Below are 56,900 nucleotides of genomic sequence, written 5' to 3'. Positions count from 1 at the left end.
GCTGACCTCACTCCAGGTACGCGCTCTGCACGCGCGCGGTACGACAGCCGTCCCGGAGAGGGCCGCGGAGGCGGCGGCGCACTGCCCCCCGTTCGCGCTACGCCCCGGCGGGCACCCACTCCGGCAGCGTCTCCGTCCGCTCCAGCCACTCCGCCGGCGGCGCCCCCGTCTTCCCCGCTGCGAGTACGCCGCCCACGATGGCGCAGTTCGTGTCCACGTCCCCGCCCACCTGGGCCGTCGCCCAGAACGCCTCCTCGTAGTCACCGAGGGCGCGCGCGGCGGACCAGAGAGCGAAGGGCACGGTGTCGTGCGCCGACGTACGCCGACCACAGCCCAGTACGGCCGCGACCGTGCCCGCGTCGGCGTAGTCGAGCATGTCCCGGGCGCGCCGCAGCCCGGCGGAGACGGCGCTCCTCGGGACGAGGGCGACGACACCGTCGAGGAGCGCACCGGGGCTCGGCGGGCCGCCCGGGTCGGCCACCAGGGCGGCGGCCGCGGCGACGGCCATGGCGCCCACCACGGCCTCGCGGTGCTGGTGCGTGGGGTAGGCCGAGATCTCGGCCTGGTGGGTCGCCTGCTCCGGGTCGTCCGCGTACCAGGCACCCAGGGGAGCGATGCGCATGGCGGCGCCGTTGCCCCAGGACCCCTGGCCGTTGAACAGGTTGGACGCCAGTTCGCGCCAGTCGCCGCCCTCCCGGACCAGCCGCAGGAGCCGGTTCACCGCCGGGCCGTACCCCCGGTCGAAGTCATGGTGCCGCGCGAAGGAACGGGCCAGCGCGTCCTGGTCGATGCGCTGGTGGGCGACCAGCACGGCCACCACGGAGCACGCCATCTCCGTGTCGTCGGTCCACTGCCAGAGGCCGGGCGGCAGCTCGCGGAGCCCCAGCAGCGGGTAGTTCACGGGCACGAAGAACTGCGACCCCAGCGCGTCGCCCACCGCAAGCCCGCGCAGACTGGCCAGGGCGCGCTCCAGGCGCTCGTGAGGAGAGGACTGGGGAGAGGAATCAACGGTCATCGCCCTGCCACTCTATCCGGTGATTCCATACGATTCCGGATCCCGCCAGCGCTCGAACGGCCGGTCAAGGGTGTACCTGCCGTCACTTCCGAGAACGAGCATCCGCATCTCCGCGTTCCCCGGATTCGACAGCGACTCGAATTCGGCGACGGTCCAGTGGAACCAGCGCATGCAGAACAGCCGCATGGCCAGCCCGTGGGTCACCAGCAGCACGTTGGGCGGATGGTCCGGGGCCTCGAAGCTGCGGTAGAGACTCTCCAGGAAGCCGCCGACCCGGTCGTACACGTCGGCACCGGACTCCCCCTGGGCGAAGCGGTAGAAGAAGTGCCCGTACGCGTCCCGGTACGCCTTCTGCAGCTGTACGTCGTCCCGGTCCTGCCAGTTGCCCCAGTCCTGCTCGCGCAGCCGGGGCTCCTCGCGTACCCGCACCAGGTCGGAGTTCAGGCCGAACGCGCGCAGGGTCTCGTGCGTGCGACGGTAGGGGGAGACGTACACACTCACCTGCTCCTGCCCGAACACCTCGCGCAGCCGCTTGCCGGTCTCCTCCGCCTGTCGCCGGCCTCGTTCGGTGAGGGCGAGGGCGTGATCCGGCTCGCGCTCATAGACGGTGTCATCGGCATTGCCCATTGACTCGCCGTGCCGGACAAGGACGATGCGCCGTGGTCTTACCATGCCAAAACCCTAGATCGGGTCGGCGCCGACCGGGCACTCACACGGCCTCTATACGGCGTATGTCACACATGTCGTGCGCCCTGGAACACACCAGGTCCGGAACGCGGCGTCCCGGACCTCAGACTATCCAGCTGGGTTCCAGTTCGACGATGTCGCCCGCGAGAGCCGCGACGTCCGCCTCCAGCTGGGCCCGCAGCGCCAGCCTCTCCACACGCTCGGCCCGGTACTTGCCGTGCTCGGCGGCCGACCGCCACATCGACAGAATCAGGAACTCGTGGCCCGGCGCCTCGCCGAACAGCCCTCGCACCATGCCGGGCGAACCCGCCATCGCGGGGTTCCAGACCTTCTCCTGCATCAGGGCGAAGTGCTCGGCACGCTCCTCGTGGACACGGCAGTGCGCCACCCGTACCAGGTCGGAGTCCGTGAAGCGCGGCTCGAAGCCGGTCTTCACATCGAAACGGTGATCGAACAGCTTGACCTGCTGCTCCTTGAAGGTGCCCGACTGCGCGGTGGCGAGCCGATCATGGGACCGGGCCATGAAGGAGTCGTAGAAGGCGCGGCTCTCCCAGAAGGCGAAGACGTGCGCCACGCCGGGACGCCCCCGGCTCCAGCCCCCGCCCTGCCCCCGGAATCCCGGCTCCCCCAGAAGTCCCGCCCACTTTCGCTGCCCCCGTTCGAAACCGCGGCGGTCCACCACGGTGCAGCGAATCCACTTGACCAGCACCGCGCCATCGTAAGGGCTCGGAGCGTGGCGCCGGTCACGCTCGGGCGGAGTACGACCGCGCGAGGGCCCCCGCGCGCGTGGCACGATGGACAACCAGCTGGGATGTACCGGCAGTTGGCGCGAGACCACACGGCGAACGGGGAAGGGAAGTCTGGTGAAGGACCTCAACAAGGGGATCCGCAAGGCGGAAGTCTCACTGAAGTGGGACCCGAGTCCGGCGGATCAGCCGCCCACCGATCTCGACATCGTCGCCGCGACCTACTCGGCGACCGATCCGTACGGGGATCCCGCCTATGTGGTGCACTTCGACAGCCGCTCTCCGGACGGCACGATCACGCTCAACCGGGACAGCAAGGACGGCAAGGGTTTCGGCTGGGACGAGGTCATGACGCTGGAGTTCGACCGGCTGGGCGCCCAGTACGCGCGCGTGGTGGTCGGCGTCATCATCCAGCAGCGCTCCACTCACCGGACGTTCGTCGGTGTCCAGGGGCCGGGCCTGCGCATTCGCGAGGGCTACACGGTCCTGGCCGAGGACGACTTCGGCGGCGTTCTGGGGGCTACGGCGGCCACGGTCGCGGAGTTCGTCCGCGACGAGGCCGGCTCGTGGGACTTCCACTCCGGTGTCCAGGGCTTCGAGGACGACCCCTCGACGTTCCCGGGGGAGATGGGCCGCACGCGTCAGACCTGATCCCTCCCCGGTGGGTGCCCGGACTGCGGGCGTGGGGCGGAACCGGGTGGGTGGCCGCCCGGGTGCGGGTCCCGGGCAGCCACTGACCACTTCTTCCGGCCGACACGCGCGCTTGGGTGATCCCCTGACTCCCTTCACGGAGTCAGGGGATCACCACGTCCGACTACGCCGGGCTGACCTCCACAACGGACATCCAGCACGTTGCGTCCGATGCGACCCGGCCCGGTTTCAGCTGCAACCGCTGGTCGACCCGCAGCCCTCGCAGATGTAGCAGGACCCGGCCCGCTGCATCTTCGTGCCGCAGGAGAAGCACAGCGGGGCGTCCGCCTGGATGCCCAGCTGCATCTCCACCAGTTCGGCACTGGTGTGGACCTGTGCCAGCGCGGGCTCCGGTGCCTGGGTGGCGACGGCCTGCGGGGCCGCGACGGCCTTCAGCTCCGTGGTGCGGGGCGCCGACTGGGCCAGACCCTCGACCTCGATGCCGACCTCTTCCTCGGTCGGCTCGTAGGACCCCGTCTCCAGATGACGCTGACGCTCGTCGGCGGAGTGGATGCCGAGGGCGGAACGTGTCTCGAAGGGGAGGAAGTCCAGCGCGAGGCGACGGAAGATGTAGTCGACGATCGACTGGGCCATACGGACATCGGGGTCGTCCGTCATACCGGCCGGCTCGAAGCGCATGTTCGTGAACTTCGAGACGTACGTCTCCAGCGGCACGCCGTACTGCAGACCCACCGAGATGGCGATCGAGAAGGCGTCCATCATGCCCGCGAGGGTGGAGCCCTGCTTGGACATCTTCAGGAAGACCTCGCCGAGACCGTCGTCCGGGTAGGAGTTGGCGGTCATGTAACCCTCGGCACCGCCGACCGTGAAGGACGTGGTGATGCCGGGACGGCCCTTGGGGAGGCGCTTGCGGACCGGGCGGTACTCGACGACCTTCTCGACGGCCTCACGGATCGTCGCCTCGGTCTTCGCGGTCACCTCGGCCTTCTCGTTCTCCTTCTTCTTGACGGAGAGCGGCTGGCCGACCTTGCAGTTGTCACGGTAGATCGCGAGCGCCTTGACGCCCATCTTCCAGGCCTCGAAGTAGATCTCCTCGACCTCCTCGACGGTCGCCGTCTCCGGCATGTTGACCGTCTTGGAAAGGGCGCCGGAGATCCAGGGCTGGATCGCGGCCATCATGCGGACGTGGCCCATCGCGGAGATGGTCCGCTCGCCCATGGCGCAGTCGAACACCTCGTAGTGCTCGTGCTTGAGGCTCGGGGCGTCGATCACATGGCCGTGCTCGGCGATGTGGGCGACGATCGCCTCGATCTGCTCCTCCTGGTACCCCAGGCGGCGCAGGGCCTGCGGGACCGTGCCGTTGACGATCTGCATCGAGCCGCCGCCGACGAGCTTCTTGAACTTGACCAGCGCGAGGTCGGGCTCAAGACCCGTGGTGTCACAGGACATCGCGAGACCGATGGTGCCGGTCGGGGCGATGACGGACGCCTGTGCGTTACGGAAACCGTTCTTCTCTCCGATGCGCACCACGTCCTGCCAGGCCTCGGTGGCGGCGGCCCAGATCGGGGTGTCCAGGTCGTCGATACGGACGGCCTTGTCGTTCTCGTCGGCGTGCTGCTTCATGACCCGCAGGTGCGGCTGCGCGTTGCGGGCGTAGCCGTCGTACGGGCCGACGACCGCGGCGAGTTCGGCGGATCGGCGGTACGACGTGCCGGTCATCAGGGAGGTGATGGCCCCGGCCAGGGCACGGCCGCCCTTGGAGTCGTACGCGTGACCGGTCGCCATCAGCAGGGCACCGAGGTTGGCGTAGCCGATGCCGAGCTGGCGGAACGCGCGCGTGTTCTCGCCGATCTTCTGGGTCGGGAAGTCGGCGAAGCAGATGGAGATGTCCATCGCGGTGATGACGAGCTCGACGACCTTCGCGAAGCGGTCGATCTCGAAGGACTGGCGGCCCTTGCCGTCGTCCTTCAGGAACTTCATCAGGTTCAGCGAGGCGAGGTTGCACGACGTGTTGTCCAGGTGCATGTACTCGCTGCACGGGTTCGAGCCGTTGATACGGCCGGACTCCGGGCACGTGTGCCACTGGTTGATCGTGTCGTCGTACTGGATGCCCGGGTCGGCGCAGGCCCAGGCCGCCTCGGCCAGCTTGCGGAAGAGCGACTTGGCGTCGACCTCCTCGATGACCTCGCCGGTCATCCGGGAGGTGAGCCCGAACTTGCCGCCCGTCTCGACCGCCTTCATGAACGTGTCGTTCACCCGGACCGAGTTGTTGGCGTTCTGGTACTGGACGGACGTGATGTCGTCGCCGCCCAGGTCCATGTCGAAGCCCGCGTCGCGCAGGGCGCGGATCTTCTCCTCTTCCTTCACCTTGGTCTCGATGAAGCCCTCGATGTCGGGGTGGTCGACGTCGAGGATGACCATCTTGGCCGCGCGGCGGGTGGCGCCGCCCGACTTGATCGTTCCTGCCGACGCGTCGGCGCCGCGCATGAAGGAGACCGGGCCCGAGGCGTTGCCGCCGGAGGAGAGCAGTTCCTTGGAGGAGCGGATCCGGGAGAGGTTCAGGCCGGCGCCCGAGCCGCCCTTGAAGATCATGCCCTCTTCCTTGTACCAGTCGAGGATCGACTCCATGGAGTCGTCGACGGACAGGATGAAGCAGGCCGAGACCTGCTGGGGCTGCGGGGTCCCGACGTTGAACCAGACGGGGCTGTTGAAGCTGAAGATCTGGTGCAGGAGGGCGTACGCCAGCTCGTGCTCGAAGATCTCGGCGTCGGCCGGGGACGCGAAGTACTTGTAGTCCTCACCGGCCTTCGTGTACGTCTTCACGATGCGGTCGATGAGCTGCTTGAGGCTCACCTCGCGCTGCGGGGTGCCGACAGCACCGCGGAAGTACTTGCTGGTGACGATGTTGACCGCGTTCACCGACCAGAAGTCGGGGAACTCGACGCCACGCTGCTCGAAGTTGACCGAGCCGTCGCGCCAGTTGGTCATGACGACGTCACGGCTCGCCCACTCGACCTCGTCGTACGGGTGCACGCCGGGGGTGGTGTGGATCCGCTCGATGCGCAGTCCCCGGACCGCCTTGGTCCCCTTGGCGCGGGAACTCCGTGCCGGACCGCTCGCCGTCTCTGTCATGCCGCCTCCCAGTATCGGGCAAAACGCCCAGAAGTGTCACGTTGTTCCCATGACACGGTGTGGTTTGTTGCGCTGCGGGCACCCTCTTGATGCCGCCCGCAGCAGGTCTTTGGACCGCCGTCGACCGGGGCCGGGTCCGAACACGCGGTCCGGGTCCGGCCCGCCGGTCAGTCGGCGGCGTTGGCGGGCACGGGGACCTGAGCAGTCCCCCCGGACCCGCGATCGTCTTGCCTGCGCCCCATGTCCGGGTCTTCGTCGTCCACGGCGGGGCCGCGCGGCGCTTCCCTGAGCTCCGCGATGGCGGCCTCGAAGTCGTCCAGCGAGTCGAACGCCCGGTAGACGGACGCGAATCGCAGGTAGGCGACGAGGTCGAGTTCCTGCAACGGACCGAGTATGGCCAGCCCCACGTCGTGGGTGGTCAGCTCGGCACTTCCGGTGGCCCGCACCGCTTCCTCGACCCGCTGGCCGAGCTGGGCGAGTGCGTCCTCGGTGACAGGCCGCCCCTGACATGCCTTGCGCACGCCGTTGATGACCTTCGTACGACTGAACGGTTCGGTGACTCCGGACCGCTTGACCACCATGAGCGAGCACGTCTCGACGGTCGTGAACCGTCGAGAGCAGTCAGGACACTGGCGGCGCCTGCGGATCGACGTGCCGTCGTCGGTCGTACGACTGTCGACCACGCGGCTGTCGGGGTGCCTGCAGAAGGGGCAGTGCATGTTCTCCAACCCTCCCTCACAGCAGACTCAATAGCCTCGCAAGGGCCCTTGAGCCCCTCGAAGCAGCCCCCAGCATAGGTGATGCCCGAGGGACCGAAGACCCGGGGGACCACAACTTCTGGGCTACAGCCGCAATCCAACCACTAGATGTGGGGATTGGCCCGTACATCCATCGCGTAGCGCGTGTCGCACCAGTATCGGCATGCGCCCTGCGGCCGTACCGCCACGACAGGCCCGATCCGGCACGGCCGTATCTCTGGGGAACATGCGGAGATACGGTGAGAACCGCGCGCGACGGGGGTCGATTCCCGGTTGACCGGGTTCCGGGTGGCAGACTTGGGCGTCGGCCCACGAGGTCGCCACCCCGGCGGTGAAGGGTACAACAATGAGCCCTTTTGTCCGCCCGCCACGGCGTTAGCCATACACCCAAATATCCGACTGCGGCAGGTCATCCTCAATTTTTCACTCGAACGTGTGTTTGGCGCAACCTTTCGAAAGCAACTACCGTTGCACTGCACGGGAGACCATCGAGAGGGGCCGACGTGACCACCACCGCAGACAGTGCCACCATCACTGCCCAGGACCGCTCCCAGAGCCGACTCGAGCCGGTGCATGCGATGAACGAAGCCACGAATCCTGAGGGACATAAGCGGTCCCTCCCTGGACGACCTCCAGGAATCCGAGCGGACAGCTCGGGACTCACCGACCGGCAACGGCGCGTGATCGAGGTCATCAGGGACTCCGTGCAACGACGCGGTTACCCGCCGTCGATGCGCGAGATCGGGCAGGCAGTCGGCCTCTCCAGTACTTCATCGGTCGCACATCAGCTCATGGCTCTGGAGCGCAAGGGATTCCTGCGCCGCGATCCGCATCGCCCGCGCGCCTATGAGGTACGCGGTTCCGACCAAGGGGCTTCCGTGCAGCCCACGGACACCGCGGGCAAGCCCGCCGCGTCGTACGTCCCGCTGGTGGGACGTATCGCCGCCGGCGGTCCCATCCTCGCCGAGGAATCGGTCGAGGACGTGTTCCCCCTCCCCCGCCAACTGGTGGGTGACGGAGAGCTCTTCGTCCTGAAGGTCGTCGGTGACTCGATGATCGAAGCCGCGATCTGCGACGGCGACTGGGTCACCGTGCGCCGCCAGCCGGTCGCCGAGAACGGCGACATCGTGGCCGCGATGCTGGACGGCGAAGCCACCGTCAAGCGCTTCAAGCGCGAGGACGGCCACGTCTGGCTCCTCCCGCACAACTCCGCGTACCAGCCGATCCCCGGCGACGAGGCGACGATCCTCGGCAAGGTGGTGGCGGTTCTCCGCCGCGTGTGAGAGGTGCGGGACGCGGGGTCGTACGACCCCGCTCCTGACCGGGCCCCGGAACCCCTGCGCCGGTTCCGGGGCCCTGTGTTGTCCCGTGTTCAGGTGCGTCGATGTGCCGGTCACCGACTTCAGTCGGTGACCGGCACATCGATGACTACGTCTCCTCCGCCTGCTCGGCCTCTTCCGCGGCCGGTTCGGCGGACTCCGTCTGCTTCGCCACCGCGTCGATCGCGGACAGCGATCGCCGGACCACGGTGGGGTCCGTCGTGTACCAGAAGTCCGGCAGGGACGCCTTCAGGTAGCTCCCGTACCGGGCGGTCGCCAGGCGCTGGTCCAGTACGGCGACCACACCGCGGTCCCCCGTCGCCCGTACGAGGCGGCCGGCGCCCTGGGCCATGAGGAGTGCCGCGTGGGTGGCGGCGACGGCCATGAAGCCGTTGCCCCCGGCGTCCTCGACCGCCTTCTGGCGGGCGCTCATCAGCGGGTCGTCCGGGCGCGGGAACGGGATCTTGTCCATGACGACCAGCTGGCAGCTGGCGCCCGGGACGTCGACTCCCTGCCAGAGCGACAGCGTGCCGAACAGACAGGTCTGCGGGTCGGCCGCGAAGTTCTTGATCAGCTCGCCGAGTGTCTCCTCGCCCTGGAGGAGGATCGGGAAGTCGGGGATGCGGGACCGCAGTTCCTCCGCGGCGAGCTGGGCCGCCCGCATCGAGGAGAACAGGCCGAGGGTACGTCCGCCCGCCGCCTGGATCAGCTCCGTGAGCTCGTCGAGCATGTCCCCGCGGTCGCCGTCACGCGCGGGGCGCGCCAGGTGCTTGGCGACGTACAGGATGCCCTGCTTCGGGTAGTCGAAGGGCGAGCCGACGTCGACGCCCTTCCAGTGCGGGAGGTCGTCGCCCGCCGTGCCCTCCGGGGCGAGGCCCAGGGAGGCCCCGACGCCGTTGAAGTCGCCGCCCAGTTTGAGCGTCGCCGAGGTCAGGACCACGGAGCGGTCCGTGAAGAGCTTCTCCCTGAGGAGGCCCGACACCGACATGGGGGCGACGCGCAGGGAGGCCCCGCTGTGTCGATATGCGGCTCCGGCGCGGGGCTCGTGCCGCTCGTACCAGACGACGTCCCATTCGGAGCCGTTCGCGATCCGCTCCGCGACATCGTGCACGGACTCCACCGAGGCCAGTGCCTGTTTGCGGACCGCGTCCTCGTCCTGGACCGACTTGTCGCGGGTCGCGCCGATCCCGGAGATCACCGTGCGGGCGGCGTCCCTCAGTGCCATCAGCGCGTACCCGAGGTCTTCCGGAACCTCCTCCAGGCGCCCCGGCAGGGCCAGCTCCATCACCCGCTCGAAGCCCTCGGCCGCGGTCTGGAGCTGGTCGGCGGCCTTCTCGTTCACCAGCTTCGCCGCACGGCGCACGGCACGGTTGACCTGACCGGGAGTGAGCTCCCCGGTGGCCACTCCCGTGACCCGCGAGACCAGCTCGTGCGCCTCGTCGACGATCAGTACCTCGTGCTGCGGGAGGACGGGCGCGCCCTCGATGGCGTCGATCGCGAGCAGCGCGTGGTTCGTGACGATCACCTCGGCGAGTTTGGCGCGCTCGCGGGCCATCTCGGCGAAGCACTCGGCTCCGTACGCGCATTTCGAGGCGCCCAGGCACTCGCGGGAGGAGACGGAGACCTGTGCCCAGGCCCGGTCGGAGACACCGGGGGTGAGGCCGTCACGGTCGCCGGTCTCGGTCTCGTCCGACCATTCGCGCAGGCGCAGCAGGTCCTGGCCCAGCTTGCTGGTGGGCGCCGCCGACTGGAACTGGTCGAAGAGGCCCTCCTCCTCGTCCTGCGGCACGCCCTCGTGGAGGCGGTGCAGGCACAGATAGTTCGATCTGCCCTTGAGCATCGCGAACTCGGGGCGGCGGCGCAGCACGGGGTGGAGTGCGTCGACCGTGCGCGGCAGGTCGCGCTCCACGAGCTGGCGCTGGAGCGCGAGGGTGGCGGTGGCGACCACGACCCGCTCCCCGTGCGCGAGCGCGGGTACGAGGTAGCCGAGCGACTTTCCGGTGCCGGTGCCTGCCTGGACCAGCAGATGGGAACCGTCGTCGATCGCCTCCGCGACGGCTTCGGCCATGGTCACCTGGCCGGGGCGCTCCGTACCGCCGACAGCGGTGACGGCAGCGTGCAGGAGTTCGGGGAGTGAGGGCTTCGTCATAGCGCGACCACCCTACGGGGCGGCACTGACAATCGGGTGATCAAGGCGGGAGCGCACCGTGGGACCAGGAGTGGCACAGGGGGTCTACAGCGCATCGCGCAGGCCCCGGTCCCGGATCATGAGGGCGGCCCGCTTGGCGGGCAGGTCGACCTCTGCGGAGAACCGGAACCCGGCGCTCAGGAAGGCCGACACGGAGGGCGTGTTGCGCAGGTCGGGTTCCGCGACGACGCGCGCACAGCGAGGACGGTGGTCGAGGACGAGGTCGGCGACCGCTCTGAGCAGAACACCGCCCAGTCCGCGCCCGCGGTCGGCGACACCGCCGAGCAGGAGGTGCAGTCCGGTGTCGTGGGGACGGGCTGGATAGTGCCGGGCCAGTGGGTCGAGGTCGGCGCGGTAGATCTCCCAGTAGCTCATCGGGGTGCCGTCCAGCACGCCGAGACAGGGGACGCTGCGTCCGTCGCCGTCGAGCTGGGACCGCAGATGGGCCTCGGTCACGCGCTCGGTGCCGGCGAGCTCCCAGAAGGTGGCGACGGTCGGGTCGTTTATCCAGCGCCCGATGAGGGGCAGGTCGCGCCCGATCCGTACGGGCAGGAGGTGGAACGAGCCTGCGGGCGTGAGCACCGGCCCCCAGTCCCCGATGCGGTCCAGGAGATCGCCCTCGGGCGCCGGGGGGACGGTGTCCGCCGCCTTGCCGTCATCGGCGTACAGCGCGAGGAACTCGGCGGGCAGGCGCAGCTCCAGCGTGTCCTCGCTGTCTCCACCGGTGCGGAAGCCGGCGTCGCTCTCGGGGGCCGAGGCGGTTCGCAGGTCGGTACGGGCGTCGGTGCGTGTGTCGGTAGGAGGCACGGGACGCTCCTCTCGGGAGATGGGGTGTGTGGTGTTCCTCAGGGGTGAAAGGGAGTTGGCGGCGTCAGAGGTGTCGACGACGTCAGGAATGAAGGGGGTTGGCGATGCTGACGTAGACGGACTGGGTGTCGACCGGGCCGACGAGCTCGTCGAGACCGTGCAGCCGGGTGAGCAGGTTGGCCTTGCAGCGCAGGACGGGTGAGTCCAGCAGACGGCCGGGAAGGGACGTACGCAGTCGGGCGGGCCCGGAGGCGACGTCACCCAGGAAGCGCCGGAAGGCGGCGAGCAGCACCTTTTCGTCTGCCAGGCGCTGGGAGCCGAACGCGCCGATGAGGCCGAGGACGTTGTTGACGCCGAGGTAGTAGGCGAAGCGTTCGTCGGTGACCTCGTCGGAGACGAACGTGTCGCTCTGCTCTCCGACGCCCGGCAGCCGGGCGTCGAGTTCGGCGCGCCGGGACTCGCGGAAGTAGTACCCCTGGTTGTCGCGGTAGCGGCCTCCCCTGGGCCAGCCGTCGGCGTCCAGCAGGAGCAGGGTGTTCTGCTGGTGGGCCTCCAGGGCGATGCCTGCCTCACCGTCCAGCCAGAGCACGGGCCGAACGACCTGCTCCAGGTAGCGCAGGAACCACTCGGTGGCGACGGCTCCGCGGGGGCGGCCGGTTCGCCCGGCGAGACGTGTGACGATCCCGGCCAGCCGGGATCGCAGGGTCGGGCCCGCTGACTGCCGGTCGGCCGTGTCGCCCAGGCGGGCGTGGGGCCGGGGCGAGACGAGTCCCGCGACGCAGGACACGTCGTCCGCCGGGTGGAAGGGGTTGTGCCGGATCACCACGTCGAGGCCGGGGACGGGGCGGCCGTCCAGGTCGTCGACGGCGAGCCAGGCCGGGTCGCGGACGATGTCGAAGCCCGGGTGCGTGGCCTGCCACTGCTTGGCCAGTCCGCCGCGCAGCAGTCGGTGCACCTCGACGCCCCGGTGGAGTTCCTTGCGGAGGTTCTCGCGCCGGGAGTTGGTGATGCGCAGGCCCAGCGAGAGCTTCAGCATCGCGGGGGCGCCCGAGCGGTGGACGGTGCGTACGGAGGAGGTGGGGTGCCAGGGGGCGCCGTGGGTGCAGAGGTCGCGGAGCAGGCCCGCTTCGAACAGGACCGCGATCTCCGGGCGGTGGCGAGTCTCGCGGATCTGCCAGGGGTGCAGGGGGAGGGCCGCGTAGCCGTCGGGCAGCGGGAGCTCGGCGCCGATGAGCTGCGCGGTGAGCTGCTCGGCGCGGATGGGGCGGCCCCGCTCGGTCCAGGCGGAGTCCGTGGCGAGTACCGAGGGGGCCACCGCCAGCCAGTGCAACGGGAACGAGCCGCGCAACTCCGGTGAGTAGAGCCGGGCTTCGGCCTCGGCGAGCCCTTCGCGGCTCTTCGGGGTCGGATGCAGCGGGTGCCCGAGCAGCAGCGACTGCTCGGCGGCGAGAAAGAGGTCGGGCCCGTCGACCGGATGCGCACGACGGTCACTGATGAAGGTGGCGGTCCGGCGGATGGAGTCGGCCACACGTGCGACCAGGTCGACGGCGTCGGGGGGTAGTACCGAGGACACCGCCCGGGTCGGGTCATCGATCGCTGTTGCCGTGCCGCCCACGTCGTCGGAGGGCGCCCCGGGCACCGCGCCGGCGTCCGTGCCGGCCGGCTTCGGGCCGTCGTACGCCTCCCGCGCGAGCAGGGTCGCGACGGTGACGGCGTCGGCTGCCGGGGCTCCCTCGGGGGCGTCGGCCAGGTGGGGGAGGCCGAAGCGGTGCCAGCCGGTCGGGGACCAGTAGTGGACCGGGGCCAGCAGAGCGGTGCCGCTGCTGGGGAGAGGGATACGGAGGGTGCCGTCAAGCGGGGCGGCCAGGTCGTTCTCCCGTACCCAGCAGCGCAGCAGGCTCTCGGTGGCGGCGGCCTGGGCCGCGGTGTGGGGGTCGAGGTGTTCCAGGAGATCGGCCGTGGCACCGCGCGCCCACTCGGCGCCGCCGGCCGGCCCCTTCTGACGGGGCACCGTCTCTCTCCCGGTTCCGGAACCTCGCGCGGGGACGGGGTGGGAACGGCCTTCGGGTACGGGGGTGCTGTTCAAGACCATTCCTCGTGAGGTTGTTCGAATGCTCGTACGGGGGATGCCAACCGGGTTGGCACGGGCGGGCGTTGGGCCGGGCTACCCCGCTCGCTCGGTGTGGGTGGCGTACGGGCGGCCGGAGTCGGTGTGGCCGCGTGCCACCGCCTCCACGGCGTCGGCCAGCCGGTCGAGGACCGCGGTGGCCTGTTCGTCGCTGATGGTGAGCGGCGGCAGCAGGCGGACCACGCTCGCCCGGCGTCCGCCGAGTTCGACGATCAGGCCCCGGCGCAGACACTCCCGCTGTACGGCGGCGGCCAGTTCGGGCGCTGCGGGACGCGGCCCACCGTCGGCCGGGGCGGGGAAGACCTCCGGATCGGTGTACCGGTCACCGTCGGTGGAGTCCACAGCGTCCCCCGCGCCCCGCTCCGCCCTCGGTTCGACCAGTTCGACCCCGATCATCAGTCCCCGTCCGCGCACATCACCGATGATCGGGAACTCCGCCGCCAGCCGGCGGAGTTGGGAGAGCATGCGGGCGCCAAGGGTGGCCGCGCGTTCGGCGAGTCCGTGTTCGCGGACATACGCCAGGGTGGCCGTCCCGGCGGCCATGGCGAGCTGGTTGCCGCGGAACGTGCCCGCGTGGGTGCCGGGTTCCCAGACGTCGAGGTCGCCGCGGTAGACCACGACGGCCAGCGGCAGGCTGCCGCCGATGGCCTTGGACAGCACCATCACGTCGGGGGTGACCCCGCTGTGCTCCACCGCCCAGAACGTGCCGGTGCGGCCGACCCCCGTCTGGATCTCGTCGGCGATCAGCGGGATCGAGCGGGACTCGGTGATCCGTCGCATGCGCCGCATCCAGGCGTCCGGCGCGGGAATCACCCCGCCTTCGCCCTGGACGGGTTCGAGGATCATCCCGGCGGGCAACGGCACACCCGACTTGGCGTCGTCGAGGACGGACTCGGTCCAGCGGGCGGCGAGTTCGGCGCCCCGGTCGCCGCCCATCCCGAAGGGGCAGCGGTAGTCCTGGGGGAAGGGCAGCCGGGCGACCCGAACGTCGGTCGCGTGGCCGGAGGCGCCCAGCGACCCCGCGGTCATGCCGTGATAGGCACCCGTGAAGGCGAGCATGCCGGTGCGGCCGGTCGCGGCGCGCACGAGCTTGAACGCGGCCTCCACCGCGTCCGTCCCGGCCGGTCCGCAGAACTGCACGCGCGCGTGGTCGGCGAGTCCGGGCGGCAGGGTGCGGAACAGTTCGGTGATGAAGGCGTCCTTGACAGGAGTCGCCAGGTCGAGGACGTGCAGCGGCGCACCCGAGTCGAGGACCGTGCGGATCGCCTCCAGCACGACCGGGTGGTTGTGGCCGAGGGCCAGTGTCCCCGCACCCGAGAGGCAGTCGAGGTAGCGCCGGCCGTCGGCGCCCTCGATCGTCAGCCCACGAGCCCTTACGGGGACGATCGGCAGGGCGCGCGCATAGGTGCGTGCCGCCGATTCCCGCGCCGACTGGCGCCGCAGAATTCCCTCGTACGCCCCTCGCACGCCCGCGCACTCATCGACCTCCGCGTCCACGCTCCCGGGCGCCCGGGATTCTTGCGCGCCCGTGCGCTCCCCCGTCTCCATGGACTCCCGCAGCCCCAATGCCCCAACTCCCCGCTGCTCCGCTGCTCCGCCAAGCACCAACTCGCCGATAGACCCCTCCCGTTACCAACACCCCGCGCACCGCAGGAGTCACGGGTAGCCTCAAGATCGTTCGCGGGAGGGCGCCGTCACCTCGGCAGTCCGGACAAGGCGCTCGGGAAACAGCCGTGGCAGGGCGTCACATCGACGGACCGGCGGACCGTCGGCAGACCGGACCGCCCGTAGCGAAACCGTTGCCGTTCCAGCGGATGCGCCCCACAGCGACCGCATAGTGTGTGATGCCGAGCGGGGACAGCACACGGTTCGAGCACGCCAGGGGGAGTCAGACCATGCGACCCATACGCCCACCCTTCATCGCCCGCGGCGGGAGGGGCGCACGCCGTACAACCTTCCCCGTACCGGCCGCCGTCGGCCTTGCCATGGCACTCGCGCTCACCGCCACCGCCTGCGGCTCCGGCTCCGACTCCGGGGGTTCCGACGCAGGCGGACAGTCCTCCGCCTCCGCGACCGACGACGGCGCCGGAAAGATCACGATCCCGGACGGGCTCAGGGACAAGATCAAAGAGCACGGGATAGACATCGACAAGTGGAAGAACGGCGCCTGGAAGAACTGGGACAAGGACGACTGGCTGCGCGAGGCCGAGGACTACGTGAACCCGATCATCGAGGGCCTCTGGGACGCGGACCGGATGCGGGACGCCGACGACCCGCAGAAGAGCGTCGACGCGAACGACCTCTCCGGCGACCAGGGCGTCACCGACCCGACGCCGCGTGCGGTGAAGGCCAAGGCCGTACCCCCCGCCTACCACGCCAACGCGCCCGAGGCGGGCAAGGTGTTCTTCGACGCCCCCGAGGGCACGATGGTCTGCTCGGCGACCGTCGTGGCGGACCCCGCTCACCCCGGGAAGTCGAACCTCGTCTGGACCGCGGGCCACTGCGTGCACGCCGGCAAGAAGGGCGGCTGGTACCGCAACATCGCGTTCGTGCCGTCGTACAACAACGCGGCCAGGTCGAGCGCCCAGTTGGAGAACGCTCCCCGCACGGAAGTCGCTCCCTACGGTGTCTGGTGGGGTGACTGGACACAGACCTCTGACCAGTGGATCGCGCAGGGCGGTTCGACGGGCGGCGACGGGGCACCGTACGACTTCGCGGTCATCCATGTGACGCCGGAGAAGGGCGGCAGCGGCAAGTCGCTGGAGGAGACGGTCGGTTCGGCCCTTCCCGTGGACTTCGACGCGCCTGCCGTGTCGCAGGTGGGGAGCATCACGGCGACCGGCTATCCGGCGGCGTCTCCGTTCGACGGTGAGACGATGTACCAGTGCCAGGACGAGCCGGGCCGGCTGTCGATCGTCAGGTCGGATCCGACGATGTACCGGATCGGATGCACCATGACCGGCGGTTCCTCCGGCGGCGGCTGGGTCGCCACGGGCTCGGACGGAAACCCGACCCTGGTCTCCAACACCTCGATCGGCCCGGTCAGTTCGGGCTGGCTGGCGGGCCCGCGCCTGGGCAAGGTGGCCAAGAGCGTGTACGACGAGGTGAGCGGGAAGTACGCGGGACAGTGACGCGACAGGCCCCCATGCCGAAGGCATGGGGGCCTGTTCAGGGGCGCGGGGCTGTGTCAATTTGCGGCTCCGCCGCGTGGGCGCGACCAGCCACAACGAACCCGCGGACGAACGCCCGACCCGGCGGAGCCTAAAGCGCCGCTGCCGCCGGAACGTACGGCGCCAGTTCCGCCGCCAACTCCTCGTGCACCCGCGCCTTGAGCAGGGTGCCCTCCGCGGTGTGCTCCTCGGAGATCACCTCGCCCTCGGTGTGGGCACGGGCAATCAACTGGCCGTGGGTGTACGGCACGAGCGCCTCGATCTCGACCGAGGGCCGGGGCAGCTCATGGTCGATCAGCGCGAGCAGTTCGTCGATGCCCTGACCGGTGCGGGCGGACACCGCGATCGAACGCGTCTCCATCCGCATCAGCCGCTGGAGCGTCAGCGGGTCCGCCGCGTCCGCCTTGTTGATCACAACGATCTCGGGTACGCCGGTGGCGCCGACATCCCTGATGACCTCGCGCACGGCGGCCAGCTGCTCCTCCGGCGTCGGGTGCGAACCGTCGACCACGTGCAGGATCAGGTCGGAGTCGCCGACCTCCTCCATCGTGGAGCGGAACGCCTCGACGAGGTGGTGCGGCAGGTGCCGTACGAAGCCGACGGTGTCCGCCAGCGTGTAGAGGCGCCCACCCGGCGTCTCCGTCCGGCGCACGGTCGGGTCGAGGGTCGCGAACAGGGAGTTCTCGACCAGGACACCCGCGCCCGTGAGGCGGTTGAGCAACGACGACTTGCCCGCGTTGGTGTAACCGGCGATGGCTACCGAGGGCACCTTGTTGCGGCGGCGCACCTGACGCTGGATGTCGCGGCCGGTCTTCATCTCCGCGATCTCGCGGCGCATCTTCGCCATCTTCTCGCGGATCCGGCGCCGGTCCGTCTCGATCTTGGTCTCACCGGGACCACGGGTGGCGAGGCCGCCGCCCTTGCCGCCGCCCATCTGACGGGACAGCGACTGACCCCAGCCGCGGAGCCTCGGCAGCATGTACTGCATCTGCGCGAGCGCGACCTGCGCCTTGCCCTCCCGCGACTTGGCGTGCTGGGCGAAGATGTCGAGGATCAGGGCCGTACGGTCGATGACCTTGACCTTGACGACGTCTTCGAGGTGGATCAGCTGGCCCGGGCTCAGCTCACCGTCGCAGATGACGGTGTCCGCGCCCGTCTCCAGGACGATGTCCCGTAGTTCGTTGGCCTTGCCGGAGCCGATGTAGGTTGCCGCGTCGGGCTTGTCGCGGCGCTGGACGACGCCGTCGAGCACGAGCGCGCCCGCGGTCTCCGCGAGGGCGGCGAGCTCGGCGAGGGAGTTGTCCGCGTCCCGGACCGTCCCCGTGGTCCACACGCCGACGAGCACGACCCGCTCCAGGCGGAGCTGGCGGTACTCGACCTCGGTGACGTCCTCGAGCTCGGTGGAGAGGCCCGCCACGCGGCGCAGGGCGGCGCGCTCGGAGCGGTCGAACTGGTCGCCGTCCCGGTCTCCGTCGATCTCGTGGCTCCAGGCGACGTCCTCTTCCATCAGGGCATCGGCCCGAAGACCTTCGGGGTAGGTGTGCGCGAGGCGCTCAGTGTCCTGGGAAGGGGAAGAAGAGGAGGTCATTGGGTCCTTACGTCGATGGGGTTTCCGTGTGTGGTGACGGAGCGAGCCCCGTCACCGAGCACAACGCACGAGCGTCCCGTGAGATTCCCGGAACCCGTCCCGTGAGGCCGGGGGCGGTGCCGCCGACCTGAAGATGGTCGCACGGCACGCCCCGTCTCGTCACGGTGTTATTCCGTGGCGCTATGCCGTCGGCGCGACGGACTTCCAGTCCGGGTGCCCGGGCATCGGCGGCGTCTTCTCCGCGTACAGCCATGCCTGGAAGAACGCGCTCAGATCCCGCCCCGCGATGTCGGAGGCGAGGCGCTCGAAGTCGGCGGTGCCCGCGACGCCGTCCTTATGAAGACCGACCCATGCCTCCTCGACCCGTTCGAACGCCGGGCGGCCGATCTCCTGGCGCAGGGCGTAGAGGGCGAGGGCGGACCCGTCGTAGACGTTCGGACGGAAGATGCCGATCTTCTGGCCGGGCTTGGGCGGCTTGGGGGCGGCCGGTGGTCCGCCGGCGGCCCGCCAGCGGTCGGAGGCGCCGTACGCCGCCTTCATCCGGTCGACCAGTTTCCGGCCCGCCTCCTCCTCCGCGTACAGGGCCTCGTACCAGGTGGCGTGTCCTTCGTTGAGCCACAGGTCGGACCAGGTGCGCGGGCTGACGCTGTCGCCGAACCACTGGTGGGCCAGTTCGTGCACCATGATCGAGTCGACGTACCACTCGGGGTACGCGGGCTCGGTGAACAGGTCTCTCTCGAAGAGAGAGAGTGTCTGCGTCTCCAGTTCGAAGCCGGTCGACGCCTCGGCCACGAGCAGCCCGTACGTCTCGAACGGGTAGCGGCCGACCTTGCTCTCCATCCACTCGATCTGCGCGGGCGTCTTCTTCAGCCACGGTTCGAGCAGCGCGCGGTCCTTGGTGGGCACGACATCGCGCAGGGGCAGTCCGTGCGGCCCGGTGCGGTGCACGACGGTGGATCGGCCGATGGACACCTGGGCCAGTTCGGTGGCCATGGGGTTCTGGGTGCGGTACGTCCAGGTGGTGGCCCCGCCCACCCGGTCCACGCCGGTGGGCAGACCGTTGGCCACCGCCGTGTAGCCGTTCGGGGCGGTGACCCTGATGGTGAACATCGCCTTGTCGGAGGGATGGTCGTTGCACGGGAACACCAGGTGCGCGACATCGGCCTGGTTGGCCATCGCGAGCCCGTCCTTGGTCCGCACCCAGCCACCGTCCCGGCCGGCCGCGGACACGGGGTCGCTGGTGTGGCGCACGGTGATCCGCATCCAGCTCCCGGCGGGCAGCGGCTCCCGGGGCGTCACCACCAGGTCCTCGCCCGCACTGGTGAACGACGCGGGCTCACCGTCGACCTCGACCGACCCGACCGTGCCATGGGCGAAGTCGAGGTTGATCTGTTCGAGCTCGGTGGTCGTCCAGGCGTCGATGGTCGTGACGGCGGACAACGGCTTGGCGTTGGTTCCGGGGTAGCTGAAGGCGAGGTCGTACGACGCCACGTCGTACCCGGGGTTGCCCAGGTACGGGAAGAGGCGGTCGCCGACGCCCAGGGGCGCCGCGGGGGCACTCGCGGCGACGAGGCAGACGGAGACGGCGGAGGCGAGCAGCGCCGACGTGAACCGGGTACGGGGGTTGAGCAGCATGCACCACCGCTACCAGCGCCCGGCCGCCGGAGGGCGCCGACTCGCGCCGGACCCACCCGAACGGGTGCCTCAGGGAAGCGCCACGTGATGCTGCGCCCGGCTCACGTCGTACACACCCGGCACATTGCGCATGGCCCGCATGAGGGCCGGAAGGTGCGCCGCGTCCGGGAGTTGGAGTGTGTAGGTGTGGCGTACGCGCTGCTGGCTTGGGGGTTCGACGGTCGCCGAGACGATCGCGACGCCCTCCAGGGCGATGGCTTCCGTGAGGTCGGCCAGCAGATGGGGCCGCCCGAACGATTCGGCGACCAGGGTGACCCTGGCCTCGGTGGTGTCCCCCCAGTGCACGCCGACCTCCGCGCGCCCTGTGCTCTTCATGTGCGCCACCCCGGCACACTCCACGCGGTGAACGGTCACCACTCCCCCGCGCACGGCGAATCCGGTGACCTCGTCGGGCGGTACGGGCGTACAGCAGCCGGCGAGCCGTACGGTCGCGCCGGGCTGGTCGACGACAGCGGTCGCGGCGGGGTCGGAGGACCCGGCACCCTCCTGGGCCGAGCGGGCGCCGACGGCCGCTCGGGCAGCCTCGGCGGTGGACTCGGCGGTGGACTCCTCGACCGCCGAGAGGTCACCGGAGGGCCTCGGCGGCACGTCCACCGGATCGCTGTGTGCCGGATGGGCGGCCAGCCAGCGCTGGATGGCGATCCTGGCGACGGGTGTGCGCGCGTGCTCCAGCCACTCCCTGGAGGGCTCGGAGGCCGGGTCCTGCCCCATGAGGAGCTGAACGGTGTCGCCGTCCCGCAGGACCGTGCTCAGCGTCGCCAGCCGGCCGTTGACGCGGGCGCCGATACAGGCGTGCGCGTCTTCCCCGTACTGCGCGTACGCGGCGTCCACGCAACTCGCGCCCTCGGGCAGCCCCAGCGAACCCCCGTCGGCCCGGAAGACGGTGATCTCACGGTCCTGGGCGAGGTCCTCGCGCAGGGTGGACCAGAAGGTGTCGGGGTCGGGCGCGGCCTCCTGCCAGTCGAGGAGACGGGAGAGCCAGCCGGGCCGGGTGGGGTCGATGCGCTCGCCGTCGTCGTCGAGGTCGGTCCGCGCCCCGTCGCTGTCGCCCTGCTCCTCCGAAGGAGGAGCGTAGGGATTGCCGAGCGCGATGACACCGGCCTCGGCCGCCTTGTGCATCTGGTGGGTACGGATGAGCACTTCGGCGACCTGGCCGTCCGCACGGGCGACGGCGGTGTGCAGCGACTGGTAGAGGTTGAACTTGGGTACGGCGATGAAGTCCTTGAACTCCGAGACCACGGGCGTCATACAGGTGTGGAGCTCGCCCAGTACGCCGTAGCAGTCGGCGTCCTCGTTGACGAGCACCAGGACCCGCCCGAAGTCGGAACCGCGCAGCGAGCCGCGTTTGCGCGACGCCCGGTGCAGGGACACGAAGTGCCGTGGCCGGATGAGGACTTCGGCCTGGATCCCCGAGTCGCGCAGTACCGCGCGCACCTCGTCGGCGATCTCGGCGAGCGGGTCGTCCGCGCGGGCGGCGTTCTCGACGATCAACTCCCGGGTGTGCCGGTACTCATCGGGGTGCAGGATCGCGAAGACCAGGTCTTCCAGTTCGGTCTTGAGCGCCTGGACGCCGAGCCGCTCGGCGAGCGGGATGAGCACGTCCCGGGTCACCTTCGCGATGCGCTCCTGTTTCTCGGGGCGCATCACGCCCAGGGTGCGCATGTTGTGCAGCCGGTCGGCGAGTTTGATCGACATCACGCGGACGTCGTTCCCGGTGGCGACCAGCATCTTGCGGAAGGTCTCGGGCTCGGCGGCGGCACCGTAGTCGACCTTCTCCAGCTTCGTCACGCCGTCGACGATGTAGCGGACCTCGGCGCCGAACTCCTCGCCGACCTGATCCAGCGTCACATCGGTGTCCTCGACGGTGTCGTGGAGCAGAGACGCCGTCAAGGTCGTGGTCTCCGCGCCGAGTTCGGCGAGGATCAGGGTCACGGCGAGCGGGTGCGTGATGTACGGCTCGCCGCTCTTGCGCATCTGGCCCCGGTGCGAGGACTCAGCCAGGACGTAGGCCCGGCGCAGCGGCTCCAGGTCGGCGTCGGGGTGGTGGGCGCGGTGCGCCTCGACGACGTGGCCGATGGCGTCGGGCAGCCGGTCGCGGGTGGCGGAGCCGAGGAACGCGGCCCTGCCCAGTCGGCGCAGATCGATCCGGGGGCGGGTCCGCCGGCGGGGCGACGGGGTCCCGTCCTGTTCCAGCGAGGCCGCGAGCTTGGGCGAGGACGTCACAGCACCTGGGCTCGCGGGATTCGTGGCCTCCGCACTCATGGGCACCTCCGGCTACCTGGACCGGCGGACGGGATGCCCCATGGCGGACGACGGCTCAGGGGATGGCGTTGTTCCCCCGTCCGGGCCGGTGCTTGATGCTACCGAGCCCACCACGCGCGACTGACCACCTCTCGTCGAGCGTGAAACGGATCACCCATTCGAGCGACGGTTCGGGTGCCCGCGCTTCCAGGCCACCCGAGTCGAGATCAACCACGCATTGGAGCCACTGGGGACCCCAGAGGTTGCGTTTCCGCACCCGAAGGGATCCCTGGCCTGCGAAATCAAGCCATGAACCGCTTCACTTCGCCGGCCTTTCCAGCCACTCCGCGTCGATCTCTCCCTCGGCGACGATCACCGCGGGCCCTGTCATCTCGATCTCACCGTCGGCCCTCTCGGTGATCACCAGGCGCCCACCGGGCACATCGACGGTGTACGTCACCGGCGTCCCGGTCACGGCCGGGTCGGCTCCGTCCCGCCGGGCGGCGGCCACGGCGACGGCACACGCGCCCGTGCCGCACGAGCGGGTCTCACCGGCGCCGCGCTCGTGCACCCGCAGGGCGACGTGTCGCGGACCCCGGTCGACAACGAACTCGACGTTGACCCCGTCCGGATACACGGAGGCCGGGCTGAACGGCGGCGCGGCGAACAGGTTCCCGGCGTGTGCGAGATCGTCCACGAAGGCGACCGCGTGCGGGTTGCCCATGTTCACGTTCCGCGCGGGCCAGCTGCGCTCGTCGACACACACAGTGACCTCCCCTTCGGGGAAGAGCGCCTTGCCCATACCGACGGTGACGTCGCCCTCCTTGGCGATGTGCACGCTCTTCACACCCCCGCGCGTGGCGACCTTGAGGTCCCCCTCGGTCGCCTGCCCGGCCCGCTGGAGATAGCGCGCGAAGACCCGCACGCCGTTGCCGCACATCTCCGCGATCGAGCCGTCGCCATTGCGGTAGTCCATGAACCACTCCGCCTCGGCCGCCATGCCCCTGGCCTCGGGATGCGCGGCGGACCGCACGACGTGCAGCAGCCCGTCACCCCCGATGCCCGCACGCCGGTCGCACAGGGTGGCGACGGCGGCCGGAGAGAGGTCGATGAGGTTCTCGGGATCGGGAACGATCACGAAGTCGTTCTCGGTCCCGTGCCCCTTGAGGAAGGCGATCCGCGTGCTCATTCCTCGATCGTACGGGGTGGGTACGACACGCCGGGTCGCGCTTGGTTCACAGGCCGGGCCGGAAACAACCGGCCGGTCCGGCATCGGAACTAGCGCAGCCGGGCCACTCTCCACACGGCGAGCCCGATGACCACGACCACCATCACGACGTACGCCAGCACGACCCGCCAGTCCCGCCGGCCCTCACCGAGGCCCGGGGCCGTGTAGCCGACCCGGCGGGCGGCCATCATGCCCCAGCCCGCCGCGCAGGAGCAGATGAGCAGCCCCAGCATGGCGATCACGGCTCCGCTGTCGCCGAAGTCGAACGCCAGCGGGAAGGCGAACATCAGGGAGCCGAGCGCTGCCAGGACCACGATCGGGGCGAGCTGCCAGATGCGCAGGCGGCGCTGCGGTCGGAGTTCGACCTCGACCTCGGGGCCGAGAAACATCTCGTCCGGTTCGGGTCCGTCGGCGGTCACGCCGCCCTGTGTCTCGTCGGGCCCGTCGGGGCTCAGACGATCCTCGTCCCGTTCCGTTTCGCCACCGTCACCTGTGACGTGTCCCGCGCCTTGTGCGGTGTCGCGAGGGCCGGCCTCCATCGCCACGCGCCCTCCCAACTCGGACTCCACTTGGTCGATCGAAGCTCGATGATGGCACGGCGCCGGAGGCCTGGATGACGGCCGGAGCGTCCCGATGCCATGACGTGATCAGGCTGTGACCGGTCGTTCGACCAACGCCAGTGCGAGGTGCGGAAGTTCTGTGAGATCCGCCGCAGCCCCACTCAACCAGTGCACCCGGGGATCGCGCCTGAACCACGAATCCTGACGGCGCGCGAAGCGCTTGGTGGCACGCACGGTCTCGGCACGCGCGTGGTCCTCGTCGCACTCCCCGGCGAGCGCCGCGAGCACCTGCTGATAGCCCAGCGCGCGCGATGCCGTGAGCCCCTCGCGCAGGCCGTGCGCCTCCAGCGCGCGCACCTCGTCCACGAGCCCCGCCGCCCACATCCGGTCGACCCGGCGGGCGATGCGCTCGTCCAGCTCGGGGCGGGACACGTCGACGCCGATCTGCACGGTGTCGTACACGGAGTCGTGGCCCGGAAGGTTGGCCGTGAAGGGCTTGCCGGTGATCTCGATGACCTCCAGGGCCCGGACGATACGGCGGCCGTTGCTGGGCAGGATCGCCTGCGCGGCCTCGGGGTCGGCGGCGGCCAGGCGGGCGTGCAGAGCCCCGGATCCGCGCAGGGCGAGCTCCTCCTCCAGACGGGCCCTGACCTCGGGATCGGTGCCGGGAAACTCCAGGTTGTCGACGGCTCCCCGGATGTACAGACCGGAACCGCCGACCAGGACCGGCCAGCGCCCCGCGGCGAGCAGAGCGTCGATCCGTTCGCGTGCGAGCCGCTGGTATTCGGCGACGCTCGCCGCGTCGGTCACGTCCCAGATGTCCAGGAGGTGGTGCGGGATGCCGCCGCGCTCCTCGGGCGTCAACTTGGCGGTGCCGATGTCCATCCCTCGGTACAGCTGCATCGAGTCGGCGTTGACGACCTCGCCGCCGAGACGCTGAGCGAGGAAGACGCCCAGATCGGACTTTCCGGCTGCGGTGGGGCCGACGACGGCGATGACTCGTGGGGTGGGGGCTGCGCTGCTCACCGCCACAGTCTCGCAAACCCGGGACCCCTCCTCGAACGAGCGACGTGACGGCGGGGATCCGGGGTCGTTGCCAGTTGCGAGGTTCGCGCCGCCGGATTCGGGAGGCGGTGACGGGGGCGACGCAAACGGACGCACCGGGCGACGCGGGATTTCGCCCGCACGAGTAACATATGGAGTGGATATGGGTGTTTTTGCACGGCTTCTCGGACGGTCGAAGACCACGGAGGAGGCGTCGACCGCCGACGAGCAGGCCGTCGTCGTGACGGACGAGCCTGCGGCGGAGGAGACGGAAGCGGCGAAGGGGTCACCGGAGGCCGGCAGCGATGCCGTGACGGAGACCACGGCGGAGAAGACGGAAGCCGTCGTCGTGCCCGCCACCGAGGGCGTCGAGATCCCCAAGCAGCAGTCCGCCGAGGAGGCCGCCGACAGCGAGGCCGGTGAGGGCGCCCGCAAGTAACTGCCCGCGAGGGAAGGCGAAAAATGGGTCTGCTGGACAATCTGAAGGCAAAGCTCGCCCCGGCCAAGGAGAAGGTCGCGGACTTCGCGCACCAGCACGAGGACCAGATCGAGCGGGGTCTCGACAAGGCCGCGAAGGTGGTCGACGAGAAGACCAAGGGCAAGTACAGCGACAAGATCCATACGGGCACCGGCAAGGCGAAGGGCGCCGTGGACCGACTCGCGCACAAGGAGGGCGGCCCCCCGGACGACACGTTCACGCCACCGCCGGACGCGCCGCCACCGGCTTCCTGACCGGCGCGAACAACAGCACGCCATATCGACGGACGGCCGCGGAGCCACAGGCTCCCGGCCGTCCGCCGCGCCGCGTCACGGCTACGGCTACGGCTACGGCTACGGCTACGGCTACGGCTACGGCTACGACCAGGCTGCGACCACGTACCCCACGCCGTACGGCGCGTCCTCGTACAGCAGTGTGCCCGCGAGGCCGGTGTTCTCGGCTGCGCCCGCGAGAACCTGCCAGGGTGCCCGGCCCGAGGCCTTCAGTTCGTAGGCCAGTTCCGCGTCCAGTGTCTTGAGCGCCACCACGTCCGCCGCTCCGAGCGCCCGCGCGACGTCCGCGTCGAACCCCGCCGCCCGCTCGTCCAGGTACCCCGGAGCCTTGAGAGTGCGACAGGCGCTGGCATCACCCATCACCAGCAGGGCCACCCTCCCCTGCTGCCCGCCGATCTCTCTCCCGATCGCGACGCACCGCTCGGCAGCCAAGGGCTCCCCCACGCCCAGGCCTTCCATCGGCGCCTGGGACCAGCCGGACCGCTCCAGCAGCCAGGCGGCGACGGCGAGCGACGGCGGCAGCTCCCGTGCCAACGCTTCCGGGCCGGAGTTCCCGGTGCCCAGGCGGACGCCGAGGTCCACCCCGAAGCCTCTGAACGAACCCCGTGTGCCCTCCGGGTGCGGTCCACGGCCGCTCTGCCCGGCGGGTCCGACGACCAGCAGACGGTCGGGGCGGGAGGCCGCGAGCACGCCCAGCGCGTCCGTGCAGGCGGCGCGGGCGGCGTCCAGCTCGGGTGCGGCTCCCGCGGCCACCTCGGGCACGAGGAGCGGCGGACAGGGGCAGACGGCGGCGGCGACAAGCATGATCGGCAGGGTAACCCCGGCGGACGGTGCGGAGTCAGTCCTCGATCAGTACGTCGGTCAGGTCGATGACCGTGAGGAGGAGGACGACCAGTTTGCCGTCGCTGATCACGTACTCGATGAAGAGGTTGCGCGAGAGGGCGATCTCACGCGTTGTCTCGTCACCGCGGACGGAGTGGGAGAGCTTGTGCCGCGGGTCGGTCACCAGTATGGCCAGGCCGCGTTCCAGCACGTCACGCCGGTCGGTGGACAGGCTGTCGCGCACGTGGGCGGCTTCCTCGGTGAACGCAACTCTGTACGGCAACATGTGATGCTCCTTCCCACCCGCATTGTGGCAGGACGTCAGTCGCAGCCGCAGCCGCTCCCCGCAGCCACCGGCAACGGCGCCGGCGCCCCGATCCCCGGCAGGCCCAGCATCACGCCCACCGGCTTCGCCGCCTCCGCGGTGCTGCGCTTCTCCCAGGCGTCACCCGCGCGCGTGGGACGCACGTTCAGGACGGCACCCTCGGCGAGAAGGTGGTGCGGGGCGGCGTACGTGATCTCGACCGTGACCACGTCGCCGGGGCGCACCGCGGTGTCCGGCTTGGTGAAGTGGACCAGGCGGTTGTCGGGGGCGCGGCCGGAGAGGCGGTGGGTGGCGCCGTCCTTGCGGCCCTCGCCCTCGGCGACCATCAGCTCCAGGGTGCGGCCGACCTGCTTCTTGTTCTCGTCCCAGGAGATCTCCTCCTGGAGGGCGGCGAGGCGCAGGTAACGCTCCTGGACGACCTCTTTGGGGATCTGGTTCTCCATCGTGGCGGCGGGGGTGCCGGGCCGCTTGGAGTACTGGAAGGTGAACGCCTGTGCGAACCGAGCCTCGCGCACCGCGTGCATCGTCTGCTCGAAGTCCTCCTCGGTCTCCCCGGGGAAGCCCACGATGATGTCGGAGGTGATCGCCGCGTGCGGAATGGCGGCCCGCACCTTCTCGATGATCCCCAGGTAGCGCTCCTGGCGGTACGAGCGGCGCATCGCCTTCAGGATCGTGTCCGAGCCGGACTGCATGGGCATGTGGAGCTGCGGCATCACGTTCGGTGTCTCGGCCATCGCGGCGATGACGTCGTCGGTGAAGTCGCGCGGGTGCGGGGAGGTGAAACGGACGCGCTCCAGTCCGTCGATCTTTCCGCAGGCCCGCAGCAGCTTGCTGAATGCCTCGCGGTCACCGATGTCGGAGCCGTACGCGTTGACGTTCTGGCCGAGCAGGGTGATCTCGGAGACGCCCTCGCCGACCAGCGCCTCGATCTCGGCGAGGATGTCGCCGGTGCGGCGGTCCTTCTCCTTGCCGCGCAGGGCCGGGACGATGCAGAAGGTGCACGTGTTGTTGCAGCCGACGGAGATCGACACCCAGGCCGCGTACGCGCTCTCGCGCCGTGTCGGCAGCGTGGACGGGAAAGCCTCCAGCGACTCGGCGATCTCGACCTGCGCCTCCTCCTGCACGCGCGCGCGTTCCAGCAGGACGGGCAGCTTGCCGATGTTGTGCGTACCGAAGACGACGTCCACCCAGGGCGCCCGCTTCACGATGGTGTCGCGGTCCTTCTGCGCCAGGCAGCCGCCCACGGCGATCTGCATCCCGGGGCGCTTGGTCTTCATCGGGGCGAGTCGGCCGAGGTTGCCGTACAGCCGGTTGTCGGCGTTCTCCCGCACGGCGCAGGTGTTGAAGACGACGACGTCCGCGTCCCCGTCCGCGCCCTCGGGCGCGCGCACGTAACCGGCGTTCTCGAGCAGTCCGGACAATCGCTCGGAATCGTGGACGTTCATCTGGCACCCGTAGGTGCGCACTTCGTAAGTCTTGACGTCCACGGCCTGGATCCGGTCACTGCTGCTCATGCGACAAGGGTAGGCGGTACGTGAGGCTGGGCTGTACGGGTTACCGCTCGCCCGCGTTCCAGCCCTGGCGGCGCAGGACGGCTGCGACGTCCGGGGCCCGGTAGTGGTCGCCCTTGAGCACCTTGCCGTCGGCCCTGCGGGCGACCAGTCCGTCCGGGCCCAGCTTCGTCATGTTGGCCCGGTGGATCTCCGCGATCACCGCGTCGAGGTCGATCCCGTGGACGAGGGCCGTCCCGTACGCGACGTACACGACGTCGGCCAGCTCGTGCGCCAGCCGGTCCAGTGGGCCCGTTGTCGCGACCTCGGCCACCTCCGCGGCCTCCTCCGCGAGCAGCTCGCCCCGGTGCGCCGCGAGCTCCGGGGAGACCTCGGCGGGTGTACTGCGGGTGTCGAGACCGAAGGCCCGGTGGAACTCCCGGACGAGGTCGGCGGGCGAGGCGGGTGAGGAGGAAGGAGAGGTACCGGAGCGCATGCGGTGACTCTAGCGATCTCGTGGCGGCCCTACGGGAGCCGATCCGATCGTCGTACGGCAGGCACCCTCTCCCCCTGTTCCTGGCCAGCACGGGGGCTGTACTGGCAGGATCTCGCGCATGTTCAAGGTGCTCCCGCAGATCCGCAGGCGACAGGCCCTCATGGGCTCGGCCGCCGCTTTCGTGGCCTTCGGGCTGCTGCTGTGGTGGCTGCTGCCGCTGGACGAGGAACCCCCGGCCGGGACGATCACCTTCAGCACCGGGACACCGGCCGGCGTCTACCAGCAGTACGGCTCACGGCTCAGCACCGCCTTCGCCAAGGACATGCCGAAGCTGGACGTACGGCTGCTGAACAGCCAGGGGTCGCAGGAGAACGTCAAGCGGGTGGCGACGGGCGACGCCGACTTCACCATCGCGGCGGCCGACGCGGTGGAGACCTACATTCTGAGGGAGCTGCCGGGGGCCGGCTCACTGCGCGGCGTCGCACGCCTCTACGACGACTACGTGCAGCTCGTCGTGCCCCGCGACTCCAAGATCTCGAGCGTGCAGGACCTGCGGGGCAAGCGGGTTGCCATAGGGCTGGACAACTCCGGCGTACGGCTGATCGCGAACAGGGTGCTGGCCGCCGCCGGTCTCGACCCGGCCAAGGACATCAAGCCCTTCGCCGACGGCATCGACACCGGCCCCGGACGGCTCCAGCAGGACCAGATCGACGCCTTCTTCTGGTCGGGCGGCCTGCCTACCAACGGTCTGGTGCAGCTGGCGAAGGAGTTCCCCTTCCGCTTCGTCCCCATAGACGCGGGCCTGGTCACCAAGCTGCACGAGCAGGGCGGAGCGTCCCGCTACTACCGGGCCACCAACATGCCCGAGTCGGCCTACCCGTCCGTCCAGAACGGTTCGACCGTGGCGACGATCGCGGTGTCCAACCTGCTCATGACACGCGCGGACATGGACCCGAGGCTCACCGAGTGGCTGACCCGGTCGGTGATCGACAGCCGGGACGGCATCGGCGCCCACGTCCACTCGGCGCAGCTCGTGGACCTGCGGACCGCCATCTACACCGACCCGCTGGCCCTGCACGAGGGCGCCCGGCGCTACTACCGCTCGGTCAAGCCGTAGGGCAGGCCCGGCGTGGTTCCCTCAGGACGTCGGACCCGACCTGGGCACCCGGACGGTCACCTTCAGACCGTGCGGTTCGTGGTGGTCGTACGAGATCGTGCCGCCGCCCGCCGCCAGCAGGACCCGGGAGATGGAGAGGCCGAGGCCCGAACCCTTGACGTTCTGGTCCCGGCCGCTGCGCCAGAACCGGTCGCCGATACGGACGAGTTCCTCGTCGGTGAGACCCGGGCCGCCGTCGGTGACCACGATCGTCGAGGTCTCGCCGTTCGACGCGACCGACACCTGCACGGACTCGTCCCCGGGCGTGAACTTCACCGCGTTGTCGATCACCGCGTCCAGGGCGCTGGACAGCGTGACCGGGTCGGCCCACGCCGTGGTGGCAGGACAGTCGCCGACCAGGCGTACGCCCTTGGCCCTGGCGAGCGGGGTCCAGGCCGCGACACGCTCGGCCGTCAGCGCGCCGATGTCGGTGAGTGCGAGGTCCGCCTCGGTGTGCTCGGCCAGCGCCAGGTCCAGGAGGTCGTCCAGAACCTCGGCCAGGCGCTTGCCCTCGGTTTGGACCGAGGCGATCTCCTCGTTCCCCTCCGGCAGTTCGAGCGCGAGCAGTTCGATACGCAGCAGCAGCGCCGAGAGCGGGTTGCGCAGCTGGTGCGAGGCGTCGGCGACGAAGGCACGCTGCTGCTCCAGCACGTCCTCGACGTTGTCCGCCATCTCGTTGAACGACCGTGCCAGCCGTCTGAGTTCCGGCGGCCCGCCGGCCACCGCGACCCGCGACTTCAGGCTGCCGGTCGCGATGTGGTGCGTGGTGGCGTCGAGGACGCGTACGGGCCTGAGCACCCAGCCGGTGAGGCGCAGCGCGGCGCCGACGGCGAGCAGCATCGCGGCGGACTCGCCGGCGCCGATGATGAGCCAGCCGTGCAGCGTCTGTGAACGCATCTGGCCGGTGGGCGAGTCGGTCACCACGACGGCCACGACGTCGCCGTCCCGGATGACCGGCGACGCGACGACGAGCCGGTGCCGCTGCCAGGGCCAGACCTGTTGCGGATCGTGGCTGCGGCGGGAGAGGAGCGCTTCGGCGAACGCGTCACGCACCTCGCCCGTCTCCGGCAGGTACCAGTCGGCCGGCGCGTTGGCCATGGGTGCGTCGTTGCGGTAGAAGACGCCGGAACGGATGCCGTAGACGTCGTAGTAGCTCTCGAGTTCCCGTTGGAGGGTCTCGCCGCGCTCGTCGGTGTCCGCGTCCCTGACCCGGGACCCGGTGGGCCGGTCGGTGACGAACTGGGCGAGCGCCGCGAACCGCGCCGTGTCGTCGATCCGGTCGACGACGACCGTCTGCTGCTGGGCGGCGGCCACGCTGACGGCGAGCGGGATGCCGAGCGCGAGCAGGACGGCCGCCATCAGGACGATGAGCAGGGGGAGGAGACGTGTGCGCACCCGTCCCCGCTACTGCGTCGGGGCGACGAGCCGATAGCCCACGCCGCGGACGGTCTCGATCAGCGCCGGCATGCCCAACTTGGCGCGCAGGGACGCGACATGCACCTCCAGGGTGCGGCCGGTCCCCTCCCAGCTGGTGCGCCAGACCTCGCTGATGATCTGTTCACGGCGGAACACCACTCCCGGACGCTGAGCGAGGAGGGCCAGCAGATCGAACTCCTTACGGGTCAGTTGGACCACGGAACCGCCGACGAGGACCTGCCGGGTGGACAGTTCGATGCGCAGGGATCCCAGGAGCAGCGCGTTCTCACCGGCCTCGGCGGCGTCCTCGTGGACGCTGCGCCGGCTGACGGCGTGGATCCGGGCGAGCAACTCCCCGGTGTCGTACGGCTTGACCACGTAGTCGTCGGCGCCAAGGTTGAGGCCGTGGATGCGGGAGCGGATGTCGGAGCGCGCGGTGACCATGATCACGGGGGTGTTGGTGCGCTTGCGGATCTTGCCGCACACCTCGTACCCGTCCTGGTCGGGCAGGCCCAGGTCGAGCAGCACCACGCCGAAGCCGTTGCCTTCCGGGACGAGCGCCTGGAGGGCCTCCTCGCCGCTGCGGGCGTGCGTGACGGCGAAACCGTGCCGCGCCAGAACCGCGGAGAGCGCGGCGGCGACATGGTTGTCGTCCTCGACAAGGAGCAGTCTCATCGCGACCCCTTCCGGTTCATGGACTTCGGTTGGCCGACCGTGCCGTTTCGACTTGTACACCACATGCGGCGCCCCAGCGGAGTACACCATGTGGACACACGCACGCGCGTGCGTGGTTCCGGCTACGGGCCGCTTCCGTTATCCAGCCGGTACACCTCTTTCGAGGATCACTACAAAGCGTGTTGACCTGACATCAGATCGTTATGCTCAAGTTCCCCTCAGATGTGATGACGCTGGTCCCACGGGGTCACTACTCTCCTCCGAAACCGAGGTGGACGGAGCCAGTAAGCGATGACCGAAGTATCGGTGGCCAAGGACGACGTGCCCGTGACCGGCGATCTGGTCGTCCTGAAGAGCGTCAACAAGCACTTTGGCGCGTTGCATGTTCTCCAGGACATCGACCTGACCATCACCCGCGGCGAGGTGGTCGTGGTCATCGGGCCCTCCGGGTCCGGTAAGTCCACCCTCTGCCGCGCCATCAACCGCCTGGAGACCATCGACTCGGGAGACATCTCGATCGACGGCAAGCCGCTGCCCCAGGAGGGCAAGGCGCTGGCCCGGCTGCGCGCCGATGTCGGCATGGTCTTCCAGTCCTTCAATCTCTTCGCGCACAAGACGGTGCTCGAGAACGTGATGCTGGGCCAGATCAAGGTCCGCAAGGCCGACAAGAAGGTCGCCGAGGAGAAGGCCCGCGCCCTGCTCGACCGGGTGGGCGTGGCCACGCAGGCGGACAAGTACCCCGCACAGCTGTCCGGCGGGCAGCAGCAGCGCGTCGCCATCGCGCGAGCCCTGGCCATGGACCCCAAGGTCATGCTCTTCGACGAGCCGACGTCGGCTCTCGACCCGGAGATGATCAACGAGGTCCTTGAGGTCATGCAGCAGCTCGCCCGCGAGGGCATGACCATGATCGTCGTGACCCACGAAATGGGGTTCGCCCGTTCGGCCGCGAACCGAGTGGTGTTCATGGCGGACGGCCGCATCGTCGAAGAGGCTGTGCCGGACCAGTTCTTCAGCAACCCCCGCAGCGACCGCGCCAAGGACTTCCTGTCCAAGATCCTGCACCACTGACGAATCCGCACCGACGACGCGCACGAATCGGCGACGGCCTGTGTCACCCGCAACGACGGCATTCTCCTCACCACACAAAGGATGTTCACCATGAAGCTCCGCAAGGTCTCCGCCGCGGCGGCCACCGCGCTCGTCCTCGCCCTGACCGCGACCGCGTGCGGAGGCGACAACGGTGACGGCGACGACACCGGCTCGGGTTCCGGTGGCGGCGACAAGATCAAGATCGGCATCAAGTACGACCAGCCGGGTCTCGGCCTGAAGAAGCCCGACGGATCCTTCTCCGGCTTCGACGTCGACGTGGCCACGTACGTGGCCAAGGAACTCGGCTACGAGCCCAACCAGATCGAGTTCGTCGAGACCAAGAGCGCCGACCGTGAGAACGCGCTCGCCCGCGGCGACGTGAAGTTCATCGCGGCCACGTACTCGATCAACGACGAGCGCGCCAAGAAGGTCGACTTCGCCGGCCCGTACCTGCTGGCCCACCAGGACCTGCTGGTCAAGGCCGACTCGGACATCACCGAGAGCACCGACCTCAACGGCAAGAACCTGTGCTCGGTGACCGGCTCCACCTCGGCGCAGAACGTCAAGGACGACTTCGCCCCGAAGGCCAACCTGAAGGAGAACAGCGGCTACTCGGAGTGCATCGCCGCTCTGCAGAGCGGCGCCGTGGACGCTCTGACCACGGACGACTCGATCCTCGCCGGCTTCGCCGCGCAGGAGCAGTACAAGGGCCAGTTCAAGCTCGCCGGCCTCAAGCTGAGCAACGAGAACTACGGCATCGGCGTGAAGAAGGGCGACACCGCGACGGTCGACAAGATCAACGCCGCCCTGGAGAAGATGGTCAGCGACAAGGCCTGGGACAAGGCGGTCACGGACAACTTCGGTCCGGCCAACTACAAGAACGAGCCCGCGCCGAAGATCGGCAACATCGTCAAGTAACGCGAGGGTTCACTGGTGTGCCGTCGCCGAATCGCGATCAAGGCGGCGGCACACCGCGCTGTCCACGTACGCCACCCACCCCGGAAGCGCGGGAGATCGTGTTCGACTTTCTTTCAGACTATGACGACCCGAGCATCTGGGGCGCCTTCTGGATGACGGTGAAGCTCACCGCCCTCTCCGGCGTCGGCTCCCTTGTCTGGGGCACCCTCCTGGCCGCGATGCGGGTCAGCCCGGTACCGCTCATGCGTGGGTTCGGCACGGCCTACGTCAACATCGTCCGGAACATCCCCCTGACCGTCATCATCGTCTTCACCTCGCTCGGCCTCGCCGACATCTTCGGCATGACGATGGGAGCGTCCGACTTCGATGTCAGGGGCTTCCGCCTGGCGATCCTCGGTCTCGTCGCCTACACCGCGGCGTTCGTCTGCGAGGCGATCCGCTCCGGCATCAACACGGTGCCGCTCGGACAGGCCGAGGCGGCCCGTGCCATCGGGCTGAGCTTCAGCCAGACTCTGGGGCTGGTCGTGCTGCCGCAGGCCTTCCGTTCCGTGATCGGCCCGCTGGCCAACGTACTGATCGCCCTGACCAAGAACACGACCGTGGCAGCCGCGATCGGCGTGGCCGAGGCCGCCCTCCTGATGAAGGAAATGATCGAGAACGAGGCTCAGACGCTGCTCATCGGCGCCGTCTTCGCATTCGGGTTCGTGGTCCTGACCCTCCCCACCGGCCTCGTCCTCGGCTGGCTGAGCAAGCGACTGGCGGTGAAGCGATGAGTTCCGTTCTCTACGACACTCCGGGGCCCCGCGCCAAGCGGCGCAACGTGCTCCTCTCGGTGGTCTTCTTCGTCCTGTTCGCCCTGCTCCTGTGGTGGATCTGGCAGACCATGGACGACAAGGGCCAGCTGAGGTGGGCCCTGTGGGAGCCGTTCACCGAGTCCCAGGCCTGGACGACCTATCTGCTGCCGGGCCTCGGCAACACGCTGAAGGCCGCGGCACTGGCCATGGTGATCGCCCTTCCGCTGGGCGCGCTCTTCGGCATCTCCCGCCTCTCCGACCACCGGTGGGTCCGGGGTCCGGCAGGCGCGGTGGTCGAGCTCTTCCGGGCGATCCCGGTCCTGCTGCTGATGCTGTTCGCCAACGAGTTCTACGACCGCTACACGAACGTCAGCAGCGAACAGCGGCCTCTCTACGCCGTCGTCACAGGCCTGGTGCTCTACAACGCGTCCGTCCTCGCCGAGATCGTACGGGCCGGCATCCTCTCCCTGCCGAAGGGGCAGTCGGAGGCCGCGATGGCGATCGGGCTGCGCAAGGGACAGACGATGACCAACGTCCTGTTGCCGCAGGCCGTCACCGCGATGCTGCCGGCCATCGTCAGCCAGCTCGTGGTCATCGTGAAGGACACCGCGCTGGGCGGCGTGATGATCGGGTTCACCGAGCTGCTCAACACGCGCGGCACACTCGCGGCCAACTACGCCAACGTCGTTCAGAGCTTCGTCGTGGTGGCGATCATCTTCATCGTGCTCAACTTCCTCATCACCAGCTTCGCGAGCTGGCTGGAGGGCAGGCTGCGCCGAGGCAAGAAGTCGACCGGTGTGGTGCTCGGACCGGCGACGGTGGAGGGCACTGCGGCAACCGGCGCGGGCGGCACCATCTGACGGACGCTCAACTCGTATGACCTGCCCGGAGGCAGTGGCGCGTTCGCCACTGCCTCCGCCGTTCGCCGTCGGCACCGGGTGCACATGCCGTACCAGGGGAAACGTCGAGTGTGTCGGGTCGGGCGGCTGCGGTGCGTCCAGCTTGACCGGGTGGCGCGGAGTCTGTTGCATACGTTTTGTGATCGTGCACCCTGCTCCAACTTCCTGTTCACTTGTGTCGATGAAGACGTCGCTCTGGGCAGGGGGCGCCGCGCCATGGACCCGGTGATCATCGTCGGAGCTGGGCCGGTCGGGCTCACGCTGGCGCTTGCGCTGGCGCGCCAGGAGGTCCCTTCGGTCGTCCTCGACGAGGGGCCGGGCAAGGACGACCAGCGCCCCGCGCGCACGGTCGTGCTGCGCGAGGACACTGCCGCGCTGCTGGAGCGGCTGACCGGTGTGCCTGTCGCCGAGGCCGGTTTCCACTGGGCCGGATGGCGGTCGATGCGGCGCAAGCAGGTGATGCGTCAGATTTCTTTCGGCACCGGGGAATCGGACGGGCCGACCGATGCGCCCGTGGGCTTCGAGTCGCAACCCGTGCCCGTCACGGAGTCCGACGTCCCCCTGCACATCGCCCAGCACGTACTGACCGGCGCCCTGCGGTCCGCCATCGCGCACGAGCGACTCGTCGAGGTCGCCGTCAACAGCCGCCTCGACTCCGTCGAGCAGGAGCCGTCCGGAGTCACGGCACACACCCGCGGCCCGGGCGGCACCTGGTGGCGCGGCAGCTACCTGGTCGGCTGCGACGGCCCGCGCTCCACCGTGCGCAAACTCCAGGACATCCGCTTCCCCGGACGTACGGCCGTGGAACGACACGCCGTGGCCGCGCTGCGTACGGAACTTCCGTGGCCCGGTGAGGCGTTGTTGCACCGGATGCCGCCTTGGCGGACGTCCGGACCCTCGGCCGGGGAGATCACCGCCCGCCCGCTCCCCGACGGTGTGTGGCGTCTGGACTGGCTGCTGCCGCCCGGCAAGGACCTGGTGACGCCCGAGCTCCTCGTGACCCGTGTCCGGGAGACCCTCGCGGGCTGGAGCGGCGGCCCCACTCCGCCGTACGACCTGCTCGACACGGGCGTGCACATCGTCCACCACCGGCTCGCCCGACGCTGGCGGGCCGGCCGGGTCTTCCTCGCCGGGGACGCCGCGCACCTGCTCGGCACGCTCGGCACCCAGGGGCTGGACGAGGGACTGCGGGACGCCGACAACCTCGCCTGGAAGCTGGCCCTGGCCTGGCACCACGGCCCGCACGAGGCGCTGCTGGACAGCTACCAGACCGAGCGCCGCGCGGCCGTCTCCACCCGGCTGCGCGCCGCCGACCAGGCACTGCCGCTGCTGCGCGGGGGTGCGGGGCTGCGGTCGTACGTTCCCGGGTCGGCCCGCGGACACGACTCGCTGCTCACGGACGGGCACTTGGGGCGCGGAATCCTGGGCGAGCCGGGGACGTACGGCAGTTCGCCGCTGGCACCCCAGCACATCGAGGCGGAGATCTCGGTGGACACCCCGCCCGGCGCACAGGTGACGGACGTACGGGTCACCGCCGAGGACGGTTCCTTCGTGCGGCTGCGGGAGCGGCTGGGCCGTGGTGCGCTGCTGGTGATGCTGGTCGCGCCGGGCACGGGTGTGTGGGAGCGCAAGCACTGGGTGGGCGCCGGGATCATGCCCCGGCTGGCGGCGGCGGTGGCCGCGCTGCCGCGCCCCGCCGAGTTGCTGGTCACCGAGAGCTATCCGGGCGCCGCTGCCCACACCGTGCTCCTGATCCGCCCGGACGGGCACCTGGTCACCGCGCTGAGCGGGGTACGACCCGCCGACCTGTACGCGGCGGCCGAGGCGACGCTGGGCGGACCTCCGCAGGACAGGACGAACGACCAGGCCGAAGGGACGGACAAGGCCGACAGGCCGAGCGCGACAGCGAACGCGGAAGCCGCGGCGGGCACCCGCTGACACCTGCGCTGTCGTCGGCGCCTTCTGCCCTCGTCGGCGTGCGTCCACATGGTGACAACGAGTTGACCGGTCAGCACCGTCATGCTGTACTCCGGAACGTGACCGACGCCGACACCGATGTACGCCTGTGGCGGAGGGTCCATATGGACCTCGTCCGCTATGCGGGCTGCGTGTGTCGTCCGTCCTGCTGAATTCGCATCCCTTTTCCCGCGCGCCCCTCTTCCACACTGTCGCGCGCTCCCCGCGAACGTTCACCAGGACGGTACCCGTGTCCGTGTCACCCTCCGTACCCGCAGCCGCAGCTGCCCCGTTCTCCCGCACTCCCAAGACCCCGACGCAGGCGGACCTGCTCGACTTCGTACGGCGTACGGCCGCCGACGCCGAGCTGATCGCCTCCCTGCCGCTCGACCCCGAGGGCCGCACCTGGGTGCGCCTCGAAGGCCCTGGCGGCAGCGAGGCCTGGCTGATCGGCTGGCCGCCCGGCACCGGCACCGGCTGGCACGACCACGCCGACTCGGTCGGTGCCTTCCTCACCGCGGCCGGCGAGCTCAAGGAGAACTCGCTCGCCGCCCGGCTGCCCACCGACGGCTGGAAGACCCTGGAACTCACCGAGGGCGTCGACCGGGAGCGACGACTGTCGGCCGGCCAGGGGCGGGGCTTCGGCCGCCACCATGTGCACGAGGTGCTCAACGAGTCCCGCGACCAGCACGCGATCTCGGTCCACGCCTACTATCCGCCGCTGCCCCAGATCCGTCGCTACAGCCGTACGGGACAGGTGCTGCGCCTGGAGCACGTCGAGCGCCCGCAGGACTGGCAGTGAGCGAACAGCCTGTCGGTATCGACGAGTTGCTGGGCCGCGTGCGCGAGACCTACGCGCGCGTGGAGCCACACGAGACGTACGAGGCCGCACAGGCCGGCGAGGCGCTGCTGGTGGACATCCGGTACGCGGCCCTGCGTGAGCGCGACGGCCTGATCCCGGCGCGCTCGTGGTCGAGCGCAACGAACTGGAGTGGCGCCTGGATCCCCGGGGCAGCCATCGTGCGCCTCAGGCGACCGGCCACGATCTGCGGATCGTGGTGATCTGCAACGAGGGATACGCGTCGAGCCTCGCGGCCGTGTCCCTGCACCGGTTGGGGCTGCACCGGGCGACCGACCTCGTCGGAGGGTTTCAGGCGTGGCGGGCGGCGGGGCTTCCTGTGACGGAGCAGGCGCACTGACACCCGTCGCCGTACCGTCCGCCCGGCCCTGAACGCGGTCGGCGCCCCCGCGCGTCCACCGTGTTCAGGACCAAGTACACAGACCTCCCGAGTGAACGACTGCCTCTCGGGACGGCTGAACCTCCGGCACTACCGGGCTCAGAACTCCTCGTCCGCAAGGAACTCGGTGTCCTCGCCCTCCTCCTCCAGTGCCTGCCGAACGACTCTCAGGGCCATGCCCTGGGGGTAGCCCTTGCGGGCCAGCATGCCCGCGAGCCGCCGCAGCCGCTTGTCGCGGTCGAGACCGCGCGTCGCACGCAGTTTGCGGGCGACGAGTTCACGCGCGGTCGTCTCCTCCTGCTCGGAGTCGAGCTGTCCGACCGCCTCGTCGATGAGCGTCGCGTCCACGCCCTTGGTACGCAGTTCCTGCACGAGAGCCCGCCGGGCCAGTCCCCGGCCGTGGTGGCGGGACTCGACCCAGGCGTCCGCGAACGCGCTGTCGTTGATCAGTCCGACCTCCTCGAACCGCGACAGCACCTCCTCGGCCGCCTCGTCCGGGATCTCCCGCTTGCGCAGGGCGTCCGCGAGCTGTTTCCGCGTACGCGGGGTCCCGGTGAGCAGGCGCAGACAGATCGCCCGCGCCCGCTCGACCGGGTCCGCCGGCTGCTCCGCCTGCTCGGCCCTCGACGAGGAGACGGAACCTCCGTCCTGTGGGTTGCCGCCCTGCTCGCCGAAGCCCCGCTGCCGACGACGACCACGCCCACCACGCGAGCCCTCACCGCGTGAGCCGCCTTCGTCGTACGGGCCGCTCTCGCCGCTCAGGGCACCGCCGCCACGGCGCCGCCTTCCTCCCGGAGAGCCGTCGCCGCGACGGCGCCCGTCCCCGGGCAGACCCTCGCCCCGCTGCGATCCGACGTCTCCGTCGCCCTCGTACACCCCGTCGCCTTCACGGGCCCCGCGGCCACCCCCGTATGGCCCGGCGTCCCCGTAGGCACTGTCACCGCCCCCGGCAAAGCCCCCGCCGCCCCGGTCCTCCGAGGCACCGGGGTGGGCGTACTCGGCCCAGTCGGTTCGTCGTGTCACGGGCTAGCTCTTGACCGCCGTGGCCGTGGTCTTGGCCTTGGCGGTCTTGGCCGCCGACGCGGGAGCGGGAACCGCCTTCGCGGCCCCGTCCGGGACGACCGTGGCGGCGTCCGCACCGGGCTCGGTGGCGGGCTTCTCCGGCCTGACACCGACCCCCAGCTTCTCGAGGATCTTCTTCTCGATCTCGTTGGCGAGGTCGGGGTTGTCCTTCAGGAAGTTGCGCGCGTTCTCCTTGCCCTGGCCGAGCTGGTCGCCCTCGTACGTGTACCAGGCGCCGGCCTTGCGGACGAAGCCGTGCTCCACGCCCATGTCGATCAGACCGCCCTCGCGGCTGATGCCGTGCCCGTAGAGGATGTCGAACTCGGCCTGCTTGAAGGGCGGCGCGACCTTGTTCTTGACCACCTTGACGCGGGTGCGGTTGCCGACCGCGTCGGTGCCGTCCTTCAGCGTCTCGATGCGACGGATGTCGAGCCGCACCGAGGCATAGAACTTGAGCGCCCGGCCGCCGGTCGTGGTCTCCGGCGAGCCGAACATCACGCCGATCTTCTCGCGGAGCTGGTTGATGAAGATCGCGGTGGTCCCGGACTGGCTCAGCGCACCGGTGATCTTGCGGAGCGCCTGGCTCATCAGACGAGCCTGCAGACCCACGTGCGAGTCACCCATCTCGCCCTCGATCTCCGCACGCGGGACGAGTGCGGCGACGGAGTCGATGACGATGAGGTCGAGGGCACCGGAGCGGACCAGCATGTCCACGATCTCCAGGGCCTGCTCGCCGTTGTCCGGCTGCGACAGGATCAGGTTGTCGATGTCGACGCCGAGCTTCTTCGCGTACTCGGGGTCGAGGGCGTGCTCCGCGTCCACGAAGGCGACCTGGCCTCCGGCCTTCTGCGCGTTCGCCACCGCGTGCAGGGTCAGGGTCGTCTTACCGGAGGACTCCGGGCCGTACACCTCCACCACTCGGCCGCGCGGCAGCCCGCCGACGCCGAGGGCGACGTCGAGTGCGGTCGACCCGGTGGGGATGACCTCGATGGGTTCATTCGGCCGCTCGCCCAGGCGCATCACCGCGCCCTTGCCGAACTGCCGTTCAATCTGTGCGAGTGCGGCGTCCAGCGCCTTCTCGCGGTCGGTTCCTGCCATGGGTTCCACCCGGTTTGCTTGAGTCGATCGCTTCACGTCAAAGACGCTAACGCCTGCCACTGACAATGCGCCCCGACGCCCGTCCGGCCTGTGGATAACTCGGGCACATCTCCATGAAAACCCTGACGAAATACTCGTCGAGAGCCTCGCCGGAACCTCAATCAGAATGGATGTTCGATTTTCGTGTCAAGCGCGACACTCGGCACCTCCGAGACTGGGTTCGCCAATGCGCTAACGGCCCGGATGTCGGGTTCGACACCCCAGGAGGGCATGACACCGGGCGTCCACGACCGGACAGGACGATGCCGAGCACTCCTGTCACACCGACGGTCCGGACGTCTACGCGGCGTCCATCAGGGCGCCACGCCCCGGGCGCCGCTCACGCGGGCGTGGAGCCTTCCCCCGACCTCGGCCCCGACCCGGATTCCGATTCGGGCGTCTCCGCGGAGTGCGCCGAGTCCTCGGTGCCGGCAACCCGGCGCCCCTCCAGCAGATTCCGCAGCCGCGTGAGGATGCTCGTGCCCCGGCTGCGGTGCCCCTGGACACGAGGGTCGTCCGTGACGTCGTACCGCTTCACGTACGCCCCCAGGAACGCCTGGAGTGTGGCGACCGCGGGGATGGCGATGAGCGCGCCGACCGCGCCGAGCAGCGCGGTGCCCGCGACGACCGAACCGAAGGCGACGGCAGGGTGGATGTCGACGGTCTTCGCGGTCAGCTTGGGCTGCAGCACGTAGTTCTCGAACTGCTGGTAGAGCACGACGAAGACCAGCACCCACAGCGCGTACCAGGGATCGACGGTGAAAGCGATCAGCATCGGCAGGGCGCCCGCGAGATAGGTGCCGATGGTCGGGAGGAACTGCGAGACCAGCCCCACCCAGACGGCGAGCACGGGCGCGTACGGCACGCTCAGGAACTCCAGCAGGACGTAGTGGGCGACCCCGGAGACGAGTGCCATCAGACCGCGCGAGTACAGATAGCCGCCGGTCTTGTCGACGGCGATCTCCCACGCGCGCAGCACCTCGGCCTGCCGGGCGGGCGGCAGCACGGAGCACAGCGCGCGGCGCAGTCTCGGTCCGTCGGCGGCGAAGTAGAACGTGAACAGCGTGATCGTCAGCAGCTGGAAGAGCCCGCCCAGCACCTGGCCGGAGACGTCCAGGACACCGGTGGCACTGTTCTGTACGTAACTGCGCAGCCAGTCGGAGCGGAGCAGTCCCTCCTGGACGTCCACCCGCTTCAGCTCGGTGTTGAAGTGTGCGTTGATCCAGTTGATGACGGAGTCGAGATAGGCCGGGAAGTCCTCGACGATCTTGATGATCTGGCCCGCGAGCATGGAGCCGAGCAGGGTGACGAACCCGGCGATCGCGACGAGCAGGCCGATGAAGACCAGGAAGGTGGCCAGTCCCCGGCGCATACCGCGCGAGGACATGCGGCTCACCGCGGGTTCGATCGCGAGCGCGGCGAAGAACGCGATGAGGATGTTGATCAACAGGCCGGTGAGCTCGTGGAAGGCCCAGCTGCCCAACTGGAACAGGCCAATGAGGGTGAGTGCCAGAATCATGGCGCGTGGCAGCCAGCGGGGCATGCGCGCGTCCTGCCCGGCCGGGGGCGCGGGCGGCGTCGTGCCGAACGGGGATGCCTGCTGTCCGAGCTGTCCGGTCTCGTCTGTGGATGCCACGGTGCAAGTCTCGCCCACGCCACCGCCGATCAGTCGCCGCCCTGCGATCTACGCGACCGACCGGCGTCGTTTCCGTGTGATTTCACCGGTTCTCCGACGGAACGTTCATCGCCGCGCACACCACACGCCACACGTCCTTCGCCTCCCAGCCGGCGTCCAGGGCCTCGTGCACGGTCCGTCCGCCGAGCTCCGTCATCACGTGATCGCGCGCAAAGGTGTCGGCGTACCCCGAACCGAAGTGTTCCGCCATCCGCTGCCAGAAGACCGTCAACCGCATGACTTCAGTATCCCGCCCCTGAGGGTGGGCCGACGCCGGGACCGCTCGCCGGGACCGCTCCGCGCCCTACGGTCTGACGCATGGCCGAAACAGGAGCAGCCCCACTCCCCCCGACGCCCCCCGCGCGTTCCCCGCTCTTCCGCGCCGAGCACTTCGTGTGGCTCACCGCGCGGGTGCTGGAGCAGCGTCGCTTCGCGTACCACTTCCTGAACGGAGGCGCCGACGCGGTCGAGACCGCGCTGGACGCCTACCGCAACGAGGACGGCGGATACGGCCACGCGCTGGAACCCGATCTGCGCGGCCCCGTCAGCCAGCCCCTGCACACCGGGTACGCGCTGCGGGTCCTGGACGCCATCGGGCGCTGCGGCGGGCAGCGGGTGGAGCGGGTGTGCCGCTATCTGACGTCGGTCTCGGCACCGGACGGCGCGCTGCCGGCGATCCACCCCAGCCAGCGCGGCTATCCGGCGGCGCCGTTCCTGTCGATCGTCGCCGACCCGCCGAGTGAACTCCTCGCCACGGGCCCGGTGGTGGGTCTTCTGCACCGCAACGAGGTGTGGCACGCCTGGCTGTTCCGGGCCACGGACTTCTGCTGGCAGGCGGTCGACTCCCTGGAGAAGTCCCATCCGTACGAGGTGGAGGCCGCCGTGGCCTTCCTGGACTCGGTCCCGGACCGCTCGCGCGCGCAGGCGGCGGCCGACCGGCTGGGCCGCCTGGTACGCGAACACCGGCTCGTGGCACTCGACCCGGAGCACCTCGACGCCTCCCCGGTGGCGCCCGGCTACGCCCCTGGCGAGCACCACTTCCCGTACGACTACGCGAGGACACCGGGGTCACTCGCGCGCGCGTGGTTCACGGACGAGGAGATGACACGTTCCCTCGACTTCCTCGCGGGTGAACAGCGCGAGGACGGCGGCTGGCCCGTCCGCTGGCGCGCGTGGGCCCCGGGCACCGCCCTGGAGGCACGCCCCATGGTGACGGTCGAGGCACTGCGCACCCTGAAGGCGTACGGCCGCCCCGTCGGCTGACGCCAGGAGCGCGGACGCGGCCGGCGTCAGCCGGTCATCGCCCGGACTCCCGCCGTCACCGCCACGGCCGCCGCGACGACGACCAGGAAGGGAGCACGCAGCACCAGCGCCACAGCGGCTGCGGCAAGCCCTGCGGCCTTCGCGTCCAGGACGAGCACCCGCCCGTCTGCGAAGGCCTGCTGGGCCGTGAGAGCGGCGAGGAGGGCGACGGGCAGCAGGGCGGCCAGCCTCCTGACGAGGGGACGTTCCAGGACACCGGCGGGCACGAGGAGCCCGACGAGCTTGACGACGTAACAGCCCAGGGCGGTCACACCGATCGCGATCCAGACGTTCAACGGTCCGCCCCCTTCCCGTCGCTCTTGCCGTTCCTCGCCCCACGACGGCCCTGTGCACAGAGAACGGCGGGCGCCGCGAGCGCGGCCACCAGAACCGGCACACCGGCCGGCAGGACGGGCAGCAGGCCGAGCCCCAGCACCACGGCGAGGCCCGCGACAGCGCGCTCGACACCGGATGTCAGCATCGGCGCGAGCAGCGCCAGGAAGACGGCGGGCCCGGCAGCGTCCAGACCCCAGGCGTCGGTGTCCCCGATGGCCTCGGCCCCCAGCCCACCGAGCAGCGTGGTGAGGTTCCACAGCACGTACAGGGTGAGTCCGGTGATGGCGAACCCGATCCGGGCGCTGCGGCGCGTGGGCTGCGCGAGGGCGACCACCGTGGTCTCATCGATGACCCATTGGGCAGCGAACGGACGCACCGCGCGCGGGAGTGCCAGCAACTGCGACAGACGCAGCCCGTAGAAGGCGTTGCGCACCCCGAGGAAGAAGGCGCCCGCTGCCGCGGTGAGCGGGTTGCCGCCGGCCGCGAGCGCGCCCACGAGTGCGAACTGGGAGGCCCCGGTGAACACCAGAAGGCTGAGCGCGCAGGTCTGCGGAAGCGTGAGTCCACTGCCGGCCGACGTCACTCCGAAGGCGAAGCCGGACAGTCCGACGGCGATCCCGACTCCGAGGGCGTCTCGTACGACGGCGGCGTCCGGCCTGCCGCCGTCGTCGGCACGTATGTCTGTGCGAGCTGTCTGTTCTGCCACCCGTCGGACGGTAGGAGCAGGCGCCCCGTCGGGTCTTGTACGTTCTTGCGCTCGCGCTGGTACGCCCCTGGGGGCACGCCAACAATCCGGGTGAAGTGCCGGTTGAGGTGAGGCTGATCGGTGAAGCCGACGGCGACGGCCGCGTCGGCGGGGGCGGTACCCGCGTCCAGCAGCCGCCGCGCCCGACGCACGCGCGCGTCCGTCAGCCAGGCGTGCGGTGGCAACCCGTACGTGTCACGGAACGCCCGCAGGAGCGCGAAAGGGCTGGTGCCCAGGTCCTTGGCGAGTTTCTCCAGAGTCGGCGGCCCGGCCATGGTCTCCTCCAGCACAGCACGCGCGCGTGCCGCGATCCGCCCGCCCGCCGTGGGCACCACCCGTTCCCGAAGGGCACCGCCATTGAGCCGGAGCAGTCGGGTCACCACCACCCGCAACAGTGTGTCGGCCGCCAACGCGTTGCCCTGCTCGGCCGCACGCAGCACCTCGTGTACGAGAGCGACCGAGTACGGATCGTCGACCACGGGAGCGACGAAGCCCGGGGTCCCCCGAATCACCGTGGTCTCCGCGGCGATCTCGGCCACCACCTCGGGCGCAGGATAAACAGCCCCGTACCGCCACCCCTCGGGGACCCCCGCACGACCCGTGTGTGGCGTATCGGGATTGACCAGCGCGAGCGCCCCCGGCCCCGCGTACTGGTCGGCCCCCTGATGACGGAAGACCTCCACCCCTTCGGCAATGGCGGCGATGACGAAGTTCTCGTGCGTGTGCCGAACAAAAGTCTTATGGACGTACCGCGCACGCAGAAGATCGACACCGGGCAACTCCGCGTACTGCCAGTGCCGAGCCCGCTCGACCGAACCCGCCATACCCCCATTCTCCGGGAAGGAGCCTCACCCCGCCGAGGCGCACCCCCGGGGGGCGACCCCGACCCACCACGCAACCGCAGGCACGGCCACCGGCCGGATAGCCCGCGCACAACCGTGCCACATCACCACCGCCCCACCGTCGGAGGCAAACTCGCAGGTCAGGGCAATTGTCAGTGCCGAGGTGCAGGATGGACGCATGGTCAGCTCCGCACACCGAGCCCTCGACGGCTTCTCCCCCGCGACCCGCGGCTGGTTCACGGGGGCCTTCTCCGCGCCCACCGCGGCCCAGGCCGGCGCGTGGGCGGCCATCGGCGAGGGCTCGGACGTGCTGGTGGTCGCCCCGACCGGCTCCGGCAAGACCCTGGCCGCGTTCCTCGCCGCGCTCGACCAGCTCACCTCGACACCTCCGCCGGCCGACCCCCACAAGCGCTGCCGTGTGCTCTACGTGTCGCCGCTCAAGGCCCTCGCGGTCGACGTGGAACGCAACCTGCGCAGCCCCCTCACCGGCATCCGCCAGGAATCCGTACGCCTGGGCCTGCCCGAGCCCGAGGTCAAGGTGGGCATCCGCTCCGGCGACACCCCGCCCGCCGAGCGCCGCGCCCTGGCCACCCGCCCGCCGGACATCCTGATCACCACCCCCGAGTCGCTGTTCCTGATGCTCACGTCGGCCACGCGCGACGCACTGACAGGCGTGGAGACGGTGATCCTGGACGAGGTGCACGCCGTCGCGGGCACCAAACGCGGCGCGCATCTGGCGCTCTCCCTGGAGCGGCTGGACGAGCTGCTGCCGAGGCCCGCCCGGCGCATCGGCCTCTCCGCGACCGTCCGCCCGGTCGACGAGATCGCGCGTTACCTCTCCCCCCAGCGCAAGGTGGAGATCGTCCAGCCCACGTCCGACAAGGAGTTCGACCTCTCGGTCGTCGTCCCGGTGGAGGACCTGGGCGAACTGGGCGGCTCCCCGGTCGCCGACGCGAACGAGGGCGCCGAACGGCCGTCCATCTGGCCGCACGTCGAGGAGCGGATCGCCGATCTCGTCCAGGCCCACCGGTCGACGATCGTGTTCGCCAACTCCCGGCGCCTCGCGGAACGTCTGTGCAACCGGCTCAACGAGATCGCGTACGAGCGGGCCACCGGCGAGCCCCTCGCGGAACACCACGCTCCCGCCGAGCTGATGGGCGGCTCGGGTGCTGCCCAGGGCGCGCCTGTGGTCATCGCCAGGGCCCACCACGGATCGGTCTCCAAGGAGCAGCGCGCACTCGTCGAGGAGGACCTCAAGGCGGGCCGGCTGCCCGCCGTGGTGGCCACCTCCAGCCTCGAACTGGGCATCGACATGGGCGCCGTGGACCTGGTCGTCCAGGTCGAGTCGCCCCCGTCCGTGGCCTCCGGGCTGCAGCGCGTCGGCCGCGCCGGGCACCAGGTGGGCGCGGTCTCCACAGGCGTCGTCTTCCCCAAGTACCGGGGAGACCTCGTCCAGGCGGCCGTGGTCACCGAGCGCATGCGCACCGGTTCCATCGAGTCCCTGCGGGTCCCCGCCAACCCTCTGGACGTCCTCGCCCAGCAGCTCGTCGCGATGGTGGCGCTGGACACCTGGCAGGTCGACGACCTGCTGGCCACGGTCCGCCGCGCGGCACCCTTCGCCTCCCTCCCGGAGTCGGCGTTCACAGCGGTCCTGGACATGCTCGCGGGCCGCTATCCGTCCGACGCGTTCGCGGAGTTGCGCCCGCGCGTGGTGTGGGACCGTGTCGCCGGCACCGTGACCGGCCGCCCTGGCGCACAGCGACTCGCCGTCACCTCCGGGGGCACGATTCCCGACCGCGGGCTCTTCGGGGTCTTCCTCGCCGGCGCCGACCCCAAGAAGGGCGGCGGCCGGGTCGGCGAACTGGACGAGGAGATGGTGTACGAGTCCCGCGTGGGGGACGTCTTCACGCTCGGCACGAGTTCCTGGCGCATCGAGGACATCACCCGCGACCGTGTCCTGGTGTCCCCTGCTCCCGGGGTGCCCGGCCGCCTCCCCTTCTGGAAGGGCGACCAGCTGGGCCGTCCCCTCGAACTGGGCCGCGCGGTGGGCGCGTTCCTGCGCGAGGTCGGTTCACTGTCCGAGGAGGACGCCCGTCTCCGGCTCCTCGCCGCCGGCCTCGACACCTGGGCCGCCGGCAACGTCATCTCCTACCTGGCCGAACAGCGCGAGGCCTGCGGCCACATCCCGGACGACCGGACCATCGTCGTGGAGCAGTTCCGCGACGAACTCGGCGACTGGCGGGTCGTCGTCCACTCCCCCTTCGGCGCCCAGGTCCACGCCCCGTGGGCGCTCGCGCTCGGTGCCCGTCTCTCCGAGCGGTACGGCATGGACGCCCAGGTCATGCACGCCGACGACGGCATCGTGCTGCGCCTCCCGGACGCCGATCTGATGAGCCTGGACCTGCTCGACCAGGAGCCGGTGAGGACCGGCATGGAGTACGACACCGAGAAGGCTCCCGTTGGCGCCGCGGACGTCGCCTTCGACAAGGGCGAGGTCAACCAGATCGTCACCGACCAGGTGGGCGGTTCCGCCCTGTTCGCGGCCCGCTTCCGCGAGTGCGCCGCGCGCGCCCTGCTGCTCCCGCGCCGCAGCCCCGGCAAGCGCACCCCGTTGTGGCAGCAGCGCCAGCGGGCCTCCCAACTGCTCCAGGTGGCAAGCGAGTTCGGTTCGTTCCCCATCGTTCTCGAAGCGGTCCGCGAATGCCTCCAGGACGTCTTCGACGTGCCCGGGCTCGTGGAGTTGATGGGCGACATCGAGTCCCGCAAGGTGCGCCTGGTCGAGGTCACCACCCCCGAGCCCTCCCCCTTCGCCCGCTCCCTCCTCTTCGGGTACGTCGCCCAGTTCCTGTACGAGGGCGACTCGCCGCTGGCCGAGCGTCGCGCCGCCGCGCTGTCGCTGGACTCGCGGCTGCTGGCCGAGTTGCTGGGCCAGGCGGAGCTGCGCGAACTGCTCGACGCCGAGGTACTGACCGAACTGGAGCGGGAACTCCAGTGGCTCACCGAGGACCGACGCGCGAAGGACGCCGAAAGCGTCGCGGACCTGCTGCGCCTGCTCGGCCCGCTCACCGACGCCGAGCTGAGCGCGCGCGGCGCCGATCCGCAGTGGGCCCAGCAGCTGGCCGGCACCCGCCGCGCGATCCGGGTCCGCATCGGCGGCGCCGACCACTGGGCGGCGATCGAGGACGCGGGCCGTCTGCGTGACGCGCTCGGCACGGCGTTGCCGGTCGGCGTCCCGGAAGCCTTCACCGAGCCGGTCAAGGACCCGCTCGGCGACCTCCTTGCCCGCCACGCCCGCACCCACGGCCCGTTCACCTCGGCCGCGGCGGCAGCCCGTTTCGGCCTGGGCGTGGCGGTCACCGAGGGCGCGCTTCAGCGCCTTGCGGCGAACGGCCGCGTCGTACAAGGGGAGTTCCACCCGGCCGGTATCGGCCAGGAATGGTGCGACGCGACGGTCCTGCGTCGCCTCCGGCGCCGCTCCCTGGCCGCCCTGCGGCACGAACTGGAGCCGGTGCTGCCCGCGGCGCTCGCCCAGTTCCTGCCGCAGTGGCAGCACGTCGGCAAGGGCCACGGGCTGCGTGGCGTCGACGGACTGGTGCGCGCCGTCGAGCAGTTGCAGGGCGCCTCCGTGCCGGCGTCGGCCCTGGAGAAGCTGGTCCTGCCGTCCCGGGTGACGAACTACGCCCCCGCGCTGCTCGACGAGCTCACGGCAGCCGGGGAGATCGTCTGGGCCGGGGCGGGCGCCCTCCCCGGGAAGGACGGCTGGGTGTCCCTGTACCTGGCGGACGCGGCCCCGCTGCTCCTGCCGCCGCCCCACCCCCTGGAACCCACCGCACTCCACCAGTCCGTCCTGGACACCCTCACCGGGGGCTACGGGCTCTTCTTCCGCCAGATCGCCGACCAGGTCCGCGCCGCCACGCACCCGGACGCCACGGATCCCCAGCTGGCCGACACCGTCTGGGACCTGGCCTGGTCGGGCCGGCTCACGAACGACACGCTCGCCCCGATGCGCTCCCTCCTCGGTTCGGGCCGAACAGCGGGCTCGACGGCACACCGGGCGAAGCGCGCCGTCCCGCGCGGCAGGTACGGCTCGCTGACGGCCGCCGCACGCCCCGCCTCGCGCAGCGGCCCGCCGACCGTGGCCGGCCGCTGGTCCCTGCTCCCCGGACATGAGCCCGACCCCACCGTCCGCGCCCACGCACTGGCCCGCACCCTGCTCGACCGCCACGGGGTGGTGACCCGGGGAGCCGTTTCCGCGGAGGGTGTCGAGGGCGGCTTCTCAGCCGTGTACCGCGTCCTCTCCGCCTTCGAGGACAGCGGCCAGGCCCGTCGCGGTTACGTGGTGGAGGGTCTCGGCGCCGCCCAGTTCGCCATGGACGGCGCGGTGGACCGCCTCCGGGCAACAGCGAACGCCCGAGACCGCGGCGACTCCCGGCCCGCCCCGGCCTTCGACACCGGCACGGCCGCAGCACACGGCACCGCTTCCCCCGCCGACCACGGCTTCGCAGAGGACTTCGACCTCGGCCTCGGCTCCAGCTCCGGATCCCTCCACGCCCCCGCCGCACAGAACAGACCCGCCTCCACCCACGGTTTCGCCGGAAACACCCTGTCCCGGATTCCCCCGTCCGGAGCCACCCGTGCCGTCGTCCTCGCCGCCGCCGATCCGGCGAACGCGTACGGTGCCGCGCTCCCCTGGCCCGAGCCCCCGACCGGCGCGGGCCACAAACCGGGGCGTAAGGCCGGCTCGCTGGTGGTACTGGTCGACGGAGAGCTGACGCTCTACATGGAGCGCGGCGGCAAGACACTGCTGGCCTGGCCCTCCGAACCGGACGGCCGTCCCACCGAGGACCCCCGTCTGCGCGCTGCGGCCGAGGCCCTGGCCGCAGCGGCAAGCGCGGGTTCCCTCGGTACAGTCACGGTGGAGCGAGTCAACGGCGCCTCCGCCCTGACCTCCCCCTTCGGCATCCTCCTCGAAGGAGCGGGCTTCATCGCGACCCCCCGCGGCCTGCGCCTCCGCGCCTGACCACCTGCTCACCTGCAAAAGGCCTCGTACCGCCCCGACATGTCACCCTGGACCCATGCCCGAAGGTGACACGGTCTGGCAGGCCGCGAAGCGACTGCACGAGGCACTCGCCGGCAAGGTGCTGACCCGCTGCGACCTCCGTGTACCCAGGTACGCCACGGCCGACCTCACCGGCCGCACCGTCCTGGAGGTCACCCCGCGCGGCAAGCACCTCCTCACCCGTGTCGAGGGCGGCCTGACCCTGCACTCGCATCTGCGAATGGACGGCTCCTGGAAGGTGTACGGGAACGGCCAACGCTGGAGCGGCGGCCCGTCCCACCAGATCCGGGCGATCCTCGGCACCACGGACCGCACCGCCGTCGGCTACCGCCTCCCCGTACTCGAACTCCTGCGCACCACCGACGAACACCGGGCCGTCGGCCATCTCGGCCCCGACCTCCTGGGCCCGGACTGGGACCCCGACCAGGCTCTCGCCAACCTCCTCGCGGACCCCGCCCGCCCTCTGGGAGAAGCTCTGCTCGACCAGCGCAACCTCGCCGGCATCGGCAACGTCTACAAGAGCGAGCTGTGCTTCCTCCTGGGCGCCACCCCTTGGCTCCCCGTCGGCGAGCTGCCCGCCGACCGCATCGCGAAGCTGCCCGCGCTCGCGAAGAAACTCCTCGAAGTCAACCGGGACCGCCCGGTCCGCAGTACGACGGGCCGCCGCGGCCAGGACCTCTTCGTGTACGGCCGCGCCCCCCGCCCCTGTCTCCGCTGCCGGACCCCGGTCCGCATCGCCAACCAGGGCGACGGCTCCCGCGAACGCCCCACCTACTGGTGCCCGGCCTGCCAACTGGGCCCGGCCCCCACGCCCGGCGCCACCAGAGCACGGCGGAAGCCCCTCCCGTCCCCCTGAGACCGCACCCACCCCTGCGACGGAACCTCCCACGCCCCGCAGACCGAATCCCGCGCGACCAATTGACGACCCGTCAGAAATCCTCGTACCGTCCCCACATGCCCGTACAGGCGTACGACCTCACCGGACGCACCGCATTCGTCACCGGGGCCGCCAGCGGCATCGGACGCGCATCCGCCGTACTGCTCGCCGAGGCGGGCGCCCTGGTGCACTGCGCCGACCGGGACGCGCAGGGACTGCATGAGACGGCGACGCTGATCAAGGGCATGGGCGGCACCGCCCGTACCCACCACCTGGACGTCACCGACCGGGCCCAGGTCCGGCAGGCCGTGGCCGCGTGCGAGCGGCTGGACGTCATGGCGGCGGTCGCCGGGATCATGCACAGCAGTCCCGTGCTGGAAACCCGCGACGAGGATCTCGACCGGGTCCTGGGCGTCAACTTCAAGGGCGTGCTGTACGCCTGCCAGGAGGCGGCCCGCATGATGATCTCCCGGAACACCAGGGGCAGCATCATCACCATGGCCTCGGGCGCCGTCGACACCGGCAACCCCGGCCTGCTCTGCTACGGCGTGGCGAAAGCAGCCGTCGTCCAGCTGACGAAGACGCTGGCCGCAGAGATCGGCCGCCACGGCATCCGCGTCAACGCGGTCGCGCCGGGCTGGATCCGTACGCCGATGACCGACCGCCACGACGACGAGGCGCAGGCGCGCACCGAGGCGCAGATGGCCCGGATGACCCCACTGGGCCGGGTCGGCGAACCGGAGGAGGTCGCCCACGCGGTGCTGCACCTCGCGTCCGACGCGTCGGCGTTCACGACGGGCCAGATCCTCCGCCCGAACGGCGGCGTAGCGATGCCCTGGTAGACCCGGGACCGCCACCGACACCCGCACCGGCGCGCCCCCGCACCGTTTCCGCAACCCGCACGCCCCGCGCCGCCCGCGCCTTCGGCACACAGTGCACCGGCAGCAGACTCAGCCCCCAGCCCCCAGCGGCGACCGCCCCCTCCAGCACCCCCGCGCCGGGCGCCAGAGCGAGTCGCAGTACGGCCCACCACCACACGACACCGAGGCCCAGCAGGGCCCCCCAGCGAGCTGTCCGCACCGCCATGGCCCACCTCCAGCCCCACGCTAGAACGCCACGCCCACCCGCACCCAGGGCGCATCACCGGCACAGAGGCGCACCGCGTGCCCAGAGGCGTCCGCCCGGGAAACCCGCACGCACCCGCCTCACCCCCACCATGACCGCCCCTCGACCCACCGGCAAACGCACCCCTGTACGGCTACGGGACCCTCGACCGTGCGCCAGAGCGTGCGCACAACGCAGAAGCCCCGACCGCACTCCTCCGGGTCTCCCCGGAGAAGCCCCGGCCGGGGCTCTCGCACACCTACTACTCGTGCACCTCAGGCGGCGACGACATCCACCGCCTCGGCGGGCGCCTTGATGGTCACCCGTTCCGGTGGCACACCGGCCACCGATACGGACCCCAGCCTGGGACGCACCGGCGTGGGTACAGGTTCGTTGGCCGCAGCAGACTGGGCCAGCTCGGCGAGAGCGAGGTCGTCGCTCACTTCCCGCATGAGCTCGGACATCCGTACGTCCAGCGCGTCGCAGATCGCGGACAGCAGTTCGGAGGATGCCTCCTTCTGCCCCCGCTCCACCTCGGAGAGATAGCCGAGTGAGACTCGGGCGGACGAGGAGACTTCGCGCAGAGTACGGCCCTGGCGCTGGCGCTGCCGACGCAGCACGTCACCCAACAGGCGACGGAGCAGAATCATCGGTGGCTCCCTCCTCGGACCGTGTAGCCGCATCCTTCACGCCCCACCGTACCGCCTTGCGCCGCGGCCGTGCGGGGAGCGATGTCGTGTTCACTCAGGGCTGCAAACATCAGGTCCCCCCGTTCTGTTCCGTATCCTGTGCCCGGTCGTTTCCTGCCCGTTCGCCCGCGATCTCCTCCAGGAGGAGTGCGAGTACGCTCCGTACACTCTCCATACGAATTTCCGCCCGGGAGCCGTTCAACCGCAGCGACGCCACTTTTCCGCCACCTTCGAAACCGGAATCCGCTGCGCGAGGGCCGTCCACGGCCACGAAAACCGTGCCGACAGGCTGCCCGTCCTGCGGTTCCGGGCCGGCGACACCGGTCGTCGCGATACCCCAGTCGGCGCCGAGAATCCTGCGGGCTCCGGCCGCCATCTGGGCCGCGACCTGCGGATCCACCGCCCCTCGGGTGGCCAGCAGAACGGCGTCGACGCCCAGCACCTGGTGCTTCAGTTCGGTCGCGTACGCCGTCACCGCGCCCCGGAACGCCTGAGAGGCCCCGGGCACCGAAGTGATCTCCGCCGCGACCAGACCACCCGTGAGGGACTCCGCGACAGCGAGCGTCTCACCCCTCACTGTCAGTAGTCTCACCACGTCGGCGGCCATGGAACTCACCGCTCCGCCTCCATGGACGCGGCCTCGCGGTCGGCGATTCCCTGCTTGCGCAGCACAATGGCCTGTCTTACATAGTCGAGCCCGGTCACCACGGTCAGCACCACCGCCGCGGCCATCACCCAGAACCTCAGCGTCGCCAGCGGCCCCGTCAGCGCCAGCACGTACATCCCGACGGCCACGCCCTGCGTGAGCGTCTTGACCTTGCCGCCGCGGCTCGCGGGGATCACGCCGTAACGGATCACGACGAAGCGCAGCAGCGTGATCCCGAGCTCACGCCCGAGGACCACACCGGTCACCCACCAGGGCAGATCACCGAGCGCGGAGAGACAGATCAGAGCCGAACCCATGATCGCCTTGTCGGCGATGGGATCGGCGATCTTCCCGAAGTCGGTGACGAGGTCGTACGTACGCGCGAGATGGCCGTCGAAGATGTCGGTGATCATGGCGACGGCGAAGGCCGCCCAGGCGAGCGAGCGCCACGCCGGGTCGTACCCGCCGTCGGCCAGCATCAGGGCCACGAAGCCCGGCACAAGCAACAGGCGGATCATCGTAAGAATGTTCGCGATGTTCCAGAGGCTGGCCTGGTTGACGGCCGCGGCCCCCAACTTCCCGCCTCGCACCCCCTTCCCAGCCTCCTGATCACCGGAAACCAGGGGGTCGACGGGGGACCCGGCCACCCCGGAGCCCACAGCGGAGTCGATGGCCCCAGGAGCGACCGAGGGGACGACTGCCCCGGTGGCACCCGGCACACCCACCGCACCCGGCACGCTCTTGGCGTTCCGCGCGCCGGCGGAGCTGCCCGCCGCGGATGCCGGGACTCCGGTCATCTGGCCGCCTCCTCTGAATGCGCACAAGCGAGCGAGCCAACCGAGCCCGGAAGCAGCTCGGCCAGCAGGTCGACACCTTCCGTGCCGACCACTTTCGCCTCGACCATACGACCGACACTCAGCTCTTCGCCGCTCGTGAGACCCGCGAAGTCCTCGAAGTTGGTGAACAGCACCTGCCCGTCGGTCTCCGGCGCCTGGTGCGCGCCACGGCCGTACGCGCCCTCCTCGCCGCCGACCGACTCGACCAGCACCTGCAGCGTCTCGCCGACACGCTCCTCCGCGCGCTGCGAGACCAGCTCCTCGGCCAGCCGCGCCACCCGGGCGAGCCGGGCCCCGACGACGTCCTCGTCGAGCTTGGTCTCGTACGTCGCCGCTTCCGTGCCGTCCTCGTCGGAGTACCCGAAGACACCGATGGCGTCCAGACGCGCGTTGTTCAGGAAACGCTCCAGCTCCGCCAGGTCGGCCTCGGTCTCACCGGGGAAGCCCACGATGAAGTTGGACCGCACGCCGGCCTGCGGCGCCTTGCTCCGGATGGTGTCGAGCAGCTCCAGGAAGCGGTCCGTGTCACCGAAACGCCGCATCGCGCGCAGCACGTCGGGCGCGGAGTGCTGGAAGGAGAGGTCGAAGTAGGGGGCGACCTTGGGGGTCGAGGTCAGTACGTCGATGAGCCCGGGGCGCATCTCGGCGGGCTGGAGATAGCTCACGCGGACCCGCTCGATGCCGTCGACGTCCGCGAGCTCGGGCAGCAGAGACTCCAGCAGCCGGATGTCGCCCAGGTCCTTGCCGTACGAGGTGTTGTTCTCGGAGACGAGCATGACCTCCTTGACGCCCTGCTCGGCGAGCCACCTGGTCTCGTTCAGTACGTCGCTCGGGCGGCGCGAGATGAACGAACCGCGGAAGGACGGGATGGCGCAGAAGGTGCAGCGCCGGTCGCAGCCGGAGGCGAGCTTCACCGAGGCGACGGGCGTGCCGTCGAGCCGCCGGCGCAGAGGCGCACGGGGGCCGGAGACCGGCGCGACGCCTGCGGGAAGATCGGCGGGAGCCTCGACCGGTTCCACCGGCCCGGCGACAGGGTCGGTGTCCGTGGCGGTACCGTGCCCCGGAAGAGCGACCCCCGCACCCGCGCCCTGCCGCTCCGCCGGGCTGATCGGCAGCAGCTTGCGCCGGTCGCGCGGAGTGTGCGAGGCGTGGATACCGCCGTTCAGGATGGTCCGGAGACGGTCGGAGATGTCGGCGTAGTCGTCGAAGCCGAGCACGCCGTCCGCCTCGGGCAGCGCCTCGGCGAGTTCCTTGCCGTACCGCTCGGCCATACAGCCCACCGCCACGACGGCCTGGGTTCTGCCGTGCCCCTTGAGGTCGTTGGCCTCAAGGAGTGCGTCGACGGAGTCCTTCTTGGCGGCCTCCACGAAGCCACAGGTGTTGACGACGGCGACGTCCGCGTCCTCGGCGTCCTCCACGAGTTGCCAGCCGTCCGCCTCCAAGCGGCCTGCGAGCTCCTCCGAGTCCACCTCGTTACGGGCGCAGCCAAGGGTGACAAGTGCGACGGTACGGCGTTCAGGCATGGGCTCAAGACTACTTCGTCCCACTGACACCCCACGTCGACGGGGCTGGGGGGCGTCTGATGGGC

50 protein-coding genes and 1 pseudogene are annotated in these 56,900 nt (G+C 70.4%); 18 read left to right on the top strand and 33 right to left on the bottom strand.

Annotated features, from left to right (window positions below; all coding sequences use genetic code 11):
* Window positions 1-97: 97 nt before the first annotated feature.
* From IEY89_RS13105 to IEY89_RS13095, 3 genes are all read right to left on the bottom strand, one after another.
* A complete protein-coding gene (locus tag IEY89_RS13105; RefSeq protein ID WP_189147545.1) occupies window positions 98-1,015 on the bottom strand; it encodes an ADP-ribosylglycohydrolase family protein in 918 nt (305 codons plus the stop codon).
* Between the two features lie 12 nt (window positions 1,016-1,027).
* The gene (locus IEY89_RS13100; protein WP_189147544.1) at window positions 1,028-1,687 is read right to left on the bottom strand and encodes a histidine phosphatase family protein; all 660 of its coding nucleotides are present in this window, start codon (window positions 1,685-1,687) and stop codon (window positions 1,028-1,030) included.
* Between the two features lie 118 nt (window positions 1,688-1,805).
* A complete protein-coding gene (locus IEY89_RS13095; protein WP_189147543.1) occupies window positions 1,806-2,411 on the bottom strand; it encodes a YdbC family protein in 606 nt (201 codons plus the stop codon).
* Between the two features lie 154 nt (window positions 2,412-2,565).
* Here IEY89_RS13095 and IEY89_RS13090 point away from each other — a divergent pair, with 154 nt between their 5' ends.
* Entirely contained in the window at window positions 2,566-3,099 is a 534-nt protein-coding gene (locus IEY89_RS13090; protein WP_189147542.1) for a TerD family protein, read from the top strand.
* Window positions 3,100-3,327: 228 nt separating this feature from the next.
* Here IEY89_RS13090 and IEY89_RS13085 read toward each other — a convergent pair whose 3' ends face one another.
* Both IEY89_RS13085 and nrdR read right to left on the bottom strand, forming a co-directional pair.
* Window positions 3,328-6,231, bottom strand: coding sequence for a vitamin B12-dependent ribonucleotide reductase (locus tag IEY89_RS13085; RefSeq protein ID WP_189147541.1), 2,904 nt, complete (start codon window positions 6,229-6,231; stop codon window positions 3,328-3,330).
* Between the two features lie 167 nt (window positions 6,232-6,398).
* Window positions 6,399-6,950: a transcriptional regulator NrdR gene (gene nrdR, locus IEY89_RS13080; protein WP_189147540.1), complete on the bottom strand. Its 552-nt coding sequence runs from the start codon at window positions 6,948-6,950 to the stop codon at window positions 6,399-6,401.
* Between the two features lie 542 nt (window positions 6,951-7,492).
* On the opposite strand from nrdR, the gene lexA reads away from it, so the two are divergent.
* The gene (gene lexA / locus IEY89_RS13075; protein ID WP_189147539.1) at window positions 7,493-8,272 is read left to right on the top strand and encodes a transcriptional repressor LexA; all 780 of its coding nucleotides are present in this window, start codon (window positions 7,493-7,495) and stop codon (window positions 8,270-8,272) included.
* Between the two features lie 145 nt (window positions 8,273-8,417).
* On the opposite strand, the gene IEY89_RS13070 is transcribed toward lexA, so the two are convergent.
* The 4 genes from IEY89_RS13070 to IEY89_RS13055 all read right to left on the bottom strand — a co-directional run bounded on the left by IEY89_RS13070 (window position 8,418) and on the right by IEY89_RS13055 (window position 14,979).
* A complete protein-coding gene (locus tag IEY89_RS13070) occupies window positions 8,418-10,457 on the bottom strand; it encodes an ATP-dependent DNA helicase (RefSeq protein WP_189147538.1) in 2,040 nt (679 codons plus the stop codon).
* 84 nt (window positions 10,458-10,541) lie between these two features.
* Window positions 10,542-11,303 (bottom strand): GNAT family N-acetyltransferase, encoded by a 762-nt coding sequence (locus IEY89_RS13065; RefSeq protein ID WP_189147537.1) that lies wholly within the window; start codon window positions 11,301-11,303, stop codon window positions 10,542-10,544.
* Window positions 11,304-11,385: 82 nt separating this feature from the next.
* Complete coding sequence (locus tag IEY89_RS13060) at window positions 11,386-13,389, bottom strand: IucA/IucC family protein (protein ID WP_373287235.1); 2,004 nt, start codon at window positions 13,387-13,389, stop codon at window positions 11,386-11,388.
* Between the two features lie 78 nt (window positions 13,390-13,467).
* A complete protein-coding gene (locus tag IEY89_RS13055) occupies window positions 13,468-14,979 on the bottom strand; it encodes a diaminobutyrate--2-oxoglutarate transaminase family protein (protein ID WP_229695218.1) in 1,512 nt (503 codons plus the stop codon).
* Window positions 14,980-15,326: 347 nt separating this feature from the next.
* On the opposite strand from IEY89_RS13055, the gene IEY89_RS13050 reads away from it, so the two are divergent.
* A complete protein-coding gene (locus IEY89_RS13050) occupies window positions 15,327-16,562 on the top strand; it encodes a trypsin-like serine peptidase (protein ID WP_189147535.1) in 1,236 nt (411 codons plus the stop codon).
* A 130-nt stretch (window positions 16,563-16,692) separates the two neighbouring features.
* Here the strand turns inward: IEY89_RS13050 and hflX are convergent, their stop codons facing one another.
* From hflX to miaA, 6 genes are all read right to left on the bottom strand, one after another.
* Complete coding sequence (hflX, locus tag IEY89_RS13045) at window positions 16,693-18,189, bottom strand: GTPase HflX (RefSeq protein WP_189147534.1); 1,497 nt, start codon at window positions 18,187-18,189, stop codon at window positions 16,693-16,695.
* A gap of 180 nt (window positions 18,190-18,369) precedes the next feature.
* On the bottom strand, window positions 18,370-19,824 hold the full coding sequence (locus IEY89_RS13040) for a M1 family metallopeptidase (protein ID WP_189147533.1): 1,455 nt from the start codon (window positions 19,822-19,824) through the stop codon (window positions 18,370-18,372).
* 69 nt (window positions 19,825-19,893) lie between these two features.
* Window positions 19,894-22,146 carry a RelA/SpoT family protein gene (locus tag IEY89_RS13035; protein ID WP_189147532.1) on the bottom strand — a complete coding sequence of 751 codons (2,253 nt, stop codon included), beginning with the start codon at window positions 22,144-22,146 and terminating at the stop codon, window positions 19,894-19,896.
* Window positions 22,147-22,444: 298 nt separating this feature from the next.
* Window positions 22,445-23,314 (bottom strand): diaminopimelate epimerase, encoded by an 870-nt coding sequence (gene dapF / locus IEY89_RS13030; protein ID WP_189147531.1) that lies wholly within the window; start codon window positions 23,312-23,314, stop codon window positions 22,445-22,447.
* A gap of 89 nt (window positions 23,315-23,403) precedes the next feature.
* A complete protein-coding gene (locus tag IEY89_RS13025) occupies window positions 23,404-23,892 on the bottom strand; it encodes a hypothetical protein (RefSeq protein WP_189147716.1) in 489 nt (162 codons plus the stop codon).
* Window positions 23,893-24,000: 108 nt separating this feature from the next.
* Window positions 24,001-24,939 (bottom strand): tRNA (adenosine(37)-N6)-dimethylallyltransferase MiaA, encoded by a 939-nt coding sequence (gene miaA, locus IEY89_RS13020; protein ID WP_189147530.1) that lies wholly within the window; start codon window positions 24,937-24,939, stop codon window positions 24,001-24,003.
* A gap of 181 nt (window positions 24,940-25,120) precedes the next feature.
* Here miaA and IEY89_RS13015 point away from each other — a divergent pair, with 181 nt between their 5' ends.
* Window positions 25,121-25,396, top strand: coding sequence for a hypothetical protein (locus IEY89_RS13015; RefSeq protein ID WP_189147529.1), 276 nt, complete (start codon window positions 25,121-25,123; stop codon window positions 25,394-25,396).
* A 23-nt stretch (window positions 25,397-25,419) separates the two neighbouring features.
* On the top strand, window positions 25,420-25,689 hold the full coding sequence (locus IEY89_RS13010) for an antitoxin (protein ID WP_189147528.1): 270 nt from the start codon (window positions 25,420-25,422) through the stop codon (window positions 25,687-25,689).
* A 123-nt stretch (window positions 25,690-25,812) separates the two neighbouring features.
* Here IEY89_RS13010 and IEY89_RS13005 read toward each other — a convergent pair whose 3' ends face one another.
* Genes IEY89_RS13005 through IEY89_RS12990 form a run of 4 tightly spaced genes read right to left on the bottom strand, consistent with a single transcriptional unit; the run spans window position 25,813 to window position 28,861 of the window.
* Window positions 25,813-26,532 (bottom strand): class III extradiol dioxygenase subunit B-like domain-containing protein, encoded by a 720-nt coding sequence (locus IEY89_RS13005; protein ID WP_189147527.1) that lies wholly within the window; start codon window positions 26,530-26,532, stop codon window positions 25,813-25,815.
* Window positions 26,533-26,566: 34 nt separating this feature from the next.
* On the bottom strand, window positions 26,567-26,836 hold the full coding sequence (locus IEY89_RS13000; protein WP_189147526.1) for a hypothetical protein: 270 nt from the start codon (window positions 26,834-26,836) through the stop codon (window positions 26,567-26,569).
* A 35-nt stretch (window positions 26,837-26,871) separates the two neighbouring features.
* Window positions 26,872-28,389: a tRNA (N6-isopentenyl adenosine(37)-C2)-methylthiotransferase MiaB gene (miaB, locus tag IEY89_RS12995; protein ID WP_189147525.1), complete on the bottom strand. Its 1,518-nt coding sequence runs from the start codon at window positions 28,387-28,389 to the stop codon at window positions 26,872-26,874.
* 40 nt (window positions 28,390-28,429) lie between these two features.
* Window positions 28,430-28,861, bottom strand: coding sequence for a pyrophosphohydrolase domain-containing protein (locus IEY89_RS12990; RefSeq protein ID WP_189147524.1), 432 nt, complete (start codon window positions 28,859-28,861; stop codon window positions 28,430-28,432).
* A gap of 118 nt (window positions 28,862-28,979) precedes the next feature.
* Between IEY89_RS12990 and IEY89_RS12985 the strand changes: the two genes are divergently transcribed.
* Window positions 28,980-29,978, top strand: coding sequence for a TAXI family TRAP transporter solute-binding subunit (locus tag IEY89_RS12985; protein WP_189147523.1), 999 nt, complete (start codon window positions 28,980-28,982; stop codon window positions 29,976-29,978).
* A gap of 21 nt (window positions 29,979-29,999) precedes the next feature.
* Here IEY89_RS12985 and IEY89_RS12980 read toward each other — a convergent pair whose 3' ends face one another.
* Entirely contained in the window at window positions 30,000-31,412 is a 1,413-nt protein-coding gene (locus IEY89_RS12980; RefSeq protein WP_189147522.1) for a sensor histidine kinase, read from the bottom strand.
* A 9-nt stretch (window positions 31,413-31,421) separates the two neighbouring features.
* Complete coding sequence (locus IEY89_RS12975; protein ID WP_189147521.1) at window positions 31,422-32,108, bottom strand: response regulator transcription factor; 687 nt, start codon at window positions 32,106-32,108, stop codon at window positions 31,422-31,424.
* Window positions 32,109-32,399: 291 nt separating this feature from the next.
* Between IEY89_RS12975 and IEY89_RS12970 the strand changes: the two genes are divergently transcribed.
* The 8 genes and pseudogenes from IEY89_RS12970 to IEY89_RS12940 all read left to right on the top strand — a co-directional run bounded on the left by IEY89_RS12970 (window position 32,400) and on the right by IEY89_RS12940 (window position 38,963).
* A complete protein-coding gene (locus IEY89_RS12970) occupies window positions 32,400-33,176 on the top strand; it encodes an amino acid ABC transporter ATP-binding protein (RefSeq protein ID WP_189147520.1) in 777 nt (258 codons plus the stop codon).
* A gap of 90 nt (window positions 33,177-33,266) precedes the next feature.
* Window positions 33,267-34,115 (top strand): glutamate ABC transporter substrate-binding protein, encoded by an 849-nt coding sequence (locus IEY89_RS12965; protein ID WP_189147519.1) that lies wholly within the window; start codon window positions 33,267-33,269, stop codon window positions 34,113-34,115.
* A gap of 98 nt (window positions 34,116-34,213) precedes the next feature.
* Window positions 34,214-34,888 carry an amino acid ABC transporter permease gene (locus IEY89_RS12960; RefSeq protein WP_189147518.1) on the top strand — a complete coding sequence of 225 codons (675 nt, stop codon included), beginning with the start codon at window positions 34,214-34,216 and terminating at the stop codon, window positions 34,886-34,888.
* On the top strand, window positions 34,885-35,769 hold the full coding sequence (locus IEY89_RS12955; RefSeq protein ID WP_189147517.1) for an amino acid ABC transporter permease: 885 nt from the start codon (window positions 34,885-34,887) through the stop codon (window positions 35,767-35,769). Before IEY89_RS12960 ends, IEY89_RS12955 begins: the two co-directional genes overlap by 4 nt.
* 255 nt (window positions 35,770-36,024) lie before the next feature.
* A complete protein-coding gene (locus tag IEY89_RS12950) occupies window positions 36,025-37,746 on the top strand; it encodes an FAD-dependent monooxygenase (protein ID WP_189147516.1) in 1,722 nt (573 codons plus the stop codon).
* 143 nt (window positions 37,747-37,889) lie between these two features.
* Window positions 37,890-37,937, top strand: a complete 48-nt coding sequence (locus IEY89_RS41900; protein WP_309506048.1) for a hypothetical protein — start codon at window positions 37,890-37,892, stop codon at window positions 37,935-37,937.
* Window positions 37,938-38,014: 77 nt separating this feature from the next.
* Window positions 38,015-38,566: a cupin domain-containing protein gene (locus tag IEY89_RS12945; protein WP_189147515.1), complete on the top strand. Its 552-nt coding sequence runs from the start codon at window positions 38,015-38,017 to the stop codon at window positions 38,564-38,566.
* Window positions 38,557-38,963 (top strand): annotated as a pseudogene (locus IEY89_RS12940) (rhodanese-like domain-containing protein). Before IEY89_RS12945 ends, IEY89_RS12940 begins: the two are co-directional and overlap by 10 nt.
* A 138-nt stretch (window positions 38,964-39,101) precedes the next feature.
* Here the strand turns inward: IEY89_RS12940 and recX are convergent.
* From recX to IEY89_RS12920, 4 genes are all read right to left on the bottom strand, one after another.
* Window positions 39,102-40,025 carry a recombination regulator RecX gene (gene recX, locus IEY89_RS12935; RefSeq protein WP_189147514.1) on the bottom strand — a complete coding sequence of 308 codons (924 nt, stop codon included), beginning with the start codon at window positions 40,023-40,025 and terminating at the stop codon, window positions 39,102-39,104.
* A gap of 3 nt (window positions 40,026-40,028) precedes the next feature.
* Window positions 40,029-41,162, bottom strand: coding sequence for a recombinase RecA (gene recA / locus IEY89_RS12930; RefSeq protein WP_189147513.1), 1,134 nt, complete (start codon window positions 41,160-41,162; stop codon window positions 40,029-40,031).
* Window positions 41,163-41,541: 379 nt separating this feature from the next.
* Window positions 41,542-42,837, bottom strand: a complete 1,296-nt coding sequence (locus IEY89_RS12925; RefSeq protein ID WP_189147512.1) for an AI-2E family transporter — start codon at window positions 42,835-42,837, stop codon at window positions 41,542-41,544.
* 82 nt (window positions 42,838-42,919) lie between these two features.
* Entirely contained in the window at window positions 42,920-43,114 is a 195-nt protein-coding gene (locus tag IEY89_RS12920) for a DUF3046 domain-containing protein (protein ID WP_189147511.1), read from the bottom strand.
* An 80-nt stretch (window positions 43,115-43,194) separates the two neighbouring features.
* Between IEY89_RS12920 and IEY89_RS12915 the strand changes: the two genes are divergently transcribed.
* Window positions 43,195-44,139, top strand: a complete 945-nt coding sequence (locus tag IEY89_RS12915) for a hypothetical protein (protein ID WP_189147510.1) — start codon at window positions 43,195-43,197, stop codon at window positions 44,137-44,139.
* A 26-nt stretch (window positions 44,140-44,165) separates the two neighbouring features.
* Here the strand turns inward: IEY89_RS12915 and IEY89_RS12910 are convergent, their stop codons facing one another.
* From IEY89_RS12910 to IEY89_RS12900, 3 genes are read right to left on the bottom strand one after another with little or no spacing between them, the layout of a single operon-like run.
* Window positions 44,166-44,474 (bottom strand): AzlD domain-containing protein, encoded by a 309-nt coding sequence (locus IEY89_RS12910; RefSeq protein ID WP_189147509.1) that lies wholly within the window; start codon window positions 44,472-44,474, stop codon window positions 44,166-44,168.
* Window positions 44,471-45,193 (bottom strand): AzlC family ABC transporter permease, encoded by a 723-nt coding sequence (locus IEY89_RS12905; RefSeq protein WP_229695216.1) that lies wholly within the window; start codon window positions 45,191-45,193, stop codon window positions 44,471-44,473. The genes IEY89_RS12910 and IEY89_RS12905 overlap by 4 nt, the downstream gene beginning before the upstream one ends.
* Window positions 45,094-46,083, bottom strand: coding sequence for an AraC family transcriptional regulator (locus tag IEY89_RS12900; RefSeq protein ID WP_229695198.1), 990 nt, complete (start codon window positions 46,081-46,083; stop codon window positions 45,094-45,096). Before IEY89_RS12900 ends, IEY89_RS12905 begins: the two co-directional genes overlap by 100 nt.
* 196 nt (window positions 46,084-46,279) lie before the next feature.
* Between IEY89_RS12900 and IEY89_RS12895 the strand changes: the two genes are divergently transcribed.
* The 3 genes from IEY89_RS12895 to IEY89_RS12885 all read left to right on the top strand — a co-directional run bounded on the left by IEY89_RS12895 (window position 46,280) and on the right by IEY89_RS12885 (window position 52,879).
* The gene (locus tag IEY89_RS12895) at window positions 46,280-51,121 is read left to right on the top strand and encodes an ATP-dependent helicase (protein WP_189147507.1); all 4,842 of its coding nucleotides are present in this window, start codon (window positions 46,280-46,282) and stop codon (window positions 51,119-51,121) included.
* Between the two features lie 55 nt (window positions 51,122-51,176).
* Window positions 51,177-52,016: an Fpg/Nei family DNA glycosylase gene (locus IEY89_RS12890; protein ID WP_189147506.1), complete on the top strand. Its 840-nt coding sequence runs from the start codon at window positions 51,177-51,179 to the stop codon at window positions 52,014-52,016.
* A 98-nt stretch (window positions 52,017-52,114) separates the two neighbouring features.
* Window positions 52,115-52,879 carry an SDR family NAD(P)-dependent oxidoreductase gene (locus IEY89_RS12885; RefSeq protein ID WP_189147505.1) on the top strand — a complete coding sequence of 255 codons (765 nt, stop codon included), beginning with the start codon at window positions 52,115-52,117 and terminating at the stop codon, window positions 52,877-52,879.
* Here the strand turns inward: IEY89_RS12885 and IEY89_RS40600 are convergent.
* From IEY89_RS40600 to rimO, 5 genes are all read right to left on the bottom strand, one after another.
* Window positions 52,827-53,123, bottom strand: coding sequence for a hypothetical protein (locus tag IEY89_RS40600; protein ID WP_229695197.1), 297 nt, complete (start codon window positions 53,121-53,123; stop codon window positions 52,827-52,829). The two genes, IEY89_RS12885 and IEY89_RS40600, sit on opposite strands and share 53 nt — an antisense overlap.
* Window positions 53,124-53,416: 293 nt before the next feature.
* The gene (locus IEY89_RS12880) at window positions 53,417-53,791 is read right to left on the bottom strand and encodes a helix-turn-helix domain-containing protein (protein WP_164318274.1); all 375 of its coding nucleotides are present in this window, start codon (window positions 53,789-53,791) and stop codon (window positions 53,417-53,419) included.
* 109 nt (window positions 53,792-53,900) lie between these two features.
* Window positions 53,901-54,446, bottom strand: a complete 546-nt coding sequence (locus tag IEY89_RS12875) for a CinA family protein (protein ID WP_189147504.1) — start codon at window positions 54,444-54,446, stop codon at window positions 53,901-53,903.
* Window positions 54,443-55,273 (bottom strand): CDP-diacylglycerol--glycerol-3-phosphate 3-phosphatidyltransferase, encoded by an 831-nt coding sequence (gene pgsA, locus IEY89_RS12870; protein ID WP_189147503.1) that lies wholly within the window; start codon window positions 55,271-55,273, stop codon window positions 54,443-54,445. The genes IEY89_RS12875 and pgsA overlap by 4 nt, the downstream gene beginning before the upstream one ends.
* A complete protein-coding gene (gene rimO, locus IEY89_RS12865) occupies window positions 55,270-56,835 on the bottom strand; it encodes a 30S ribosomal protein S12 methylthiotransferase RimO (RefSeq protein WP_189147502.1) in 1,566 nt (521 codons plus the stop codon). The genes pgsA and rimO overlap by 4 nt, the downstream gene beginning before the upstream one ends.
* Between the last annotated feature and the right edge of the window lie 65 nt (window positions 56,836-56,900).

Origin of the sequence: Streptomyces lacrimifluminis, assembly GCF_014646095.1 — a bacterium.
GTDB lineage: Bacteria > Actinomycetota > Actinomycetes > Streptomycetales > Streptomycetaceae > Streptomyces > Streptomyces lacrimifluminis.
The sequence above is the reverse complement of the archived record's forward strand: the minus strand, read 5'-3'. Positions and strand labels throughout refer to the sequence as shown.

What these genes read in the sequence shown, in the direction of transcription:
- IEY89_RS13105 (WP_189147545.1), bottom strand. Translation starts at nt 1,015, where the DNA reads ATGACCGTTGATTCCTCTCCCCAGTCCTCTCCTCACGAGCGCCTGGAG.
- IEY89_RS13050 (WP_189147535.1), top strand. Translation starts at nt 15,327, where the DNA reads ATGCGACCCATACGCCCACCCTTCATCGCCCGCGGCGGGAGGGGCGCA.
- IEY89_RS13100 (WP_189147544.1), bottom strand. Translation starts at nt 1,687, where the DNA reads ATGGTAAGACCACGGCGCATCGTCCTTGTCCGGCACGGCGAGTCAATG.
- IEY89_RS12885 (WP_189147505.1), top strand. Translation starts at nt 52,115, where the DNA reads ATGCCCGTACAGGCGTACGACCTCACCGGACGCACCGCATTCGTCACC.
- IEY89_RS12985 (WP_189147523.1), top strand. Translation starts at nt 28,980, where the DNA reads ATGTTCAAGGTGCTCCCGCAGATCCGCAGGCGACAGGCCCTCATGGGC.
- hflX (WP_189147534.1), bottom strand. Translation starts at nt 18,189, where the DNA reads ATGACCTCCTCTTCTTCCCCTTCCCAGGACACTGAGCGCCTCGCGCAC.
- IEY89_RS13055 (WP_229695218.1), bottom strand. Translation starts at nt 14,979, where the DNA reads ATGGAGACGGGGGAGCGCACGGGCGCGCAAGAATCCCGGGCGCCCGGG.
- IEY89_RS12920 (WP_189147511.1), bottom strand. Translation starts at nt 43,114, where the DNA reads ATGCGGTTGACGGTCTTCTGGCAGCGGATGGCGGAACACTTCGGTTCG.
- IEY89_RS12975 (WP_189147521.1), bottom strand. Translation starts at nt 32,108, where the DNA reads ATGAGACTGCTCCTTGTCGAGGACGACAACCATGTCGCCGCCGCGCTC.
- dapF (WP_189147531.1), bottom strand. Translation starts at nt 23,314, where the DNA reads ATGAGCACGCGGATCGCCTTCCTCAAGGGGCACGGGACCGAGAACGAC.
- miaB (WP_189147525.1), bottom strand. Translation starts at nt 28,389, where the DNA reads ATGAGCAGCAGTGACCGGATCCAGGCCGTGGACGTCAAGACTTACGAA.
- nrdR (WP_189147540.1), bottom strand. Translation starts at nt 6,950, where the DNA reads ATGCACTGCCCCTTCTGCAGGCACCCCGACAGCCGCGTGGTCGACAGT.
- IEY89_RS13000 (WP_189147526.1), bottom strand. Translation starts at nt 26,836, where the DNA reads ATGTTGCCGTACAGAGTTGCGTTCACCGAGGAAGCCGCCCACGTGCGC.
- IEY89_RS12955 (WP_189147517.1), top strand. Translation starts at nt 34,885, where the DNA reads ATGAGTTCCGTTCTCTACGACACTCCGGGGCCCCGCGCCAAGCGGCGC.
- IEY89_RS12890 (WP_189147506.1), top strand. Translation starts at nt 51,177, where the DNA reads ATGCCCGAAGGTGACACGGTCTGGCAGGCCGCGAAGCGACTGCACGAG.
- IEY89_RS13070 (WP_189147538.1), bottom strand. Translation starts at nt 10,457, where the DNA reads ATGACGAAGCCCTCACTCCCCGAACTCCTGCACGCTGCCGTCACCGCT.
- IEY89_RS12950 (WP_189147516.1), top strand. Translation starts at nt 36,025, where the DNA reads ATGGACCCGGTGATCATCGTCGGAGCTGGGCCGGTCGGGCTCACGCTG.
- IEY89_RS13085 (WP_189147541.1), bottom strand. Translation starts at nt 6,231, where the DNA reads ATGACAGAGACGGCGAGCGGTCCGGCACGGAGTTCCCGCGCCAAGGGG.
- IEY89_RS12895 (WP_189147507.1), top strand. Translation starts at nt 46,280, where the DNA reads ATGGTCAGCTCCGCACACCGAGCCCTCGACGGCTTCTCCCCCGCGACC.
- IEY89_RS12970 (WP_189147520.1), top strand. Translation starts at nt 32,400, where the DNA reads ATGACCGAAGTATCGGTGGCCAAGGACGACGTGCCCGTGACCGGCGAT.
- pgsA (WP_189147503.1), bottom strand. Translation starts at nt 55,273, where the DNA reads ATGACCGGAGTCCCGGCATCCGCGGCGGGCAGCTCCGCCGGCGCGCGG.
- IEY89_RS12915 (WP_189147510.1), top strand. Translation starts at nt 43,195, where the DNA reads ATGGCCGAAACAGGAGCAGCCCCACTCCCCCCGACGCCCCCCGCGCGT.
- IEY89_RS13040 (WP_189147533.1), bottom strand. Translation starts at nt 19,824, where the DNA reads ATGCTGCTCAACCCCCGTACCCGGTTCACGTCGGCGCTGCTCGCCTCC.
- IEY89_RS13015 (WP_189147529.1), top strand. Translation starts at nt 25,121, where the DNA reads ATGGGTGTTTTTGCACGGCTTCTCGGACGGTCGAAGACCACGGAGGAG.
- rimO (WP_189147502.1), bottom strand. Translation starts at nt 56,835, where the DNA reads ATGCCTGAACGCCGTACCGTCGCACTTGTCACCCTTGGCTGCGCCCGT.
- recA (WP_189147513.1), bottom strand. Translation starts at nt 41,162, where the DNA reads ATGGCAGGAACCGACCGCGAGAAGGCGCTGGACGCCGCACTCGCACAG.
- IEY89_RS12900 (WP_229695198.1), bottom strand. Translation starts at nt 46,083, where the DNA reads ATGGCGGGTTCGGTCGAGCGGGCTCGGCACTGGCAGTACGCGGAGTTG.
- IEY89_RS40600 (WP_229695197.1), bottom strand. Translation starts at nt 53,123, where the DNA reads ATGGCGGTGCGGACAGCTCGCTGGGGGGCCCTGCTGGGCCTCGGTGTC.
- IEY89_RS12965 (WP_189147519.1), top strand. Translation starts at nt 33,267, where the DNA reads ATGAAGCTCCGCAAGGTCTCCGCCGCGGCGGCCACCGCGCTCGTCCTC.
- IEY89_RS13025 (WP_189147716.1), bottom strand. Translation starts at nt 23,892, where the DNA reads ATGGAGGCCGGCCCTCGCGACACCGCACAAGGCGCGGGACACGTCACA.
- IEY89_RS13010 (WP_189147528.1), top strand. Translation starts at nt 25,420, where the DNA reads ATGGGTCTGCTGGACAATCTGAAGGCAAAGCTCGCCCCGGCCAAGGAG.
- IEY89_RS12990 (WP_189147524.1), bottom strand. Translation starts at nt 28,861, where the DNA reads ATGCGCTCCGGTACCTCTCCTTCCTCCTCACCCGCCTCGCCCGCCGAC.
- IEY89_RS12880 (WP_164318274.1), bottom strand. Translation starts at nt 53,791, where the DNA reads ATGATTCTGCTCCGTCGCCTGTTGGGTGACGTGCTGCGTCGGCAGCGC.
- IEY89_RS13005 (WP_189147527.1), bottom strand. Translation starts at nt 26,532, where the DNA reads ATGCTTGTCGCCGCCGCCGTCTGCCCCTGTCCGCCGCTCCTCGTGCCC.
- IEY89_RS13035 (WP_189147532.1), bottom strand. Translation starts at nt 22,146, where the DNA reads ATGAGTGCGGAGGCCACGAATCCCGCGAGCCCAGGTGCTGTGACGTCC.